The following is a 55,067-nucleotide window of genomic DNA, read 5'->3' on the forward strand; positions in this document are numbered from 1 at the left end:
TGCGCGCCGTCGCCCGCGACGCATTTGAATCCGCGGATTCCGAGGATGGCGCCAGGCACCTTCGGCAGCTCGCGCGGGACGAAAAATCCCGCCGCGTGCTGACACTTTATCTGCTCGCCCGTTTTGGCCTTTTCCCGTGGTTCGATTATGAGGCCGGAAAAAAACTGGACCGCCAATCCCGCATCTGGGCGGGGATTTTGGACGAGGCGGAACTTCGCGACGTGCCCGACACCGACCGCCTCGCGTGGCTCGCCTATCAGGCCGGTCGTTTCGATCTTGCCGCGCAATGGCTCAAGAGCGCCTCCGATTCCTCCGTGCCCGCAAACTGGATACGCGCCAAGCTCGCGTTGCGCTCGGGCGACGCAGTGCGTGCCGGAGGGCTTCTCGAAAAAGTCACGTCCAGTCCCGGGCTTGTCGGCGGGGCGCGCCCGGTCGCATGGGCGGATTTGGGGCGCGTTCGCATGGGCGCGGGCAAATATGCCGGGGCGCTTGATGCGTTTTTGCGCGGCGGGCACTGGCAGGACTGCGCCTACATCGCCGAGCGCGTGCTCGCGCTCGACGAGTTGATGGCGTTCGTGGATGAGCATTGTCCTCAACAAACCGGAACAGATGAGCGGCAATTTTTCCCGGTTGCCGAAGAGCGCGAGGAGCAGGATGAGAAAGCTCTGCGCAACGAACTTCGCCACCTGCTCGCGCGGCGACTGGCGCGGGCGAACAAGCCGGAGGATGCGAGGGAATATTTTCCCGAAAAGTTGCGGCAAATCCATGCCGCTTATGTGGATGATGTGCGCGCCGGTTTTAACGGGGAGCTCGCGCCCGGCGAGCGCGCAAAGGCATTTTGGAACGCGGCGGCGAGCCTGCGCGAAAATGGCATGGCGTTGCTCGGCACGGAACTGGCGCCGGACTATTCCATTTGGGGCGGCAATTTCGAGTGGAGTCCGATCGCCGGGGCGCGACGGGATAAGTTGCGACGCGGGGGCGGCCTTGGCGCGCCGACCGAGGATGAGCTCAAGCGTGTCGAAGCGCACGCGGTTCCGCGGAAGCGTTTTCACTATCGATATCGCGCGGCGGATCTCGGGTGGTGGGCTGCGTCGCTCATGCCGAATGACTCCGACGAGACCGCGCGCATGCTCAACACCGCCGGCGGCTGGATCAAAAAACGCGATCCGGGGGAGGCCAACCGGTTTTATCGGGCGCTGGTGATTCGCTGTCCAAACACCGCCCTTGGCAAACAAGCCGTCGCGCGCGGCTGGTTTCCGGAATAGGGCTTTTTACCCCGCGAAATCTTGAGGCGAGCCTTTACGCTTCCGCGATCGGTTGCACGCCGATGGTGTATTTGATGCTTTCCAGATACGCGGGCGAATAGACGTGGTCCAGGCGTTTCAGCGCGTGGGCGAGGCGGCCCTTGATGTCGAGGTCGTCGATCACATCCTTTGTGTTGGGGCGTTCGAGATACGCTTCGAGGTAGGCGACGTGGCGGCGCCAGAGCGCGACCTCGTAGCGTTGTTTCGAGGTGAGGCGCTCGGCATACCAGTCGCTTTCGAGCATGTGCTCTTTTGTGAAGAGTTCGCGAATTTCCGGCGCGTCGAGCCCCTTGCCCTCGTAGTGGCCGTGCGCCATGATGTGCAGGAGCGCCTTGAGCGGAGGGACGGCGAGGTCGATTCCGCCGTCGGCGAAATAGCTGTCGGCAACGCGCTTGTGGGTGACGCAGATGTTGTCCATGCCATCGGCAAAGATGTCCATGTCCTGCTGCTCGGGATGGAGCATTTCGTCGGTGAAGACGGAGTGCGGATGGTTGAACACGCGCCCGAAATAGATGCGCACGAAGCGCGTGGTGATGCGGTAGCCGAGCCGGCTTGAGAGCACGGGTTTGCCGTTGTGCTCCATGTCGCGCACTTTTTCCAGGCAGCCGTCGGCAATGAGCGCCTTGGCGCTGCGCTCGGCGAGCGACATGCGCGAAAACACCTCGGGCACAAGCATCGATATGTCGTGATCGACGCGCGCCTTCGGGCCGACGTAGCCGGCGGCGGAAAGGAACACGTCGTGCCCGGTGAGGATGAGCGAGATGAGCGACGCGTTCAGGTCGACGATCGGGCGCAGCGCGTTGAACGGACCCTTGGTGAGCGCGCCCTCGGAGCCGGCGCCGGTGGTCGAAGGCGACTTGCCGGTCATGGAGCTGATGAACTCCATGAAGAGCTCGGGCAGTTCCATGTGGTGAATGGGATTGTAAACCGCGAGCGGTCGGATTTTGCCGTCGGGGGGATTGTTGCGGCGGCCGGGCACGAGGATGTTGACGGGCGTCGGCAGCGGCGCGTGGGAGGTGAGGCGGCGGTGCAGGCGCGCGGCGAGGTCGGCGAGCGCGGTGTCGAGCGGATGCAGGATGTCGGGGCGCACTTGCAGGTAGCGCGGGTTTTTCGAGGGTTTGCCGTCGATGACGCGCGGGTGCGCGGACGACACGAAATACGCGGGCGTGTTTGAAGCGATCGCGCCGCGGATGATGTCGCGCATGGGTTTGGTGTAGGCGCGGAATCCGATGGCGTCCTCCAGGAGCTTGCGCGCGTCGGATTGCATGAGCGGCTCGTAGTTGGAGAGGAAGGTGCCGGGCGAGGCGATGTCGGCCTCGGCCTGGCGGTCGTAGCCGCGATGGATGGCGTCGTCGGGGCGCTGGAAGAGGAGGGCCTCGCAGTTTTTGACAAATTTCACCGAGGTGGCGCCGGCGCATTGCTCGGGCAGGTCCTTGATTGCGGAGGCGGGCGCGACGACGGACGCGGTGATGTCGTCCTCCACCTGCACTTTTGCGACGGGGTGGAAGTCGTTGCGCAGGCCGAACACGCGCCACGAGCCGTCCTCCTCGAAGCCGACGCGCATGTTGTTGGTCACGATTTTATGGCCGTCGAGCTTGAGCTCGTAGCCGGGCATGCCGTTGATCGTGTCCACCGAGAAATGGCTGAGCCATTTGTCGCTCCACTCGGGTTTGTAGTAGCGTTTGAGGACGAAGATGAGCTGCTTGATGTGCTGCGGAATCGTGCGGAGCCAGTTGTTGTATTCGTCGGTGTAGTCGCGGCGCGAGGGCGTGAGGAGTTTGATGACGGAGCCGAGCGAGCGGTGCGAGCTGAGGACGGGGCGCGTGTCCTTGCCGCGGCGCTCGGGGTCGCGAAAGCGTTGCGAGTAGTCGTGCTTGAGCAATGTGGAGACCTGGTCGAAGTCGCGGTCGAAATCGGCGACAAAAACATGCCCGGGCAGAATCGCGTAGGAGATGGACTTGGAAATTTCCGATTTTCCGCCGCCTGAAACCGTGCTGGGTTTGTGGCAGAGCATGCCCTCGGCGACGGTGCCCACGAGCCGCCATGCCGAGCGCTCGCCGGTGCCGGTGATTTGCTCCATGTGGACGCGGTAGCCACTGGGGCGCATGTAGATTTTTCCGGCGAGCAGCTTGATGGCGCGCAGTTCGCCGTCGGCTGCGATCCAGGATATCGTGCCCGCGCGCAGGTCGAAGGTGGTGACTTCGGGGATGATGATGATTTCCGGGTGCTCGAGATCGAACGCGTGGCCCTCGGGCTGGAGTTCGAAGCGGCCCGGAAATTTTGCGATGACGTCGGCCACGTTTTGCGCGTGCTCGTCGGTGTAGGACGCGAATCCGTCGCCGAGGTCGTAGCTGGGGAACACGAGCGCGCCGCCGGCGTGCTCCTCCTCGGTGAGGCCGTAGAGGTTGGAGGAGAAACTGATCTGCGTTTTGACCTCCTTCTTGCAGTAGCCGTAATAGTTGTCGGCGATGATGGTGACCATCACGCCCTTGTGGTTGCGCGCGGTGAGCTTGAACGCGGAGCCGTTGTTGTAGAGTTCCTTTTCATCCTTCCAGCACATGCCGTCGCGGCGCTGGCGCTCGGTGGCGAGGTCGTAGTGCGGCAGTCCGGCGGCGTGTTTCTGGACCTGCATGAGGTGTGGCGCGAGGATGACGCAGCCGGTGTGGCCGATCCAGTGGTCGATATCGAGCCCGGCGTCGTTTTCGGGAAGGTAGGGGTCGCCGGCGTTGCCGAAAATGCCCTCGACAAAATCGAGGTTGCTGACGAGCGAGCCGGGCGCGAAGAAACGCATTTCCATGCGTTTTTCGTCTATGAAGCCGTGCACGGCGGGGCACACGAGCGGGCGCAGGTGCAGCGAGACAAAACACTCGGCTTCGCGCACGCGGTTCGCGGTGAAGGGCAGGCGCATGAGTTCGCGCGGGGGTTGGAAGGCGAGCGCGAGCATTTTGCCAAAGACGTTTTTCGGCACGGCGAGTTTGTCGTCGGGTATGGGCAGGCCGCCCTCGGCGACGTGGAACACGCCCTTCGTGGTGCGGCGGTCGTTGGCCGGGTTGTGGAGCACGCCCTGGCGAACGCGATAGCTTTTGACGAGCGACGAGGCGAACTCGTCGCCATCCGCCGGCAGTGAAAGCGTGCGGGCGAGGCCGGGCTGGTCGAGGATGAAGGTGCGGTTGGGCAGCTTGGGAACGCCGCCGACATCGGAAAGATACGAGTCGAGCCACGCCTGGATGCGATGGTCGACCGGGGAAAGCGGGTCGGAAATCTGCCGCGTGGTTTCGCGGAAGCGCGCGACGATCGGCGCGGCGAGATCGGTCATGGCGATGTCGGCCTCATCGACGGGCGGGCAGCCGAGGAGCGAAAGGCGCAGGTTGATCGCGTGGTGCAGTTGCTTGGTGTCGGTGACGGTGATGTTCTCTGGCATGACAAAAAGTGCTCGAAGGTTTACTTTGCGGTGCGAAACAAATGGCGTGAGAAGCCGGTATTGTTTGAAAACATTCGCATAACACAACCGCGTAGTTGACGCGCCAAGTCGGGCGCGGGCGCGGGGGATGTGTGTCCGGGCGCGGGATGCCGTTCGGGCGGCGGAATCCTCCGCTCATGCGGGGCGCGGCCCCGTCACGCCTCCGCCATGCGCGCGTTGTAAAAGGCGTTGCAGAGCGCGGTGATTTTGGCGGCGTTGTCCATTTTCGACGCTTCGTGGACGAGTTTTTTCGCGTCCGACATTTTCATCGCGCGCACAAGGTATTTCACCGCCGGGATCAGCGACGAGGCCATGCTCAACTCGTCCACGCCGATGCCGAGCAGGAGCGGCACGTAAAGGGGGTCGCCGGCCATCTCGCCGCACACGCTCACCTTGATTTTCGCCTTGTGCGCCTGTTCGACCACGTAGCGCAGCATTCGCAGCATCGATGGATGCGCGGGCTTGTAGAGGTGCGCGATGCGCTCGTTGCTGCGGTCGATCGCGAGCAGGTATTGAATCAGGTCGTTCGTGCCGATGCTGAAAAAGTCCGCCTTGGGCGCGAGTATGTCCGCTGTGGTCGCCGCGCTCGGAACTTCGATCATCGTGCCGACGGGCATTTTTTCATCGAAGGCGACTCCCTTTTCCCGCAGCTCCGCGCGGCATTCGTCGAGCAGCTTGTTCGCGTCGTCTAGCTCTCCCGTGCCGCTGATCATGGGATACATGAGCAGCACCCTGCCGTGCGCGCTCGCCCGCAGGATCGCGCGCAGCTGGTTCTTGAAAATCTCCTTGTGCTCGAGGCAGAAGCGGATGGCGCGCATCCCGAGGAAGGGATTCGCCTCCATCGGAAACAGGCCCGACTTCCCGTTCATCAGCTTGTCGCCGCCGAGGTCGAGCGTGCGGATGGTCACAATCTCGCCGGCCATGTTTTCGACCACGGCCTTGTATGCGCGGTATTGCTCCTCCTCGGTGGGCATGCGCGATTCCTGCATATACAGGAATTCCGTGCGGTAAAGTCCGACGCCTTGCGCGGAATAGCGGCGCGCCATGTCCAGCTCGGTGCTGTTGATGCCCTCGATGTTGGCGCGGAGGATCACTTCCACGCCGTCTTGCGTGACCGACGGGAGGTTGACCGCGTCGAGCATGCGTTGCTCCACGCTTTTTCGCGCGACTTGGATTTTTCCGTAGCGATGCAGCGTTTCGTCGGAGGGGTTGATGATGACGGTGCCCTCGTAGCCGTCGACCAGCACGAAGTCGCCCTCGACGATGCGCTTGGTCAGGTCGCGCGTGGCCACGACGGCCGGCACGCGCATCGTGCGGGCCACGATCACCGCGTGGCTCGTGCGGCTGCCCGAGTCGGTGACGATGGCGAGGACTTTGTCGCGATCCATGCCGACGGCGTCCGACGGCGAAACGTCGTTGGCCACCACGACTCGGTTGCCGGGAAAATTGTTCAGGGTTTGCTGGGCGCGGCCGAGCAGGTTTTGCAGGACGCGCTGCGCCACGTCGCGTATGTCGCCCGCGCGTTCGCCCAGGTATTCGTCGTCGATTTCCGAAAACGCCTTGATGTAGCGCTGCACGACGTTGTTGAAGCACCACTCGATGTTTTTCGAGCTCGTCTCGAACTCGCGCTCGGTTTCGCCGATCAGGGCCACGTCCTCGAGCACGAGCAGGTGCGCGTCGAATATGCGCGCCTCGTCCGTTCCCAGGTTTTTTTCGACTTCGTTCCTGATTTGCTGGATTTGCTGGCGCGTGGCGACCAGCGCCTTTTCGAAGCGCTCCATCTCCTCCGCGCGCTGTTCGGGGCTTATTTGGTATTCCGGCAGTTCCAGGTCGCTTTGGATATGGAGGAGTATCTGCCCGTGGGCGATGCCTGGTGACGCGGCGATGCCATGGATTATGATTTCAGGTGTGTTGCGCGCATCCATGTGTGTGTTGTCGAGTCGTTGCAAATAAAAGCCGGGACGCGCGAGAATAACGACCACCCGCCCACCGTGGTCAATCTTGCGTTTTGGAAATTTTCCTACCTCGCCAGGGGTTTCAGCAGGGCGAATTTGCCGCTTGCGGCGGGCGTGATCGTGCGGCGGCGGAACAAGTTCACACGAGCGCCGCCGCCCAGCGCCGCCGCGAGCGCCGCGTCGAGGCCGTTCGGGGCGTGACCGTCCGCCACGTAGTGGAAATCCCAGCGCGCGTCGCCCGTTTGCACGAGGCTGTAGTGCCAGCACGCGAAATCCGCCGGTATGACCGCGTCGATTTCCGTCGGCGAAATGATCGCGCCGTCGCTTTCGCGGAAATACAGCCCGCCCTCGCGCCCCAGCAGCCGGTGGCCGCGCGCGCAACGCCGCACGATGTCGCCCGTGTGGTAGCGCAACAGCGGCATCGCCTCGCGCCCGCGCGTCGTCACGTAAATCTGAAAAACATCCGGCGCGCCGCGATACGGCGCCAGCTCCACGAAGGCGTTTTCGTCGATCACGCGCGAGTCGTCCTTGAACGCCGTGCCGACAAAAATATAACCCGCCTCCGTCGAGCCGTAGAGATCGACCTGCGGCGCGGGAAACGCCTCCGCGACGCGACGGCTGTGCTGCAGGCTCGCCTTGCCGTAGGTGAGGATGACGACCTTCACGCTCGGCACCGAGACCTGGCGTTTTTTCACCGCGCGCGCCAGCAGCGACAAATAAATCGGCTCGCCCTCGATGATGTCGGGTTTCACCGCCTGCAATTCCGTGACGATCCGGTCCCATTCCGCCTCGGGAAACACAAACGGATCGCTCGAAAGATTCAGGTAAACCGTGCCGTCGAAATACCGGTTCGGAAACGGATGATCCTCATACGGGCACAGATTCGACGAGCATCCAACCGGCGCCAGCACGCACTTGCGATGCGGCGCGTCGGCAAACGGCGCGAGCAACGGATGCGCCCGATACGCGCGCCGCGTCTGCTCGTTCCACCAGCCGTCCTCCATGATCACCGTCATCGGCCCGGCGGTCGTGCCGGAGGTTGATTCGTATTCAAATTTTTTCTCCTGCAAACCCCGCTCAATCACCCGGTAGTCCTCGAAAAAAGCCTCATGCCCGCGCTCCACGATCTCCTGCTTGGAAAGCGCCGGCACGTCCCGATACCACGCCCACGACAACGGCTCCCCGCCCAGCGCGAACCGCCGCCCGTAAAGCGGGCTGCGTCCGTAAATCCTGCGGATTTCGGTTTCCAGCGCGGCGGGCAAAAACTCGCCGTTCCCCGTGTTCCCCGTCGCGCCCAACGCCCCGGGCGCGTTGGCGAAAAGAGGCGCGGCCTCAAGCACATTGGAAACGTCGTTGGTTGCGGGATTCATTGTTTTGAAAGGACAAAACGACAATCTATCAAACAAGTCAAATGACCCGTCCGGTCGCACCCAAGTTGAACCCGGATATTAAGGACATAAACCCGCGGCGCGCCGAAACGATCTTGGCGCGGCACACCAAGGTTGTTTCAGTTGCCCGCATGATCTGGTTTATAACCGCCATCGTTCTCACCATCGGCATCTCATTTTGCTGCTCCATGCTTGAGGCGATGATTCTCAGCACCAACGTCATCGAAATCGAGGCGCTCAAGGCCAAAAGCCCCCGCCACGGCGAAACCCTTGAGAAGCTCAAAAACTCCGACGAAACCATCTCCGCAATCCTCTCCCTCAACACCATCGCCAACACCCTCGGCTCCGTCATCGTGGGCGGTCTCGCCGCGCACCTCTTCAACAGCACCGTCGTCGGCGTCGTCTCCGTCCTCCTCACCATCTGCATCCTCATCTTTTCCGAGGTCATTCCCAAAAATATCGGCGTTATTCATCGCGTAAAACTCCAGCCGGTCATGGTTTATCCGCTGCTCACGCTCTGCCGCGTGCTGCGCCCCGTCACCTATTTCTGCAACCTTGTCCTCCGGCTCTTTATCAAAAAACCCGCGCCCAGCAGAACGTCGGACGACGAGATCATCCTCCTCGCCGAGCGTGGCGCGCAACAGGGCGCGATCACCCATCACGAGTCCGACATCATCGCCAACACCCTTTCGCTCGACGAAGTGCGCGTCGGCGAAATCATGACTCCGCGCACCGTCGTTGCCATGCTTCCCCGCGACGCCACTGTCGGCGAAGTCTTCAAGACCCGCTCCAACATCCCTTTCGGCCGCATGCCCGTTTACGACAAAAACATCGACGACATCGTCGGCATCATCCGTCGCCGCGATCTCCTCAAGGCCAAGGCCGCCGACCAGGACAGCGAACTCGTCGGACGCCTCATGCAGGAGGCGCACTTTGTCCCCGAAACCGTCACCGCCTCCAGCGCCCTTCAAACCATCCTCAAAGTCCACCAGCAACTTCTCGTCGTCGTCGATGAGTTCGGCTCCACCGCCGGCGTCGTGACGATGGAGGACATCATGGAACACATCCTTGGCCACGAGATTTTCGAAAAAGACGACGTCGCCGTCGACATGCGCGAACTCGCCCGCCGCAAAGTGAAAAAGGCCGAAGGGATGAAAAACTGAGCGCAAAAAATCTTCGATGGCGACAAACCTCGCTCCTAGCTCTTAAGTTCTATTCAGTTTTAATCGTGTCCGATGTAGTCTTCGTTTTCGCGCATCAATAACGGTTTCGGGTGTGCTTCACACCAATCAATAGCACGAGAAAATAGGAAGCGCCACTCTGTGGCTTCTGGCGAAGGCGCCTCGATATCTTTCCCTGCAATCTTAACCTTTTCCCCAAATGCCCGAATTCTCTCTTGAACTGAGGCGATAAAGGTCGAATCGCCGCATAGTTTTTCAATAAAAAGATCCATGTCTCGGTCATCCTCTTCATCCCAATTTATAAAACCATTCCGATTAGCCTCATCTTCTGCATTTCCGGCAATGCGCAAAACCTCTCCCTGCCAAGTATTGGCTTCGCCGGATGGGGGGACGAGCAACTTGCAAAGTTCCCTCCATCTGCGCTTATAATACTCGGGCGATTTCTCTTTGGGTTTTGAGGTAAATGGCCACATTTTTTTGTTCAGTCTTATTTGCCCAATGAAGGTTAAAGGCGATGAGAAAGAGATTGAAGTCACACGGGCTTATACAAGATGCCCGTCACGTCTCGCCCTGCCAATCCTCCACGGCGAGGCCGGGAATGCGCCTGAACTCATTTGTGTTATGCGTGACGACTGTGGCGCCGAGCGCGAGCGCGTGACCTGCGATTTGCGTGTCATAGGGACCGATGGGCTGCGCGTTTGGCTTAAGCATTTCCAGATAGGCGCGCACGCGTCCCGTGTGCCATGCGGCTTCCGCATCAAAGGCGGCCAGCCTGAGCATTTTGGAGAGCATCTCCACACGCATGGCGATTTGCGGCAAATCCGCGCGTTTCGCCGCGCCGTATTCAAGCTCCGCAAGGACGATGGACGACAGGCGGCAACTGCCCACGTGCTCCAGCAATTTGTCGCGCAAGCCCGCGTCCTTTGCGCGCATGAATCGCGACAGCGTGTTTGTGTCCGGAAGATAAATCATCGCACATCGGGAAATTGCGGGCAGGAGCCCCACAGTTCGCGGGCGATGCGGCGGCGGCGGGCGAGATCGGCCGGATCAACCAGCGTGATGGTCGAGCCGTCCTGCACCAGCCGCACCGTCTTGCCCTTGAACCGGCATCCCTTTGGCAGGCGCACGGCTTGCGAGTTGCCGGACTTGAAAACTTTCGCGGTCATCGTGTTCATATGGTTACGTTGTATATACTGACGGATGTTGTCAATCACCGCTCCGCGCGCGTCCGCGCTCCGTGCGCCTTCGCGCCCCTTGCGCATCCAAAAATGTCCGGCGCGCGCGCTTTTTGCGTGTGTTTGGCGCAAACACTATTGCCGTGACGCCATCAAAAACACGATCATGCCGCCGTCGGTGGTGTTTTGCGACTGGCCCAACCGCCCGAATCCGCCCTTATTCCTTCCATCCTTCCACCATTCCCTCAACCCTTCCCATCCCTTCCATGCCAGCATTGCAACGCTCCAACTTTCAAAAACAAATCGGCGGCAAACAGGCGGACCTGTTTGTCATGCGCAACAACAGGGGCGTCGAAATATGCGCCACGAATTACGGTGCGCGCATTGTGTCGTGGCTCGCGCCCGATCGCGGCGGCAACATGGAGGACATTGTCCTCGGCTACGAAAGCGTGCAGGATTACATCGACTCGAAGGAGCCGTATTTCGGCGCGGCCATCGGCCGTTTCGGCAACCGCATTGCCAACGGTAAATTCACACTCGACGGCGTCGAATACGCCATCCCGATCAATAACGCCCCCAACGCCCTCCATGGTGGGCCGGGCGGGTTTCAGTCCATCGTATGGGATGCGCGGCAGGTCAATCCGGCCACGGTTGAATTTCGCCTGCTCTCGAAAGACGGCGACCAGGGCTTCCCCGGCAATCTCGACGTGACGATGACCTACGCGCTCACGGACGACAACGAACTCAAAATCAGCTATCGCGCCACCACCGACAAACCCACGGTCATCAACCTCACGCATCACTCGTTCTTCAACTTGCACGGCGCGGGCAACGGCAGCGTCAACGACCACATCCTCACAATCAACGCCGACAACTATACTCCCGTGAGCAGTGCGTTGATTCCCACGGGGGAGATTGCTTCGGTCTCCGGCACGCCGATGGATTTTCGCCAGCCGACCGTCATCGGCGCGCGTGTCGACGACGACTTTGAGCAGCTCAAAAACGGCGCCGGTTACGATCACAACTGGGTGCTGAACAAATCAGGCGGCGGCCTTCAATTCGCGGCCAAAATCACCGAGCCCAAAAGCGGCCGCGTGCTCGAAGTGCGCACGACCGAGCCCGGCATGCAATTCTACGGCGGCAATTTTCTGAACGCCTCGCTCAAGGGCAAGGGTGGCAAAACGTATGATGCGCGCACCGCGTTTTGTTTTGAAACGCAACATTTCCCCGACAGCCCGAACCAGAAAAATTTCCCCTCCACCGTGCTGCGCCCCGGAGAAACCTACACGCAGGAATGCGTGTATAAGTTTTACGCGGAGTAGCTTTTTCGGCGCATTTTTAAGGCAGGGCGAAGCCTGCGACTGCGGCGGCTTACAAGCTGTCGCCGAAATCCTGGCGGAACTTGGCGGCGAGTTTTTGCGGCCAGTCGCTGTTGGCTGCGAGGCGTCCGTTGAAGAAGCGCAGCACCGTCGGCTCCTCAACGAAATGGATTCCGCCGATCAGGTTGCGGTTCTTGTAAAGCCAGGCGAGGCGGTCCTCGACATACTTCACTTGCGAGAGCGTGAAGACGCGGCGCGGCATCGCGAGGCGCAGTAGCTCGGCGTCGGCGAGGATGTCGTGGCCGTGCACGTCGCGCACGCTGGACATCGTGCCTCGCTCCATGCCGCGCACGCCGGAGGCGATGTAGAACGCGGTGGCGAGCGCGCCGGCGGGATAATCCTTTTGCGGGATGTGCGGCAGGAAGCCCATCGCATCGACGTGGCAGCCCAAGCCGCCGGCGGGCGTGACCACGGGGATGCCGAGTTTCTCAAGGCGGCCCACGAGATACTCGATGAAGAGCGGGCTTTGCGACATGACGGTCTCGTCGGTCGTCTCGCGCAGGCCGACGGCCATCGACTCGATTTCGCGCACGGAGATGCCGCCGTAGGTGAGGAAGCCCTCGAAGAGCACGACGAGGTTTTTCATCTGGTCGATGATTTCCTTGTTGTTCGAGCAGATGCCGCCGCCGCGCGACGAGCTGACTTTGCGCGCCGAGAAATAAACGATGTCGGCGAGGTCGCACATTGTGAGGAGGATTTTTGCGACGCTGGCGTTCTTGAACTCCGCCTCGCGCTGCTTGACGAAATAGGCGTTCTCACCGATGAGGCTCGCGTCGAGCACGAGCAGGATGCCGTGCTTCTTCGCGATGGCGCGCACGGCGCGCATGTTGGCGATTGAGAAGGGCTGGCCGCCGATGAGATTGGTCGAGGCCTCCATGCGGATGAAGGGGATGTTGCCCGCGCCGTGCGTGGCGATGGACGCCTCGAGCTTGGCGATGTCGATGTTTCCCTTGAACGGGTTCGTGCTTTTGATTTTGAGCGCGTCGTCGCTGAGGATTTCCACGATGCGCCCGCCGTTGCGCGTGATGTGCGCGAGCGTCGTCGTGAAGTGGTAGTTCATCGGGATGACGCTGTTGGGTTTCACGAAATGTTGCGCGAGAATGTTTTCGCAGGCGCGGCCCTGGTGCGCGGGGAGGAGGTATTTTTTGCCGAACACCTCCTCGACGGCGGACTGGAGGCGGGCGAAGCTTTGCGAGCCGGCGTAGGCGTCGTCGGCCTGCATCATGGCGGCGATCTGGTTGTCGCTCATGGCGTTCACGCCGGAGTCGGTGAGCATGTCGAGGAAGACGTCCTTGGTGCCGAGCTGGAAGGTGTTGAAGCCGGCCTCCTGCATGGCGGCGAGGCGGCGCTCGACGGGCACGAGGTGGAGCTTTTGCACGACGCGCACCTTGTGCAGTTCGAGCGGGATGTGCTCGCCGCTGAAGAACTTTACCTTGGGCGAGGCGTTTGAGGCATCCGTCGCGGATGCGGCGGACGGGGTTTTGGAGGTGGATTTTACGGAGGCTTTTTTCATGGAAATGACAGGTGAATTGTTTGTTGGGGGACTATTTTTTTGCGTAGCCGACGGAGTTGGCGATGACGGCCCATTGCGTGTTTTTAAGCGAAATCGCGGGGCCGAGTTTTTCGCGGTCGATGTTCATGCGCGTTCCGGTGGCAAGGCCTTCGGAGGCGCAATGAAGGTAGATGTTTTGGGCGATGAAACCGGCGTTGACCGCGGCGACCTCGCGTTTTGCGGCCTCGGTTTTTTGAGAGAGTTTCGAGAGGTTGGCGACGAGCACCAGTGTGACGGGCGCGTCCTTGACGAAGGATTGCGTGCCGCCGAGTTCGCGGATGTCCTTGCCTGCGGCGACGGCCACGAGAGCGTGGGCCTTGGCGTCGTAGCGATAAGCGCCCTGCTTGAGGAGCACGTAGATGTCGATTTCCTGCTTGTTGTTTGCCGAGGGCGCGGTGCGTTTGCCGTCGGCGCGGTTGAGGCCCCATGCGGCCCAGAGGAGGTTGGAAAGTTGTTGCCGCGAAAGCTCGCGCTTGGAATCGAAGCTGCGCGAGGTGGAGCGCTTCGCGAGCGCGTCCATGAGCGGCATGCCGCCGTTTTTTTGCGGGGAGGGAAGGGCGATGTCTTGCGCGGAAAGCGCGGTTGCGGTGGCTGCGAGCACGCACAGCGCGGCAACAAGGGAGAGTGTTTTGGCGAGGGTTCTCATGGGAAAAGAATTTGAAATGCTGACAAATCCGCCCCGTGCCGCAATGCGGAAATAAAACACGAGTGCACCCGGGGCATTACTTGAGCAGTTTCTTGGGGATTTTGCGCACGGTGGTGAACTTGGCGCGGAAGAGTGTCTCTAACACCTCGAGTGTTTCGGCGGGGATGCGCGCCTTGAGGCTGTCGAGCGAGGGAAGTCCGGATGCGTCCTGCTCATCAGGGTCTTCGCCGGAGTTTGCGGAGGACATCGCGGATGCGGCGGCTGCTTGATCGGCGAGGTAGGCTTGCTCGGCCGCGGTGTCGAGCCACGGCGGGGCGTCGTCGTCATAATTGCCGGCGTCGGTCGTGGTCGCATAATCGCCGGTGTTTTCCTGCGCGTAGGGCGGCGCGGCGTCCTCGGCGTCGGCGAGTTCGGACGCGGCGCGGGTTTCCTCGATTTGGTTTGCGACTTTGTTTGCAAGGGTGCCGCCCCCGAGGTTGCCGGCGATGAATGGCATGGCGGCGCTTTTTTCGCGGTCGCGGCGCGCCTTTTCGTTGTAATCCGCGAGCGCGACGGCGAGGCGCGACTCAAGCGTCTCAATCAGGTCTTTTTTTTTTCGCTGTTGGAATCGGCCGCGCTTGAGGCGGGCGTTTCCGGGGCGGGGCTTTTCCCCGCGAGCGCGGTGAGTTCCTTGATGAGCGAATCGATTGCGCGCGCGCGGCTCGCCTCGATCGCCTTGAGGAGGGTGACTTCGAAATTGATTTTTTCAGCGAGGCCGAGCTTGACCGCGCCCTCGCCCTCGCGGAGTCCGTCGAGGAGGCGGGTGATTTGCTCGGTGGTCATTTTGACGCCGCCGAGTTGCTCGCTGTAACCGCCTTTGGCGATGGCGTCGATGAGGGCGTTGCGGACGACGGCTTGCAGGTCGCTGAGGAGGCGCACGAGGTCGCGGCCCTGATGGTCGCACTCGTCGATGATGGCGATGAGTTTTTGGTGGTCGCCGGCGGCGAGCGCGGCGGCGAGCGCGGCGATTTTTTCGCCCGAGACGAGGCCGTAAACGTCGAGCACATCCGATTCCTCGATGTCGTTGCCGCAAAAGGAAATCATCTGGTCGAAGATGGATTGCGCGTCGCGCATGCCGCCGTCGGCCATGCGGGCGATGCATTCGTAGGCGGCGTCGGAGGCTTTGATTTTTTCCTCGTCGCCGATTTGTTTGAGACGCTGGATGATGAGGTCGTTCGGGATGGGCTTCAGGTCGAAGCGCTGGCAGCGGGAGACGATGGTGGGGAGAACTTTTTGCGGGTCGGTGGTGGCAAAGACAAATTTGACGTGCGGCGGCGGCTCCTCGAGGGTTTTGAGCAGCGCGTTGAACGCGGCGGTCGAGAGCATGTGCACCTCGTCGATGATGTAGATTTTGAATTTTCCCTGCGCGGGCGCGTATTGCACGGTTTCGCGAAGATCGCGGACCTGGTCCACGCCGTTGTTTGAGGCGCCGTCGATTTCAATGACATCGAGGTGCGAGCCGTCGGCGATGGATTTGCACGCGGGATCGTTGGGATCAAAGTCGGCCTTCGGGCCGTCGGTGCAGTTGAGGGCCTTGGCGAAGATGCGCGCGGTGGATGTCTTGCCCGTGCCGCGGGGGCCGACAAAGAGGTAGGCGTGCGCGATGCGATTGCGCGCGATGGCGTTTTTGAGGGTTCGCACGACATGGTCCTGCCCGACGACATCGTCGAATGTCTGCGGGCGCCACTTGCGGGCTATGACTTGGTAGGTGGAGGACATCGTGTGGGATGGGGCGGCGTGCGGATTGAGAAAAGTGAAAACGTGAGTTCAGGACGCGGAAATGGAAACGGCAACAAAAAGGTGCCGCCCGGGATGTTTATTGCGGGAATTTTTTCCCGCGGACGGCGGCGGCGTAGTCGGCGAAACCCTGGCGGTATTGCGCGGCGGCGTCGGCGAATTTATGCGCGAACGAGGGCACATAGCCGGGCGTGAGCCCGAGGAGATCGGGCGCGACGAGGACTTGCCCGTCGCAGTGCGGCCCGGCTCCGATTCCGATGATGGGGATGCCGACGGCCTCGGTGATTTTGCGCGCGGCTTCGTGGTCGGTGAGTTCGAGAAGGAGCGCGAACGCGCCCGCTTTTTCGAGCGCGCGCGCGTCGGCGATGAGCGATTCGGTTTCTTCGGGGGTGGAGCCGAATTTCTTGTAGCGGCCAAGCGCGAGGACTTGCTGCGGTTTGAGGCCGATGTGACCCCACACGGGAATGCCGGCCGCGATGATGCGCGCGACGGCGGGGGCGAGCTCGGCGCCGCCTTCGATTTTTATGGCATCGACCCCGGTTTCCTGCATGAGGCGCTGGCATGAGGCGAGCAGGCGGTCGTGCCCGTAGTGCGCCTCGGCGAAGGGGAGGTCGACGGCGACGAGCGCCTCGGGGCGCGCGCGTGTGACGGCGGCGGCGTGATGGCACATCATGTCGAGCGTCACCGGCACCGTGGTTTCAAAGCCGAGCATGGTGTTGCCCACGGAGTCGCCGATGAGGATGATGTCCACCCCGGCTTCGCTGGCGTAGCGCGCCGTGATCGCGTCGTAGGCAGTGACGGCGACGATGGGTTGTTTGCCCTTGAGTTTGCGAAGTGTGTGCGTGGTGAGTTTCGGCATCGGTGTGAAAATTACAGGCTACGGATTACAAATTGCGAACGGGGACGCAAGCGGCGGGCGCCGTGCGCGGCTTACTTCAGGAATGCCGGGATGTTTTCGCCGGCGATCATGTTGTCGAAAGTTTCGCGGGCGTTGATGAGGTCGAACGTCGCGCCGTGCACGAGGACCTCGGCGGGCATGCAGCGCGAGTTGTAGCGGCTGGCCATCGTGTAACCGTAGGCGCCGGCGCTCATGAAGGCGACGTGCTCGCCCTCGCCGAGTTGCTGGATGTCGCGGTCTTTGGCGAAGCAGTCGCCGGTTTCGCAAATGGGGCCGACGATATCGGCGGTGATGGCGGGGCGCGATGTGTTACGGCGGAGCGGGACGACTTGGTGGTGGCTGTCATACATCGCGGGGCGCATGAGGTCGTTCATGCCGGCGTCGAGGACGAGGAAGTTTTTCCCCTGGCCGCGCTTGAGGTATTCGACCTGGGCGAGGAGCACGCCGGCGTTGCCCACCATGAAGCGCCCGGGTTCGACGAGGACTTTCAGGCCGAGCGGCTTCAAGATCGGCGCGAGCGCGGCGCCGTAGGATTCGGGCGTGATGGGGCGCGTGGCCTCGGGCTGGTCGTCCCACCATTTGCGCGCGCCGCTTTCGAGCGCGTCTTGATAGACGATGCCGATGCCGCCGCCGACGGAAATGTATTCGATGTCGTGGCGCGCCTTGAGTTCTTCGGCGAGCGCGGCGAGCTTTTCGGTGGCCTCGACGAACGGGGCGATGGAGGTGAGCTGCGAGCCGATGTGCATTTGCACGCCGCGGATGGCGATGTTGGGATATTCGGCGGCGGCGGCGTAGGCGGCCGCGGCTTGCGCGATGGGGATGCCGAATTTATTGTCGGCCTTGCCGGTGTTGGTTTTGGCGTGGGTGAGCGCGTCAACGTCGGGATTGATGCGAAACGAAATCGCCGCCTTCACGCCGAGTTTGCCGGCGACGTGGTTAATGCGGATGAGCTCGGGTTCGCTTTCAACGTGGAAGGCGCGGATGCCCGATTCGAGCGCGAGGCGGATTTCGGCCTCTGATTTGCCGACGCCGGCGAAGACGCTGCGCGTGAGGCCGGCCCCGGCGGCGAGCACGCGGCGCAGTTCGCCCCCGCTGACGAGGTCGAAGCCCGCGCCGAGGTTGGCGAAATGGCGGAGCACTGCGATGCTGGAGTTGGCCTTGACGGCATAGCACACATGGACGTCGAGATCGCCGAGGCCGTTGATGATGCGGTTGTAGTTGTCCGCCATCGTGGCGGCGCTGTAAACGTAGGTGGGCGTGCCGTAGAGCTGTGCGACGGCGGCGAGATCGACGGACTCGCAGTGGAGGTTGGAACCGGTGTATGAAAAGTGGTGCATTTGCGTGCTTTGAATCGTGAAAAAGGAAGGAATGTTTGGCTGTTTTGCGGGCGCGTGGCGATGCGCAAAAGCGAGGCGGAATAAAAAGTGAAAAATTTGCAGTTTTGCTGTTGAAAAAACGAACCCAGGGCGTCCATTACTAATACGTCCTCGCCGCAATGATTTTCCGAATGCTCAGAAACCTTTTCCGCCGTCCAACGATCCGCATGGGTCGCGTGGATAATTCGCGGATTCGGAGGACCGCGATTCGCAATTCGGGCTTTGTGAGTTTTATCTCGGAAAATGGCTGTGTGACGCGCAAAAGCACGGATCATCACGAGTCGCGCATGAGGCGGCTGCGTTTTGCCAAGGTGGTCGCGTATCTGGCGCTGGGCGCGGGCGGCACATGGGTGATCGTCGAAAGCGTGCGCGCGCTGACGCTGTTTTGAGGGCTGCGCATTTTCCTGTTTGCGCAACAAAAAAACCGCCGTGAAATTACGGCGGTTTTTTGTTAATTTAGATGTCCAATCCGTTGAGCCTTACTGTGCGGCCGGGGCGGCCGGAACTGCGGCGGCGGGCGCGGGGGCTTGCGGCGGCATGATGTCGAGCAGCTCGACTTCGAAAACCAATATCGCATACGGGGGAATCGACGGGGGCGGGCGCTCGCCATAGCCGAGCTCGGACGGGATGTAGATTTTGATTTTGCCGCCTTTGTTGATTTTTTGAAGTCCCTCGGCCATGCCGGGGATGACACCGGTCAGCGAAAACTCGGCGGGTTGGCCGCGTTTGTAGGAGCTGTCGAACTCGGTGCCGTCAACCAGCGTGCCGGCATAGTTGATCTTCACGGTGTCCGAGGCGCTCGGATAGGCGCCTTCGCCGGGCTTGATGACTTCATACATCACGCCGCTGGGCAGCGCGACCACGCCGGTCTTGGCCTTGAGATCGCCGAAAAACTTCGCGGCGGTTTCGTCCGCCTTCGCCTTTGCCTTGGCTTGATAGGCCATTTGGCGGGTCATGATGACACGCTGCATGTCGGCCTGGATTTTCTCCTGGTCGTAAGGAGCGGGCTTGCCCTCGAAGCCTTGGCGGGTGCCTTTGATCATCGCCTCAACGAGTTCGGGTGTGGGCTCGAGTTCGTTGATGGGCATGTTCGAGGCCACGAACCAGCCGAGCATTTCAAATACTTGCGTGTCGGTAAATTGCGGCGCGGGGGCGGTTTCGGGAGCGGCGGCCGGAGCGGCAGTCGCGGGTTCTTGCGCGTGGAGGCCGGCGGCGAGTGCAAGCGCCAGCGCGGGGATGGTGATGATGTGTTTTAATTTCATGCAGGTTGAATTCTTTAAGGGATGGTTGGAAAACGGTTTTTTCTTTTGGTGCCGTGATTTGTGCTTGGATGCAGGAGCGGGAGGCGGATGGCAAAGCTATTTCTCATGGAGTTGCGGGGCGCGCAGTCCGTCAGAAAAACTTTTTCGCCTTGTCGAAGAAGCTCTTGGAGGGTTCGTGCGGGTCGCCCATGGCTTGCGCGAATTCCTCCAGTTTTTTGCGCTGTTCCGAGTTGAGGGAGGTGGGCACCTCCACTTGCACGCGCACGAGCAGGTCGCCGTGGCTGTTGTTGTGGCGGAGGTTGGGCATGCCTTGTCCCCGGACTCGGAAAATTTTTCCGGTTTGCGTGCCGGCGGGAACTTTTAGCGAGACTTTGCCAAAAAGTGTCGGCACTTCGATGGAGCCGCCGAGCGCGGCGAGCGTGAACTTGATTGGAATCTCGCAATACAGGTCGTCGCCCTCGCGCTGGAATTGGTCGTGCTCGGCCACCGAAATATCCACGTAGAGGTCGCCGGGCTTGCCTCCGTTGACCCCGTCCTCGCCGTGGCCGTATGAGCACAGGCGGGTGCCGTTGTCCACGCCGGGCGGGATTTTCATGTGCACGGTGGTGTTTTTCGGCACGCGGCCCTCGCCCCGGCAGATGCTGCACGGTTTTTCGATTTTCGAGCCGGAGCCGCCGCAGGTCGGGCAGGTTTGCGTGAAGGTGAAGATGCCGCCGGAGCGCCGCACCTGGCCCGCGCCGCCGCAGGTTGGGCAGGTGACGCGGTTCGAGCCCGGCTCCGCGCCGGAGCCGCTGCAATGTTCGCAGCGCATGGCCTTGCGAAAGGTGATGTCTTTCTCAACGCCGCGCGCGGCGTCTTCGAGCGTGATTTCGAGTTCGTAGCGCAGGTCGGAGCCGTCGCGCCTGCCGTCGTCCTGTCCGCGCCTGCGTCCGCCGCCTCCAAAAAACGTCTCGAACACGTCACCGCCCACGCCTCCACCCATGCCGCCAAAAACCTCGTTGAAGATGTCGCGCGCGTCGTGGAATCCGCCGAATCCGCCCGCGCCGAACCCGCCTCCGCCCCCTCCGCCGCCTTGCTGGAACGCTGCGTGGCCGTAGCGATCGTAGGCCGCGCGTTTCTGCGGGTCCTTGAGCACTTCGTAGGCTTCGGAGACTTTTTTGAACTTCTCCTCGGCTTCCTTGTTTCCCGGGTTTTTGTCGGGGTGGTATTGGACGGCTTTTTTGCGGTAGGCCTTTTTCAGGTCTTCCTCGGAGGCGCCTTTTTCTACGCCGAGCAAACTGTAATAATCTTCCTTGGACATGGTGACGGCGCTTCGCGCCTAGTGTGCAATAATGGTGAATGAAAAGTGGTGGGTGGCGGGTGGCGGGCGCATTAATCCTCGCTTTGCGCGGGCCCGTTTTTTTCGTCGGGTTTGCCGCTGGAAACAACCACCGACGCGGGGCGCAGCACGCGGCCGTTGAGTGTGTAGCCGACGCGGAACACTTGCAGCACATGGCCGTCGGCGATGTCCGCGCTGGGTTGCATGGCGATGGCGTCCTCCTGGTGCGGGTCAAATTTCGCGCCGGGCGCGGGATTGATTTCCTTGAGGCCGTGTTTGCCGAGCGTGGATTTGATTTGGTTGAGCACCATGTCCATGCCCTCGATCACGCTCGCGATTTCGGTGCCGGGTTTTTTTGCCGCGTCGAGGCCGAGCGCAACGGCCTCTATTATTGGAAACATGTCCTCGAGCACGCGGCTGGCGGCGTATTGGCGGAGCTCGTCTTTTTCGCGCAATGTGCGGCGGCGGAAGTTTTCGAGGTCGGCGACGGCGCGCACGTAGCGGTCGTAGTTGTCGGCGGCCTCTTTTTTTGCGGCGGCAACCTGGTCCTCGGCCGGCGCGGCTTGTGTTTTCGCGCCGGTGTTTTCGGCGGCGGGCTCCGCTTGCGAGGCGGGGGCGGCGGCGTTTTTGGGCTCGTCGGCGGGCGCTTCGGCTTGGTTTTGGGAATTAGCTTTGTTTTCTGACATGATTAAAAATGATGAGGCACGGCGGCGTGCATGCGTAGTGAGGCGCGTTTTGGCAAACCGTCCCGTTGCCAAAGCAGAAGGGCTTCGCAAGCGAAGCCCCTTTGCGCAAGCCTGAATGCGTGACGCGTTATTCCTTCTTCTTTGACTTGAGTTTGTCGAGCAAACTTTGGACCGCGCCGCTGGCAGCCTCCTCGGGATTGTCGAGCACCTTGATGCCGCCCTTGAGCACCGAGTCCACGCTCTGGCCAAACTCGCCCGGAATCAAGTCGCTGAGCTGGCTGCCCACGCCGAGCAGGCTCTTGGCGAGGTCGGTCGTCATGAACTGCTTCGGCTCGGTGATGTTTTCGTAGGAATGCTTGTAGTTGATCGTGTAATCGCGGCTGGAGGTCGCGCCGTCGTCGGCCTCGGTGGCGACGACAACTTTGCCGACATTCACGTCGAGCTTCTTGATGAGGAAATTCACCGGCTTCGATGGCTCGGCGGGTTTTGTTTCGGGGTCCTTGCCGGCGGGCGCGGTCGACTCGCCCATGAGCCGCCCGGCAAAAAGCGCGGCGTTCGAGGGCGCGTCATTGGCGCGGCGCACGAGCGTGACCGAGGGCAGGTCGAGCGTGGCGCTCTCCACCACGATGCGATCCGACATCAGCGAAAAGACCGACACCTTGCCGTGCAGCGCATGCAGGTCAACGAAGCCCGGCGTCTTGAAATCGCTTGCTGGGTTTGTGATCACGAATCCGTCGATGACGAGGTTTGCGGTGAACGGATTGAGCGAAAGCTTTTCAATTTTAACCGTGTAGCCCGTGCGTCCCTCGATCTGGCTTCGCACGATGGGCTTCAGGCAGAAGATGCACACGATCGCGACCGCCGCCACGACGACGACGACCAGTGACACAAGCCCGATGATTAGTTTCGCAAGCAGGCTTTTTTTCTTTTTGGGAGTTTCCTTGGACATGATGAATAGTGTTTGAAGGTTGGAACGACGCGAAAATTCTATGAACGCGCGTTGTTACAGCACCCGGGCGGTCTCGGAAAGAACCATTTTGCAAAACGGTCATTTTAACCGGATATTTCAAGGGGGCTTCGTGCGCCGGGGCGCTTTATGCGGGGGGCGATGCAAACGCGCTGGCGCAACGCGCATTTTGTGTTCTTAATCCGGCGCACACAAACAAATGCCCGGTCACATCCTCACCATTTGCACCGCCAATATTTGCCGAAGCCCGATGGCCGAGGCGCTGTTGCAACACGCCTTGCTCGGCCAGTCGGAGCCGTTGAAATCGCTCAAGGTCGTTTCCGCCGGCATCGTGGCGCACAGGGGCGAGCCGGTTTCGGAAAACTCGGTCGTCGCGCTCAAAAAAGTGGGCGTTGACCTGTCGGGGCATCGCGCGCAGCCGCTCACGCGGGAGCTGGTCGAGGACGCGCTGGCGATCTTTTGCATGACCGAGTCGCACCGCGCGGCGATCCTGATGAACTTCGACCCGCCGCCCAGGCACCTGTATTTGTTTCGCGAGTTTTTGCCGGGAAACGCGAGCCGCGAAATCGCCGATCCCTTCGGCGGCCCGATCAAGGTTTACGAGGCCAGCCGCGACGAGATGGTCGAGGCGATTCCGTCGATCGTAAGCTTCCTTCGCGGCCTGGTCGCGGAGAAGAAAGGGTAGGGCGGGGCGCCCCGCCTTACGGCAGTGACTCCAATTCGCGCAGCGCGTCCGCCGCGATCCAGCGCGCGGCCTTGGTATCCATTTTCCGAATACGCCTTGCCTCGGCGATGGCCGCGCGGCGCAGGCGAGGGTTGCGTTTTCCGATTTGCCGCAGCGCCCAGTTGACCGCCTTGCGCACAAAATTCCGATCGTCGTTCGCCTCGCGCCGGATGACCGGCAGCCATGCGAGGAATGTAGTGTCGGGCTCGTCCTTTGCGTGGACGGCGAGCGAGGCCATCAGGGCGAAGCCGGCGCGCTTAACAAAGGTGTCCTTCGCGGCATTGCGCGCGCTCCATTGCGCGGCTTTTTCAAAGGCAAACGGCGCGCGCCGGAAAAGGTGTATGCAGCAAATGTCGCAGATGTCCCACGAGTCGAATGTCCGCGCCCACGCGTCCATTTGGCGGCGGGTGACTTTTTCCGGATCGCCGGTGAGCGCCGCCAGCAAACGCGCCTCGTGTATGGGCGGCGTGATTGCCCATAATGCGAGCGAGAGCTCTTGATCGCGCCGGTGCCCGCGGGCGAGCTGGCGCAAATACGCCATGCTCACGCCCAGTTGTTCCGTTGAGGGCGTGATGCCGAACCGTCGCTGCCCGTCGACATTGTGCTGGGAAAATTGCGCGCGGATTTTCGCAACGAGTTCGCCCGCCAGCAGGCGCGGATTTTTTGCGGGAGGGACCGGGGCTTTGCTTTTTTTCATGCAGTTCGATTGTTTTTCGCAGGAAGACGATTTGCTGAAAATAGAAAAGCCCCAAAAAGCCATTGACACCCGCGTTCGCGCCTCACAGCTTTCACGACTCTTGATTTGTTGCAGGGTGGAGCAGCCTGGTAGCTCGTCAGGCTCATAACCTGAAGGTCGTTGGTTCAAATCCAACCCCTGCACCCAATTTCCAATAGCCCTCCCATCTGCTCGGGAGGGCTTTTTTTGCGGGCGTTTTTTTAGGGGGCGCGTCGTCCGCGCTCAATAGACGTCTCGCTGGTAGCGTTTGTCTTTTTTCAGATCCTTGACGTAATCGGCGGCCGCGGCTGCGTCCATGTTTCCTTGCTGGGCGATGATTTCGAGCAGGGTGGCTTCGACATCCTTGGCCATGCGCTTGGCGTCGCCGCAAATGTAGAAATGCGCGCCGTTTTTAATCCAGTTCCAGAGTTCGGCGGCGTTTTCCCGCATTTTATCCTGAACGTAGATTTTTTGTTGCTGGTCGCGCGACCACGCGAGTGTGAGCTTGGAGAGCTGGCCCTTGGCGAGGTAGTTCTGCCATTCCAGCTCGTAGAGGAAATCGGTGTTTTTGTGCTGGTCGCCAAAGAAGAGCCAGTTGCGGCCCCTGCACTGGGATGCGACGCGGTCCTGCATGAACGCGCGGAAGGGCGCGATGCCGGTGCCGGGGCCGACCATGATGATGTCCTTGGACGTGTCCCGCGGCGGGGCGAAGTGCGAGTTGGAGATAAAAATGGGGACGGACGCCGTGCCGAGCCCCGCGCGATCGGCAAGAAACGTGGAGCACACGCCGACACGTTCGCGGTTGTTCATCATGTAGCGAAGGACTGCGACGGTGAGGTGGATTTCGTCGGGGTGCTGTTTTGACGAGGACGCGATGGAATAAAGCCTGGGCATGAGTTTGCGCAGGTGATCGACAAGCTCTTGCGGCGCGAGCCTGGCGCTGCGGAATTCGCCGAGGATGTCAACGTATTCGCGCTCGGCGAGGTAGGCGGCGAGCTGTTCCCTGGCTTCCGGGGCGAGCAGTCCGGCGAGGCGTGTTTGTTCGCCGGCGTCGGTGGCGCGGGCGGCGAGAGCTTCGAGTATTTTGCCCGTCGGTCGGGTGAGCGAAAGTTTTGAGAGCAGCGCCTCGTGAAGGGAAACGGGCGCGGGGAGTTTGAGGAGCGCGGGCGAGACGGGCTCGTCGCCGTTTGCGCCGAGCAGGTTGATGATTTCGGCGACATCCTGCGGGCGGTTTTGCGGGTAAACGCCGAGCGAATCGCCCGCTTCATACACGAGGTTGCTGCCTTCGATGCTGATGGCGACATGCCGGGTTTCCTTTGCGGAGCCGACGCGATTAAGCCGCCGGTTTTCCACAACTTTGGCGTGGAAAGGGTTGTCCTTTGTAAAGGCGGAGGCGGTTTCGACTGCTGAAGACATGATTAGGGACGAGTAAAAAAAATGGGCTTGTTGTCGCGCAAGTCTTAGTTTTCCGGTTATTTATTCGAATATGTAGTCTGCGCAAATTTTGACGCGTTTTGGTGCATGGGCGAACGGGAACGCAATGCCACCGATGTGCGCCTTATTCGTGGTTGGCGAGGGTTTTGCGTCCGGGCCAGAGCGCCCACATGAGGATGGCGGCGGCGGCGGAGACGTTGAGGGACTCGACGTTGCCCGTGCCGGGAATTGTGACGAAGCGCGTGCACGCGGCGGCGACATTGGCGGAGAGTCCGGTTTCCTCGTTTCCGAGCACGAGCGCGACGGGGCGGTTGGGGCCGATTTCGCGCATGGCTTTGGAGACGGGCGATTTTGAGGCGACGGCGGCGCCGGCGACATCGTAGCCGGCGTCGGCGAGCGCGAGGCACAGGCCGGGCAGGTCCCACACGCGGAAAATGTCCACGTATTGCATGCCGCCCTCGGCGATGCGGTAGGCGGACTCGCCGGGGAGCGCCTGTTGCTGGTCGTCGGCGAGGACGATTTTGCGAATGCCAAAAAACGCGGCGGTGCGCACGAGCGCGCCGAGGTTGTGCGCGTTGCCGATGCGGTCGAGGATGAGGACGCCCTCGCGCGCCTTGGCCCAGTCGGCGACTTCGTCGAGGGTGGGTTCGCGGAGTTCGGGCGCGGCGATGATGGCGACAACGCCGCCGTGATGAACGGTGCCGGAGATTTTCTGGAGTTCGGGGGCGGGCACCATGCGATAGGGGCGTTTGTTTTGCGCGAGGTAGCTCGCCATTTTGCCGAGGCGCGAGGAGGCGGGCGCGTCGAAAAAGAGGCGTTTGATCGAATCGGGATTTTGCTTAAAAAGCGCCGTCACCGAGGCGGAGCCGCAAACGGGAATGTCTCTGGGTCGCATCATTCGGAATTTTTTGAGTCGCACATGCACGCGAATGCGCGCGGTTGTTGCAATCAAAGAAATGCCCGCCCGCCAAATGCCCGCCGGTTCGCTTGTGAAAAAGCCGGGCGTGCTTTTTAGCCGGCGCCCGCCCCTTGAGGTTTTAGAAAAACACCCTCTCTCTGCTCTCGACCTTGGACGAAAGGAACATATCTTGGCGCGCACAATCCATTTATTCCATGTTGCTCACCAAAGCCGAACTCGACTCGTTCCTTGCCGCAAAGAATGCCAATCCGCACACGTTCCTCGGCATGCACCATGCCAAGAGAGGCAGGACGTCGGGGATTGTGGTGCGCGCGTTTGTCCGCGAGGCCGCGCGATGCGAGGTGGTTGACATGGACGCTTCCAGCCCGCCCCGCGCCAAGTCCGGCAAGCGCGCCGCCGCAGTTCGCTACGAGATGGAGCAGCTCGCGCCCGAGGGCTTTTTCGAGTTGTTCATCCCCAAGCGCACCGAGCTCTTCAAATACCAGTTGCGCGCCACGATGCATGGCGGCGAGATGCGCCAGTTTTGGGATCCCTATTCGTTCGCGCCGACGATCGGCGACCTCGACCTTTATCTCTTCAACGAGGGCAACGACCATTTCATCTACAAAAAACTCGGCGCGCATCTCATTGAAAACCAGGGCGTGCCCGGTGTCTCCTTCGCGGTGTGGGCGCCGAGCGCGGCGCGCGTTTCGCTCGTCGGCAACTTCAACCACTGGGACGGGCGCTACTACCCGATGCGTCCGCTCGGCGCGTCAGGCGTGTGGGAAATTTTTATTCCCGGCCTGCGCGAGGGCGAACTCTACAAATACGAAATCTACGACCAGCAGGGGCACCTCCATCTCAAAACCGACCCTTACGGCACTTATTTCGAGGCGCCCCCCGGCAACGCCTCCATCGTTTGCGACACGCGCCGTCACAAATGGGGCGACGACGCCTGGCTTGAAAAACGCAAGGCCAACGCCGGCCAGCGCGACCAGCCCATGTCGATTTACGAGGTCCACCTCGGCTCGTGGAAACGCAAGGTCGAGGACGGCAACCGCATCTTCAGCTACCGCGAACTCGCGCCCATGCTTGCCGAATACGTGGGCGACATGGGGTTCACGCACATTGAGGTGATGCCGCTCGCCGAGCATCCGTTCGACGGCTCGTGGGGTTATCAAGTCACCGGATTTTTCGCGCCCACGCACCGCTACGGCAGTCCGGAGGATTTTGCCTACTTCGTCGATTACATGCACCAGCACGGCATCGGCGTCATCCTCGACTGGGTGCCCGCGCACTTCCCTCGCGACCAGTTCGCGCTCGCCGAGTTCGACGGCACGCACCTCTACGAGCACGCCGATCCGCGCCAGGGCGCGCACATGGACTGGGGCACGCTCATCTTTAACTACGGGCGCAACGAAGTGCGCTGCTTCCTCGCCGCCAACGCCCTCTCGTGGCTCGACCGCTACCACATCGACGGGCTGCGCGTGGACGCCGTCGCCTCGATGCTCTACCTCGACTACTCGCGCAAGGAGGGCGAATGGATTCCCAACAAATTTGGAGGCCGCGAAAACCTCGAGGCCATTGCGTTCATCCGCCAGGTCAACGACCTCGTGCACCAGTATTATCCCGGAGCGGTGATGATCGCCGAGGAGTCGACCTCGTTTGGCGGCGTGAGCAAACCCACGAGCGACGGCGGACTCGGCTTCGACTACAAATGGAACATGGGATGGATGCACGACACCCTGCGCTTTTTCCAAAAGGAGCCCGTGCACCGCAAGTGGCACCAGAACGACCTCACGTTCGGCATGCTCTACCAATACGCGGAAAACTTCATCTCGGTTTTTTCGCACGACGAAGTCACGCACGGCAAAGCCTCGATGCTTTTCAAAATGGGCGCGTGGCACATCCCCGAAAAAGCCGCCAACCTGCGCGCGCTTTACGCGCACATGTGGACGTGGCCGGGCAAAAAACTCATCTTCATGGGCAGCGAGTTCGGCCAGTCCGGCGAATGGAATTACACCACGAGCCTCGACTGGCACCTGCGCCAATACATGGATCACGAAGGCATCCGCCTGCTCGTGCGCGACCTCAATAAACTCTATCGCGACGAACCCGTGCTCAGCCTGAACGACTTCAACCCGCAAGGTTTCCGCTGGATCAATTGCAACGATTCCGACGCGAGCGTGCTCTCATTCCAGCGCATGGACGCATATGGCCAGGATCTCTTTGCGGTCGTCGGCCACTTCACGCCGGTGTTGCGCAAGGACTACCGCATGGGCGTGCCGCGCGCGGGCTTCTGGAAGGAAGTCCTCAACACAAACAGCACCTATTACGGCGGCAACGGCCTCGGCAACGACGGCGGGCGCATGAGCGAACCCGTGCCCTGCGACGGCCACCCGCAAAGCATCGTGCTGCAACTCCCCCCGCTGAGCACGACGATCTTCAAGTGGTCGGCAAGCGCGCAGGAAGAATAAACGCCGGTCGAAATTGCCACATATTCATACCCCATGAAATTCCCGTTGCGGCTACGGCTCACGTTTGTGATTGCGTGCGTATTGTTCGCAATGCCGACCGCGCGCGCCGACCTTCGGCTAGTCTGCGAAATCGACGGCAAGGCCTTCGCCCCGCGGTCGATTTCCGGCAACACCATCGAAGTCACCGACGGAACTGAAACGCGCCAGACCGGGGCCGATGCAACTTGGCGGCTTGAGGGTGATCTGCGGGCAAATGCGAAATTCCTTGTCTTGTTCCCAAGCTACACAATCTATCAACGGAATTCTCGCCATCGTGAGCTCGGCGAAAAGTATCCCATGCGAGCCAAGGCCGGCATTTCGCACTATCAGGGCGTCGAGAGTAAGTTTCTGAGGCAATGGCCGGATGGTGTTTCGACAAGCCGTGCGCTGCTCGTCGTGGTGTGGATGCTCGACGGACGAGCGGCGGATGCGCGCGTGCGCATTGTCCCGCCGACGCTGGGCAGCGCGTTTATTCGCAACGCCACGTTCGCCCTCACCCGCGAACAGGCCGCGGCCGGGCAGGCTGTGCTGCTTCTCTGGAAGGACGGATATTTTTTCGAACCAAGTCAAAACGAGCTCCACGGTCTCGAAAAGGAGGCGGTTCAAGCGGTGTTTTTTGACGACGCCCGGCGTCTTCAAATGCTCATCTCTTCCAAACGCGTGAAACTGAGGGCGGCGACGGAAGACGGCGGCCTGACGCTGATGCACCTCGCGGCGCGGGCGGGTTCGGTGCGCGCGATGGACGTGATCCCAATGCAATTCACGCCCTGAGCGTGCCCAGCTCGTCGCTGCGTGATTGACGAAACCCCGGCATAATTCGATTTGGGCCAAATTATGCTTTGGTAGGGCGAACCGTCCCGGTGAGCCGGGGATATTGTGTCTCACCGGGAGGGTTCGTCCGACCGCAAAAAAACGCCTCCGAAACCGGAGGCGTTTTTTGTTAAACAAAAAGATGAACCGTGATTATTCGGCTTTTTTCTTGGCCGTCTTCTTGGCGGGTTTTTCCTCGCCGGCGGCTTCCTCGTCCGCTGCGGTTTTGCGGCGGGCCGATTTTTTCTCGGTCTTGCGAACTTCGCCCTCGGGGGCTTCTTCCGCGGCTGTCTCGATCGGGTTTTCCGAGACGACGTCGAAGCTGAAGTCGACGGAGACGTCGGCGTGGAGCTTGATCTTCACTTCGTGCTTGCCGAGGGTCTTCACCGGCGTGTGGAGGTGAATCTTGCGCTTGTCGAGGATGATGCCGGCTTCCTCGATTTTCTGGTGGAGGTCGGCCGCGGTGACGGCGCCGAACATCTTGCCACCCTCGCCGGTCTTGACGGCAAACGCGACGCTGAGTTTTTCGAGCTGCTTGGCAACTTGCTGCGCGCCCTCGAATTCCTTGATTTCGCGTTCGGCGCGGCGTTTTTTGAGCGCCTCGACGTGCTTGCGGTTGGCTTGCGTGAGCGGAGCCGCGAATTTTTGCGGGAAGAGATAGTTGCGCGCGTAGCCGGTGCGAACTTTGACCTGGTCGCCTTCGGCGCCGAGGTTTTCGAGAGGTTTAAGGAGGAGGACTTCTGTTTGAGCCATGTTGGTTTTGTTGTTTAATGATTAATTGTTGTGAGTGTGGTGTGCGGGCGCGGTTTAGAACGGCACGTCTTCGTCGATGTTGTCCTGCGCGGGCGGCGGGTTGTTGCGCACGGGCGGGCGGGGCGGGGGCGAGTTGCGCTCGACGGGCGATGCCTGGTCGAAGTTTTCCTCACCGGAGCCGCCGCCTTGCTGTCCACCGCCGTCGCGACTGCCAATGAATTGGAAGTTTTCGAGGACGATTTTGATTTTGTTGCGCTTCTGGCCGGTGGCTTTGTCTTCCCACGAGTCTTGCTTGAGCCGGCCTTGCACGAAGATCGGGCGGCCTTTGCTCATGAACTTGGAGATGACTTCGCCTTGCTTGCCCCAGGCTTCGATGTCGAAAAAGTTGACCTCTTCCTTGCTGTTGCCGGACTCGTCCTTGAAGGTGCGGTTCACGGCGATGCCAAACTGGCAGATGGATGTGCCTCTGGGCGTGACCCGGAGTTCGGGGTCGCGAGTGAGGTTTCCGATGAGGATGACTTGATTGAATGATGCCATGGGGATGTGGGCTGAAGGGTTGTGCTGTTTTGCTGTTTGCGGCGCGCCGCTGATTGGGCTGCGCGCCGCCGCGCGGTGGTTTTGTTAAAGCGTCTCGATGAAGATGCGGTAAACGGTGTTGTTGAGGCGGAAGCGCTCCTTGAGCTGCGCCGGGCCTTCGGGGGGGGCGTCGAAGGTGATTTGCACGTAAACACCGCTGGTGAATTTTTTGTCGGTTACCCGGACGAAGTCGCGCTTGCCGAGGCTTTCGACGGCGGTGACTTCGCCTTGGACGGCGGCGATTTCGGTTTTCACATCCTCGATGAGCTTGTCGATGGATTCTTCTTGGCCGCGGTTGTCGATGATGAAGGTGCCGCGGTAGTTGCGTTTGGTTGTTGTCATGTGTTTTTTTCTCTTCTGTTAAGTGTGTTCATGGCCCGGTCGGTTCCGTGTTCGAGGAGGATGTCGAGGCCGTTGAGATAGTGTGGAAGTGTGTTTGCGACGATGGTCTGCTGGTTGGTGTCTAGGTTTCCGAGGACGAAGTCTTTGAGGTCCATTTTCGGGGGCCGTTTCGGGCCGATGCCTATGCGGTAGCGGATGAAGCCGTCGCCGAGGTGTTGGAGGATGCTGGCGATGCCGTTGTGGCCGCCGGCCGAGCCGTTGCGCGAGACTTTCACTAGTCCGAGGTCGATATTGATGTCGTCGTAGATGACGGCGATTTGGGCGACCGGGATTTTATAATAGCGGGCGAGCGATTGGAGCGCGACGCCGCTTTCGTTCATGTAGGTCTGCGGTTTGGCGAGCAGGAGCGGTGCGCCGCCGGGAGGATTGTCCCAGCGGGTGATCTCGGCGTGGCGGGCGGCTTGCATTTTCCACGGGAGCGCGTGCCGGCGGGCAAGCGCGTCGAGGATGATGAAGCCCAGGTTGTGGCGGGTATTGGCATACTCGCGACCCGGGTTGCCGAGTCCGGCAACAAGCAAAATGGACATGTCTCAAAGAACAATCGCCCGGGGCCGTGGCGGTCAAGCCGCGGCCCCGAACGGGGAAACTTATTTCTTGGCGGGAGCGGCCGCGGGAGCGGCGGCACCGGCTGCGGGTTTTGCGCCCGCGGCGGGAGCGGCGGCTGCACCGGCGGCGGGAGCGGCGGCGGCGGCGCCGCCGGATGTCGCGGAGGCAACTTCCTCCACGGGAGCGACGCACGAGAAGACGGGAAGGTTCTTGTCGTCGCGGAACTCAACGCCGGAGATGGTTTTGAGGGCGCCGACGTGGAGTGTTTCGCCGATCTTGATGTTGGTGACGTCCACTTCGATGAAAGAGGGGAGATCCTTGGGCAGGCAGCGGATGCGCAGGTAGGGGTTGGGCATTTCGAGAACGCCGTTCTGGGTCTTGACGCCGTAGGCTTCGCCAGCCGCGACAACACGCACGTTGATTTCCATCTTTTCGTCGGCTTTCACTTCCTGGAAGTCGACATGGAGGAACCTGTCCGTGATGGGGTCGCGCTGGACCTCTTGAATGAAGGAAAGCGCGACAGGCTTGTCTTTGCGTTCGATTTCAACGAGGGAGGATGAGCCCCCGATGGCCTTGAGCAGGCGTATGAATTCGGGACCGTCCACCGAGATGGTTTCGGGCTGGGTGTGCTTTCCGTAGAGGACGGCGGGCACCCTGTTTTCTTTACGGACGCGGCGGGATGCGCTGCGGCCTGTTTGCTCGCGTGTGGCGGCTGCTATTTTATATTGTTGTTTCATGGTTTCGGTCCCCCTGGTCACCCCGGGAATCGGAGGCAGGCGTAGTGGAAAAGGGTTGAACAAATACGGTGCGGAAGGGGGAAGGCAATCAAATCTTTGCGTTTGTTTCGGGGCGGGGCTGGCGTCGCAGTGGCCGCGGGGATGTCCGGCAAAACAGCAGGGGCGCCCCGGGTTTTATCGGTTCGCCGCGCGCTCATGGTCTGATGATCAGACCACGCCGTTATTGTTGAATTGGCCGGGCGCATTTGTTTCTTGGGCGATGCAAGGTGCCGGCCCCTCGCATTTTTCACCGGCTTTCTTAAAAAAATCATCATGTGCTTCCATAAAAAGATTAGCCTGGCGTTTTATTGTTTCCTGCTTGTTGGCGGTGCCGCCGCTTTTGCCGGCGGGGCGGGGGCGCCTGTGCGCGAAAAACCGGTGCTGGAGTGGGCAAGGCTGCCGTCAATTCCCGACAAGGAGGGGTTTGCCGGCAGTTTTGCGGGCGTGTCGGGCAAGGCGCTTATTGTTGCCGGTGGCGCTAATTTTCCCGGCAAGCGCCCGTGGGAGGGCGGCGAGAAGGTCTGGTATGACAAGGTGTTCGTGCTCGAGCCCGGCGCGAAAGAGTGGCGGGAGGAGGGGCGTCTGCCCCAAGCAAACGGCTACGGGTTGTCACTGCCGTGGAAGGACGGGTTTCTCGTCATCGGCGGCGGCGACGCGAGGGAGAATTTCAAGACGGTCTGGTTTGTGATGCGGCGCGCGGGGGAGGGCGTGAGGTTTGCCGCGATGCCCGATTTGCCGCGCGCCCTGGCGATGCCGGCCGGAGCGGTTGCCAAAAATTATATATATGTTGTCGGCGGATTGGAGACGCCCTCGATCGGCGAGGCGGCGAATGTTTTGTATCGTCTCGACATGAGCAACACCGCCGCGGGTTGGGAGGCCATGGAGCCGTGTCCGGGGGGCTCGCGGTTTCTTGCCGCGGCCGGCGCGATTGGCGAGACGCTGTATGTGTTTGGCGGGGCGCGACCCGATGGCTCGCAGGCAAAGCGTGCGTGGCTGACCGATGCATGGTCGTTTCATCCGGAGCTCGGATGGCGGGAGCTTGCGCCGCTGCCCCGTCCGGTTGTGGCGCCACCGTCCCCCGCGGTGCCTGTGGGGCAGGCGCATTTGTTTTTGCTCGGCGGCGACGACGGGGCGCAAGCCGGGCTCGGCACCCCGTCAATGCACAAGGGGTTTCCCCGCTCGATACTCGCCTATCACACCATCACCGACACATGGACGAATGTTGGCGAGGCGCCGTTCTCGCTTGTGACAACATCGCAGGCGTCGTGGGCCGGCGGCTTTGTGGTTGCCGGCGGCGAGCGCATGCCGGGCGTGCGCTCCACGGAGGTGTGGAAGGCGACGGTTATTGTGACCAAGGCGGCGTTCGGCTGGATCAACTACCTCGCGCTAGCCGCGTATTTGTCGGGCATGGTGGGCATCGGGTGGTATTGCTCGCGCCGCAATAAAAACACGGATGATTATTTCAAGGCGGGCGGTCGTATTCCGTGGTGGGCGGCGGGCATGGCGATTTATGCGACGATGCTCAGCTCGCTCACCTTCATGGCGATTCCCGCGAAGGCCTATGCGACCAACTGGACCTACCTTTGGGCAAACATCCCCATTCTCGTAATCGCGCCGATCCTTGTTGGAATATACCTGCCTTTCTATCGCAGGCTGAATGTCACGTCGGCTTATGAATATTTGGAGAAGCGGTTCAGCCTGCCGGTGCGTTTGTATGGCAGCGCGGCGTTTATATTGTTCCAGATCGGCCGCCAGTCGATCGTGCTGCTGCTGCCCTCAATCGCGCTTGCCACGGTCAGCGACCTCAATGTGACGACCTGCATCGTGCTGATGGGCGTCCTTTGTGTGATCTATACAGTGCTGGGGGGCATGGAGGCGGTGATTTGGACGGATGTCGCCCAGACTTTTGTGTTATTGGGCGCGGCGGTCATTAGCATACTTGTCATTGTTTTTGGCACCGAGGGAGGGTTGTCGGGATTGTGGACGACCGCCGTCGCCAATGATAAACTTCACATGTTTAACTTTACATGGAGCCCGACGACCGCGGCGAACGCGTTTTGGGTTATATTTATAGGAAATATTTTTGCGCAGCTCGTGAGTTATACAAGCGACCAGGCGGTTGTGCAGCGCTACATGACGACCGACACTGAGAAAAAGGCGGCAAGTTCAATCTGGTTCAACGCGGTGCTTGCGATGCCCTCCAGCATACTATTCTTCCTCATAGGCACGGCATTGTTTGTGTTCTACAAGGCGCACCCCGAGGCGCTCGATCCCTCGCAGGCGACGGACTCGATTTTCCCCGCGTTTATTGTGCAAAACCTGCCCGTTGGTGTTGCGGGGCTGGTCATCGCCGGCATATTCGCCGCCGCGCAATCCACGGTTTCCGGCAGCCTGAACAGCGTTGTGACGGCGATTATGACGGATTTTTATGTTCGCCTGGGAGGAAAGGCCCGTGATGCCGCGGCGCTTAGGCTCGCGCGCATAATGACCGCCTGCCTTGGGGTGTTCGCAACGGGATGCGCGATCATTCTTGCAAAACTCAACCTTGCCTCGCTCTGGGACGCATACAGCAGCCTGGTCGGCCTTGCGGCGAGCGGCCTTGCGGGGTTGTTTGCGCTCGGCATATTTACCAGGCGCGCCAGCGGGCGGAGCGCGCTGATCGGCGCCTTTGCAAGCATTATAGTGCTTTATTATGTGCAGCGTCATACAAACCTGCACTTCTTCCTCTACGCGGCAACGGGCATGCTCACCTGCTTCTTCGTCGGCTGGATTGCCAGCATCATGCTGCCTTCAAGGAAGAATGTGGAGGGGCTGACTTTCGGGACATTGAAAAAATAATAATATAAACATTCCAATCATGAGTAACAACAATCCCGCATTTCATATAACCGGACTAATCGCCGCGCCCTTCACGCCTTTTGACGCCAAGGGACGGCTCAAACTGGGTGTCATTCCCAAGCTGGTAAAATATTACAAGGCGACCGGCGTGAGCGGCGCGTTTGTTTGCGGCACGACAGGGGAGGGCGCCTCCATGTCCAACGAGGAGCGCTTCGCGGTGGCGAAGGCGTGGGGCGCGGCCATGAAGGGCTCGAGGCTCAAGCTGATCGTCCACGTGGGGCACAACAGCCTGCCGGAAAGTTGCGCGCTCGCCGCGCACGCCGAAAAAATCGGCGCGGACGCCATCGCCACAATCGCCCCGTCCTTTTTCCGCCCCGAGGGCGTGGACGGGCTTGTCGAGTGGTGCAAGAAAGTCGCGACCGCCGCGCCCAAGACGCCATTTTATTATTATCACATGCCATCGATGTCCGGCGTGAATGTTGCCATGGCGGACTTCCTGCCGCTTGCCGCAAAAAGCATCCGGACATTCGGTGGCATCAAGTTCACGCACGAAAACATAATGGACTATGGGCTCACGCTGGCCGCCGCCGGCGACAAGTATGACATTCTTTTTGGCCGTGATGAAATCCTGCTTTCCGCGCTTGTCATGGGCGCGAAGGGCGCGGTCGGCAGCACTTATAATTATGCCTCCGCATTATATAATCGCGTGATCGCCGCCTACAACGCCGGCGACATGAAGTCCGCCGCGGCGTGGCAGCTCGAGTCCATGAAATTCATCCAGGCCTTCTGCAAGCACGGCGGCATGAGCGCAAACAAGGCCATCCTTGGGCTGCTTGGCATGGATTGCGGCCCCGTTCGCCCTCCGATGACGCCCATCGCGAAGGACAAAATTGCGGCGATGAAGGCGGACTTGGAGGAGGCGGGATTCTTCAAGAATATTCGGCCATGACGGAAGTCCGGGCCAAAAAAGCATGATCTAATGGCATTCGGATTCGCCGGGAGTGTCATCTATTGGATGACACTCCGTTTGGGCTATTTTATAAAGATGGCGTGGGCGAGGGCGGCGTTTTTCCATTTCCCAAAACTGTTGCGCTGTGGCGGCGGGAGGGTTGCACTTTGGGCGACTTTTCAACAACGCACTTTATTGAACACACAACATGAGCGACACCACTGACTCATTGACCGTCCGCCTCGGCGAACGCAGTTATCCAATTCACTTCGGCGGTGATCTTGCCGGGCTCGCGCGCGCCGATGTCGAGTCGTTTGCCCGCTCCGGCCGCTCCATGGCCGTGATCACGGACGGCAATCTCGCCCGCGCGCAGGCTCCCGTGCTCAAAGTTCTTTTTGGCGGCACTCCCATGCTTGAACTCGCGCCGGGCGAGGAGACCAAGTCGCTCGGCGAGTTTGGCCGCGTGCTCGATTTCATGGCGGCGCAGCGGCTTGACCGCACCAGCGTGCTTGTGGCCGCCGGCGGCGGTGTCATTGGCGATCTGGCCGGATTCGCCGCGGCGGCTTACCAACGCGGCATCGATTTTGTGCAGGTGCCGACGACGCTGCTCGCGATGGTGGACAGCTCCGTGGGTGGAAAAACGGGCCTCAATCTCAAGGCGGGAAAAAACCTCGCCGGCGCGTTTCACCAGCCGCGCGCGGTTTATATCGCCACCGACATGCTGGCGACTTTGCCGCCGCGCGAATTTGCCGCGGGCATGGCCGAGGTCATCAAATACGGGATGCTCGCCGACGCCTCGCTTTTTGCCCAGCTTGAAAGCAGTCCGCTCACCGCCTCCAGCCCGACGCTGGCATCGGTGATTCGCCGGTGCTGCGAAATCAAGGCGCGGATTGTCGAGGCGGACGAACGCGAGCTCGCCCGCGAGGGCGGACGCGCGCTTCTCAATCTCGGGCACACTTTCGGGCACGCCATTGAGCAAGTCACGGGTTACGGCGCGTATTTGCACGGCGAGGCGGTCGCGATTGGCCTGGCCGCCGCCGCGCGCCTTTCGGAAAAACTCGGAAATGTTTTCGGCGGCGACACGGCGCGCGTGGAGCGTGTTCTCGCGGCGCACGCGCTGCCGGTTCGTCTTCGCGAATCGCTTCCGCTGGACGCGCTCATGACCGCGATGGCTCGCGACAAAAAAGTGCGCTCCGGCACGCTGCGTTTTGTCGTGCTCAACTCGATTGGCGACTCGGCCACGCGCTCCGATGTGCCGGGCGCGCTGGTCGAGGAAACCTGGCGCGAAGTCGGCGCGGTGTGAGCCGCGCGCATTTGCGTTACCCCAGCAACATGCGCCGCGCCAGGGTGCGTTGCAAAAGCCAGGGCACGATTGGCGAGACGAGCAGCCAGCGCCGGAACCAGGTTTCGCCTCCGGCGGCCGCGGCGATCACGCTTCCGGCGACAAGCACCGCGGCTCCGCTCAAATCCACGCGGGCGCACGCGCTTTCCTTGTGACCGGCGAGCAGGAGCATGTGGGAAAATTGTCCCGTCGCCACGGCCACGCCGAAGCAACCCACGGGCGCGATCATGCCGAGCGCGCCGGTGTATTTCGCGTCGATCACGGAGCCGATGAGAAACGGCGCGAAGGCGTGCAGAAAACCGATGCCCGCGAGCCCGCACAGCGCATACGTGAGCGACACGATGTCGACGGAGTTGGCGAGCGCGCGCCGTTCCTCCGCGGTGCGTGAGGGCATCGCAAAAACCACCGGCTGCCAGTATTGCGTGAACATCACGGCCAGCATGCTCGTCACGATTACCGCCACATTTCCCGCGAGTGTGAAATACCCCGCGGTTTCGGTTCCGAAAAATCCGGCGACGACCCAGCGGTTGACCGCGGTCAACATCCACGCCGCCACGGCAAGCACAACGAACAGCGGGCCGTCGTAGATCGCGCTTAGTTGTTTCGGGGGCGGTTGTGATTCATTTTGCGCGGCACTGTTTTTGCGCACGGCGAGAATCGCGGCGGTTGCGAGCACGAGCGCGTGGATGACAAAGCCGGCTTGCAGCGCCAGCAGCGTTCCGCCCGCGGCGGCATACAACAGCGGAGGCACGAACGACCGTGTCACCGAGCCCGCCGCCGACACGCCGCAATCACGCCAGTGCTCGCGCCCGGCCTGCAACGCCGTCTGCCTGAGCCACGCCGCCGTCATCAACGACGCGCCCGCAAACAACAACAGCCAGGTGCCCCACCAAGGCGCGCCGTTCGCGCGTAATCCGGGAACAAGCCACACGGCGGCCAGGGTCGCCGCCGCGAGCCAGGGCAGTTTGCGCGCGGCGGCCCGGGTGATTTCGCGCAACAACGCGGCGCGGTTGTTCGACTCCGCCCAGTGCCGGGCTACAAATTTGACCAGCCCCGCGTGAATGACGGCAATGCCCAGCGGCGTGAGCGTGAGAAAAATGCCGTAGGCTCCATACGCCTCGGGCTCGACGAGCCTCGACGCGATCGTGATGCCCGCCACCCCGCACACAAGACCCACCGCCTGCGTGAGCATGATGGGCAGCAGGCGTTTGACGCCCCCGGCGTTTTCGATCCGTTTTTTGTTGCCCGCCATTCGTATTGATTCGCGCGCGCGCGTTTCCTATTCGGTGAACTTTTCGCGCAGGCGGCTGATTTTTTCAGGGGAAAGCCCGATGGCTTGCGCGAGGAATTGCATGTCCGATCCGTGGTGTTCCTCCAGTGTGGAGAAAAACGCCTGCAGATACTCCTCCTTTGCCGCGAGCAAGTCGCGCAGGACGGGTTCGGACAATCCCAGCGGTTTCATGCGCACATCCTCGTTGAGCGACTTCGGGCCGTATTGATTGGTCAACAGATAGTCCTCGACGATGGTTTCGCGCCGCACGCCGAGCGCGATCATCAGAAGCGCGATGCCGATGCCCGTGCGATCCTTGCCCGCCATGCAATGCAGCAGCAGCGCGTGGTCGTCGGGCAGGTCGAGCAGCGTTTGAAAAAACGGCTTGAAGCGCGCGGCCAGCCCCTGGATGTCGGAATAAAACGCCTTCATGAACGGCACGCCCGATGTGGCGCCGGCCAGCATGTGCGTCCAGTTTTCCATCGGGTCGGTTTTGCCGCCGGAGCATCTCACAATCGTCGCGCCCGCCGGCAGCCGGTCGGGAGCGTGATCGTATTCCACTTTTTCGCGCAAGTCGACGACGGTCAAAATCCGGCGCCCGGCGAGTGTCTCCACGTCGGTGTCGGTGAGTTTGTCGATCTGTCCCGAGCGGTAAATGCGGTGCCATCGCACGCGGCGTCCGTTCGCCGTTTCATAACCGCCGATGTCGCGGAAATTATACGCGCCTTCCAATGGAATGTGGCGCAACATGGGAATCCCGTCAGGGTTCGATGAAACGTGGCTCGTCATGTGAAAAGCGGGAAGAAAAAGGGGAAAGTCCGGCATGGGCGAACGAAAAGATAAGCGCGTTTTGGGTGGCGGGTGCGTTTTAAAATTCGTGGTGTGCAAAAATAAACCCGCAAAAAATGCGGGCGGTTTAAACGCGCGCGCCCGCTTGCAAACGCGGCGCGCCTGGCGCATTGTCACACCAAAACCATGAACGCCGACACCGCACGCCATCCGTTTCTCGAGGGTCTTAGCAAGCATCGCGGCGCGCCGCCCACGGTGGTCGTCATTTTCGGGGCCTCGGGCGATCTCACCGCGCGCAAACTCATCCCCGCGGTTTACAATCTCGCTTGCGACAGCCTTCTGCCCGCCGATTTTTATCTCGTCGGCTACGGGCGCAAGGCGATCCCCGACGAGGAGTTTCGCGACATTGCCGCAAAGGCGATCCGCGAGTTTTCCCGGCGCGAGCTCGATCCCGCGGTCTGGCGGAGCATCAGGCAAAACGTGTCCTACGTCGCCGGGGGCTATGACGAGCCGGAGGCGTTTCGCCGCCTCGCCGGGCGCATCTCCGGCATCGAGAAAAAAATCTCACGCGAGATGCAGCCGCTCTTCTACATTTCCACGCCGCCGACCGTGTTTGCGCCCGTCCTCAAGAATCTCGGCGCCTCGGGGCTCGCGTCGAAACATCTCGGCAAGCCGCATCACGCCAAGGTTATCATCGAAAAACCCTTTGGCCGCGACCTCGCCTCCGCGCGCGAACTCAACGCCACCATTCGCTCGGTTTTCGAGGAGCGCCAAGTTTATCGCATCGACCACTACCTCGGAAAAGAAACGGTGCAGGACCTGCTCGTGCAGCGTTTCGGCAACGCCATTTTCGAGCCGCTTTGGAATCGCAACTTCATCGACCATGTGCAGATCACCGTCGCCGAGGAGGTCGGCGTCGGCACGCGCGGCGGTTATTACGAAACCAGCGGCGCGCTTCGTGACATGATCCAGAATCACACCATGCAGCTCGTCGCGCTCACCGCGATGGAGCCGCCCGTGTCGCTTTCCGCCGAGGATGTCCGCGACGAAAAAGTGAAAGTCCTCAAGGCGATCCAGCCGCTCCGCCCCGGCCCGGGGGGCGACACCGCCCGCGCGCAATACACTTCCGGCATGATCGGCGGCAAACAAGTGCCCGGCTACCTCGACGAACCGGGCATCGACAAAAACTCCTCCACCGAAACTTACGCCGCCATCCGCCTCTCCATCAACAACTGGCGCTGGCAGAGCGTGCCCTTTTACCTGCGCTCCGGCAAGCGCATGCCGCATCGTGTATCCGAAATAGCGATACAATTTAAACGCCCTCCCGGCACGCTCTTCTCCGACAGCGCGCTCTACAGCATCGCGCCCAACACCCTCGCGTTTCAAATCCAGCCCGACGAGGGGCTCGGCCTCATCCTCAACGGCAAGGTCCCCGGACTCGAAACCCGCACGCAGCCGGTGAAAATGAACTTTCGTTATTCCACGACGTTCGGCTCCAACACACCCGAGGCCTACGAGCGCCTCGTGCTCGACGCCATGGTTGGCGACGGCACGCTCTTTATCCGCGGCGACGAGGCCGAGGCGTCGTGGAAACTTTACACACCCGTCCTCGAAAACTGGGCCAAGGCCGGACACGAAGGACTCGACACCTACGACGCCGGCACCTGGGGGCCGAAATCCGCCGAAGCCCTCATCGCCCAAACTCGCGACACCTGGAGAAAACCATGAGGAAATTTTGGATTTTCGATTTTGGATTTTCGATTGCGCGCTACCGCGTGTAACCGAATGCGAAACCAGAGCGGTAGCGCCCAATCGAAAATCGAGAATCCAAAATCGAAAATAAAAACGTTCCTGCCTCAAACCCGTCCAAATAACCTGCATCCATCATGTCCACTGTGTTCTCCGTTCTTCCCGGCCTCGAAGTGCCGGCCGATGCCATCAACAAAAGTTTCGCCGACATGTGGACCAGCGCGGCGGCGGACGGGCGTCCCTCGCCAACCGGCGACGACGCGAAGGCCACGCAAATCAACCTCGTCCTGCACCTCGGCTTCGGCACCACGCATGACGACGCGGTTGCGCAGTTTCAGACCACGATCAATTTCTCGCGCCGCTATCCCTGCCGCGTCGTTGTGCTCTGCCCGTATTCGCTCGACGACAACTCGACCGACCGAATCCGCGCCAAGATTTACGGCGAATGCCACCTCGGCAAAACCAAGGGCGACACGCGCTGTTGCGAGTTTGTCATGCTCGCGTATCCCATGAGCGCGCGCCGCTACCTCGAAAGTCAGGTCTCGATCTGTCTCTCCACCGACCTGCCGCTTTATTATTGGGTGCACCGCTTCGCCTCGTCGCGCCGCCTCAACGATTATCAATACCTCCTCGTCAAGTCCGAGCGAGTCATCCTCGACAGCGCGGTCATGCCGGAGGGATTTGGCGACTACGCCTGGCCCCGGCCCGAGGCGGTGCGAGATCTCGCCCACGCGCGCACGCTGCCCGTCCGCCAAAGCATCGGGCAATTTCTCAGCGCGTGCCCGCCCGCCGGGCTGGTTGACGGCATCTCGGCCATCCGCATCGCGCGCGCTCCGCAATACGCCGCCGAGGCCGCCGCGCTCCTCAAGTGGGCGCGCGATCGCCTCATCGCTTGCGGCATGGACAAAAACACTCCCGCCGAGCTGACATCCTCCGCCGATGGCGAGCCGCCGTTGTCATTGAATTTTGAATACAAAACACCCTCGCGTCATTTTCACTGGCGCGGCGATCCGCATGCCGGCACGTCGGGCATTGACTCCATGCTGTGCCACGGCCCCATGCAGGCGAGCGTCCCCGTCTCGCTCCTCACCCCCGAAGCCGCCCTCGGCGAGGCGATGTTTTTTTAGTTGGGCGCGCCCCTACGGATGCAGGCGCGTCCACAGCATTCGCAGGGCGTTTGTGAAATCTTTCGGGCGTTCGGCGAGCGCGCGCGACAACTCCTCCTCTGTCCACCATTCGCCGCGCTCGATTTCGGCGGGGTTGAGCTTGAAGTCGAACGGCCCGTGCGAGCGCAGGCGGAACACGCGCAGGAATTCCCAGCCGTTCGCCTCGCAGGGTTCGAGGGTGAAAAGCGTTTCGAACGGATTCGCCCCGCCAAGCGCGAACGCGTCCATCCCGGTTTCCTCGCGGAGTTCGCGAACGGCGGCGGCCTCGTAGGTTTCGCCGGAATCGACGTGGCCGGAGCAGGCGGAATCCCAGCGGCCGGGCGCGGTGTCCTTTGCCATTGAGCGTTTTTGCAGAAACACACGTCCTTGCGCGTCGCCGACGACCACATGCGTGGCGCGATGCAGGAGGCCGCGCGCGTGAGCCTCGCGGCGCGTGGCGCGACCCACGACCTCGTCGCGTTCGTTGACCACGTCGAAAAGCTCATCATCACGTTGCGCCGGGGCGCCGGGGCCGGGAGTGTTTTGTTTTTGCATATCTGGCTTGTCGCACCTTGGCGAAGTGTGTGCTCTTGTGAAAACAGAATTTTCCAAATCCAACCGCACCCGAGCATCACGCATCAATTTCGCATCATGGCCAAAATCGATATCAACAAAGTCGCCGAAATCCTCAAAAAAAACCAATTGGACCCGAAACTCCTCCGTCAAATTGTCGAGGAGATGAACGCCATCACACAGGCCGAGGAAGACGGCGAAAAACTTCCCCCTGTGAAAAAACAATTCGCAATCCTGGTTTCCGATCCCAACGGCGTGCTGCCCAAGGAGGAGCTTGCCGGCTGGGTGCTCCAGCTTCCCGAGACCGAAAGCGTGGCGACGGTTGAGGAGCGCATCTTTCGCGGCGCCTACGATTACAATGACACACGCAAGGGCCGGCAGTATCCGGTGAAAACCGTTGGCGAGGCGATCGAGCAGGTGCCAGCAAAAATCTTCAAGGAGGCCGAGCTTTGGGTGAAGACCAAGGTGCCCGTGCTCATGCTCCGCACCAACAACGAAATCCCGCGCGAACTCAAGCAGCCGGATTGAGCGGAGGCATGGATGGCGCCAAACACGCGCCGCAACATGGCCCGGCGGGGGCGTGTTGCACCGCTTTGAGCGGTGCGTGAATTCTCCGGTGTGCCAAAGTGGCGCGACCATTCCGCCGCCTTTTTCCTCCGCGCCCCAAAAGTGGGGGGCGTGCCAAACGCAAAACTTGCGCTTGCGCGCGCGGGGGCTTTTCTTCGCATCGCTATGACAAATCTGATCGAAGACCTGAAGTGGCGCGGCTTGATGGCCGACTGCACCGACCTTGATGCGCTCACCAAGCGCCTTAATGAGGGGCCGGTCACGGTGTATATTGGCTTCGATCCCACGGGCGATTCGCTCCACGTCGGGCACCTCATGGGGCAGCTCACGCTGCGCCGTTTCCAGCTCGCCGGCCACAATGTCCTGCCGCTCGCCGGCGGCGCCACGGGCATGATCGGCGATCCTTCCGGGCGCTCCTCCGAGCGCAATTTGCTCACGCCCGAGCAGCTCGCGCACAATGTGGCCTGCATCAAGAAACAGCTCATGCGCCTGCTCGATTTTGATCCGGCGAGCTGCCCGAATCCGGCGCGCATCATTGATAACGCCGACTGGACGCGCAACATCACCTTCCTGGATTTCCTGCGCGATGTCGGAAAACACTTTTCGCTCAATGTGATGCTTGCCAAGGATTCCGTGCGCTCGCGCATGGAGGGCGACGGCGGCATCAGCTACACCGAGTTCAGCTACCAGCTCCTCCAGGCGCACGACTTCTACATCCTGCGCCGCGACCACAACTGCGAGCTCCAGATCGGCGGCTCCGACCAGTGGGGCAACATCGCGTCGGGCGTCGACTTCATCCGCCGCAAGCTCGGCATCACCGCCCACGGCATGACGTTCCCGCTCATCACGAAGGCCGACGGCAGCAAGTTCGGCAAGTCGGTGGGCGGCGCGGTGTGGCTCGATCCCGAAAAAACGAGCCCCTACAAATTCTACCAGTTTTTCGTCAACACCGAGGACGTGAAGGTTTGCGAATATCTGCGGCGATTCACGTTTCTGAGCCGTCCCGAAATCGAGGAACTCGAGGCGAAGCACGCCGCCAACCCCGGGGCGCGCGAGGCGCATCGCGCGCTGGCCCGCGAGGTCACCCGCACGGTGCACGGCCAGGCCGCGCTCGACGCGGCGCTCAAGGCCAGCGAGATTTTGTTCGGCGCGGAGATCGGCGACACCGGCGAGGCGATATTTCGCGATGTCGTTGGCGAGGTGCCGACCAAGCCGGTCGAGCGCGCCAGGCTCGACGCCGGCGCTCCGCTCACCGAATTGCTTGTGCACGCCGGGCTCGTCAATTCCAAGGGACAGGCGCGCAAGGACATTGAGGGCGGCGGCATTTATGTGAACAACATCCGCGCCGGCGAGGCCGTCCGTGTGGTGACCGCCGCGGATTTGTTGTTCGGCAAATACGTGCTGCTGCGCAAGGGCAAGAAAAGCTACGCGGTGTTGCTTGCGGAGTGAGCGGATGAGCCCCGGGTCGGAAATGGCAACGGGGCCCGCCCAAAAACAGCCCGTGTTTTATCAGCGCGGAGGTTTCGGCGTTTCGAGAGTTGGCGGCAGTCGGGCGATCGTTCTGCCATGGACTGCCGCGCATTGTGTTTTGTCAGGCTGGCTCGAAGCGGCCGGCCTCCCGGTTTTTGCGGACGGTGCCCGCGGGGAAAACTTGTCCGTTCATCGCGATATAGACGCCCGGCGGGAGCAGTTGCACGGCGGCGGTGGCAAAGCCGAGGTTGAAAGGCGCGTCGGTCTCGCGGAGGTGCGCGGGTTGCATGGCGCCGACAAAGACAATCGTTTTTCCGGGAATGTCGCGCAAGGCCTCGGCGCTTTTTGTCATGGTGTCGGTGCCGTGGGTGACGAGGAGGCGCGACTCGGGCCGGGCAAGGGCGGCGGCGCGCAGGCGCGCGCGGTCGTCGTCGGTCATGTCGAGGCTGTCCTTGCGGCATATTTCCCGCACGGAAACTTCGTAGTTGATATTGGCCTCCTGGAAACAGCGGGGAAGCGCGGGCGCGCCGACGGAGAATTTGCTGAGCGCGTCGTAATACACTTTGTCGATGGTGCCGCCTGTGGTGAGTATCGCGATGGGTTGCATGGAAAGGCTGAAAGGCTGAAGGACTGAAGGGCTGAAAATTTCCGCAAACTCAACCGCGAGGCCGGTGTTGCGCAACAAAGATTGCGACCATGAGCAACGCGCCGCCGACGAGCAGGCGGGGAATGTTCGCCGTCTCGCCGAAAACCAGCAGCGAGCACGCGACGGCGAGCGGTATCTTGATATTGTTGAAGACGGCGAGCGTGGCCGTGCTCACTCGAAGCGCCCCGAGGTTCCATCCAAAAAAACAAAGTCCCGACGCAATGGCGCCGAGATAGGCGAGCACGAGCCATTGCGACAAATCCGGGCGAAACGCGGACCAGTTTGTCGTCACACCCGAGGCGAGCAGCGTGATGAGCAACGCACCGATGTAGAGCCAGGCAAACTGCGCGGTGTCGCTTGTTTTGCCGAGCGCGCCCCGTCTGATCTTGCGATACATGAGCTGGCCGACGGCGAAGCAGACATTGGAGCCCTGCACGAGCAGGAAGCCGGCTAGCAGATTGTGCGTGGGTGTGAGCGTTTGCCAGCTGATGACCGCCGCGCCCGCGATTGCGAGCAGCGCCGCGAAGGTCAGGCCGGCCGGAATCCTGCGAAGCTGAAACGACTCGATCGCCGCAATCCAAAGCGGCGTGAAGATGGTGAAGATGGCTACTTCGTAGGCGGCCAGAAACCGAAACGCGGCCATGTAGCAAACATACATCAAGCCAAACTCAACCGCTCCGATGCAGGCCAGGCGGACGGCGTCTCCCGCGCGGATTTTTCCGGGACGCCAGAAGGGGAGAAACACAAGGAGCGCAAAACCCGTGCGCACGACGCCGAGCGCGGTCGTGTCGAGCCCGGCGAGCTGTCCCTTGATAAGGCCGAAGGACAGCGCCCAGATGAGCGAGACGATAAATAGATGCAGCATTTCAGAAACCCAAAACACTGCGCGAATTTTCGCCCCGTGAATAGTCCAGAATGCAAATGTCCTCCGGATGGTCTTTTCCCAGCGAGGTTCCGTTTTAAAGTGATTCAATAATCGCAACCGCCTCGATGGGTGACGGATTTTCGCACCACACTTATCCGCCGAGGGCTTTGTTGAGGGTTGCGCAGTTGGGCGAGTTGGGCGGCGTCAGTTCGCGCTGCCGGCGCAAAATCGGATCGTGTGTCGAAAGCTGGCCGCCGCCCGCGTCGCCCTCGACTTCGAGGTATGGGTGATCTGGCGAAAGGTCGAACGCAATCCCGTCATGCTGGATTTGATTTAAGGACTGTGAGAGCGGCGGGCGCAGGTTTTGTGCGCGGTCTCAAAAACTTATCGCAACTGCCGGTAGTCGCTCGGGGACAATCCGGTTTCCCTTCGGAAGATTTTTGCGAAATGACTCGGGTTTGCGTAGCCCACCTCGAGCGCGATTTCCACGACGCTCCGCCGCGTTTCCCTCAACAGCTTTCGCGCCATGCTCATTCTTAAATCAATATGATACTTCGAGGGCGTTTTTCCCGTGGCCTTCTTGAAGAGGCGGTGAAAGTGGAATTTGCTCAGGCCCGCGATTTCGGAAAGCGTCGCGAGGTCAAACTCCTCGGCGAGGTTTTTGCTCATCCAGTCCGTGATCTGGCGCAGCTTGAAGCCGGGCAGCGAGGGGCTTCCGGTCGAGTTGGATTGCTGCGTGAGCGCGGAGTATTTGCGGACAAGATGAATGGCGACCGCTTGCGCGATTCCCGAGACGAGAAGCTGGCTCGCCTTGCGGCGCGTCAGCTCGTCGCGCAGTTGCTCCATGAGTGCGTTTAGCTGACTGTCCTCGCCGCCCGACACGTCGCGGGGGCGCGCGTGCGTGGCGTCGATGCCATAGACCTCCTCGTAGGCTTTTTTCATCAGCGAAAGGTCGAGCAAAACGTGCATGATCACTCGCGGTTCGGGTGTCAGCGCGCGCCAGCGGCAGTCGTAGGGCTCGCCGCCGGTGGAGAGAAAAAACGAGCCTTTTTTCACAATGCTCCTGATCCAGGGGCCGCCTTTTTCGCGGTCGTGAACCTCGGATTCGCCCGAAATAAACCACACGAGATACGGTTCGCTCACGGGGGGGATGTCCAGCAATTCGCCGCACGCCGTGGACTCCGTGATCACCGCCTTGACGCCCTGCCACGCATCGCCCTTGCTCGCCGCGAGGACTTTTCCATGGATGTGGGCGCTGAGGAAACTTTCGGCCGATGTGGAAACAGGGACAGGCATTGAGCCAAAGCATAGCCGCGCAGCGGGCCGCCGCAACTGGATTCGGCGCAACGGATATGCGATGATTGTCGAACTCCGGGAGACGCAAGGCGCGCCATTTGCGCGGCGCGCCCCGTGTAGGATCGGATGCGCCCGCAAACGCCTGCTTTGCGGAAAGGGGGAATCTTTAAATTCCCTGCCGGTGCCGGGGTGTTACCGCGCGATTTTGTAGCGGAGCCAGAGGGTGCCGCGCTTGAGGCGCTCGACGGATTTTAACTTGAGCGGAACGGCTTTCTTTTTTGCCGGTTTCATGCCGTCGAAAACCGTCGGGATGTCGTGGCGGCCGTCGATGCCGGGCACGACAAGCAGGCTCAGCTCGTCAATCAATCCGGCGGCGAGAAATCCGCCGTTGATGCGGCCGCCGCCTTCGAGGAGCAGGCGGCGTATGCCGAAATGTTTTCGCAACAGCCCGACCGCGCGCGTCAGGTCCACAGTCGCGCGTCCGGCGACGATGTGGGAGATTTTCTTTTTGCGAAGGTCGGCGAGATAGTCGGCGGGCGCCTGCTCGCTCACGATGCAAATGAGGTGTTCGCCGTCGAGGTCGCCGCCGCGCCAGTTCAGCGTTCCGCGCGTGTCGACGGCGATGGCGTGGGACTTCGCGCGGCGCGCGACAAACACCGGTTGCGGCCCGGCGGGTTTGTTCGACGCGGGGACGAAGGGTTTGCGTTGCGCGAAGTGTTGCATCGTGACGCGTCCGCAAATCCACGCGTCGCCTTTGAGTTTCGCGGCGGTGGTTTCGTAGTCGCTGTCATTTGCGATGCCATCGAAGGCGTCGGCGTTTATTTTCCCATCAATGGTCGAGACCATGTGGCAGATGATGAGGGGTTTCATTGTTTCTTATTTGCTTATTTCAAGTTTGCGGAGCCAGGCGTCGACTTCCTTTTGCGCGCGCCTGGCAACGTTGCCGCTTATGGCGAGGCCCTCGCGGACTGTCGCCTTGGGGCAAAGTTTTTTAATGTCGTTTGCGCTCCGGCCCAGCCGGCCTCCCTCGTGCGTGCAAAACGGGATGATTGTTTTTCCGGAAAAATCATACGACTCCAAAAACGTGAACAATGGCATCGGCATGGTGCCCCACCAGTTCGGGTAACCGACGAAGATGATGTTGTAATCGTCCATGCCGGCGACCTTGGTTGACAATTCCGGGCGGGCGTTTTCCTGCTGCTCCTTTTTGGCGGCGGCGGTGCACTCGCGATACACCGTCGGGTAGGCCTTGGTTGTTTTTATTTCGAACAGGTCGCCGCCGGCGGTTTTTTGGATTTGTCCGGCGACGGTGCGCGTGTTGCCGCTCCATGAGAAGTAGGCGATTAGGATTTTGTCTTCGGCGGGTTTTTCCTGCGCGTGAATGTTTGCGGTCATAAGAAGAAATGCGATGAGGATTGTAAGGCGTTTCATTTTTTGGAGGTGGCGGTTTTATATTCTTCGTCAGTCACGGGTTTCATCCAGGTGACGGCGCTGTTTTGATATTCGTTGCTGAGGGCGATGTGCGTGAACTCGCTGCCGGGCGCGGCGCCGTGCCAGTGCTCCACGCCGGCGGGAATGTTGACGACGTCGCCCGCGCCCAGCCAGCGGACCGGCTTGCCGCGTTCCTGGTAACAACCGCGTCCGGCGATCGCGAGCAGGATTTGCCCGTCGGGATGCGTGTGCCAGTTGGTGCGCGCGGAGGGTGAAAAGACGACGTTGCCGACGGAGTATTTGTTGACGCCATCGGCCTTCGTAAGCGGGCGCACGGCGACGTTTCCAGTGAAGAAATTCGGCGAACCTTTGTCGCCCGGCGGAAAAATCGTGGCGGCCTTGGGGCTGATGTCGTTCAATAAGCGGCGCGCGTTGGCGGCGGAGGGCTTTCCGATGGCGGGTTCGATGGTTGCGATCAGGTCTTCGATTTGCGCGCGGGTTGTCCCGACATTCATGCAGGCGCCGAGATGGGCGCGCAGTTGCGGATCCACGCCGCCCAATGCGCAGAGCGCGGCCACGGTGGCGATTTCGCGGCTTTGCATGCCCAGGATGTCGCGCGCGAAGATGTCCGCGAACAAGTGCTCCTTGAGAAACGTGTCGATGATCGGCGCGAATGCCTGCGGGCCGGATGTCACGGGCGCGGGTGGTTTTCCGGTGAGTCGCGCGCGGGTTTCCGCGCCGTATTTGTCCCTGTCCAAGTCGGCGGGCAGGGGCGTGGCGTCTTTTCCGATTTTGTCGGCGATGCCGGATTGCCGCCGGTTTTCCGTGACGGTGATGAGTGTTTGCAGGCCGTTCAAACTGCGCGGGAATCCGGTGTAGGCATACATTTGGACGAGGACTTCCTTGAGTTCGTTTATGGTCAGGCCGGCGTCCAGTCCCGTGGCGAGGGCGGGGCTCAGTTTTTCGAGATCGCCCTTCGCGGTGAGCGCGGCGACTTCGGCGATCGAGCGTTGTTTGGCGTCCAAATGGGTTGCGTCGTTTTGCATGGTTTGTGCTTTCGTGATGCCCGCGAGTCCGAGCGCGCTGAGGGCGAGTCCGAGCGCGAGTGATTTGACGAGGGTGATGTGTTTCATGGCGGGAGAGATGAGCGGATGGTCGAATTGTTTTTAGAATTCCTGCACGGTGGGCCGGACAACGATTTCGTTGACGGAGGTGTGGTCCGGCTGGGAAATCGCATAGAGGATCGCCCCGGCAATCGAATCGGCGGGGATGGCGTTTTGTTTGTAGGCCTCGACGACGCCGTTGCGCGTGGCCTCGTCGGACGTGCCATACATGAGCTCGGACTCGACGTAACCGGGGGAGACAATGGTGACGCGAAACTTCCCGCGCGATTCCATGCGGAGCCCTTCGCTGAGCGCGCGGACGGCGTGTTTCGTTGCGCAATAGACGGTGTTGCCGGGCGCGACTTTGAGGCCGGCGATTGAGGCGATGTTTATGAAGTGGCCGGATTTTTGTTTTTCGAAAACCGGCCAGGCCGCGGCGATGCCGTAGAGCATGCCCTTGATGTTGAGGTCGATCATGCGGTCCCACTCGCCGGTCTTGCCCGACGCGATAGGCGAGAGCGCCATGAGGCCGGCGTTGCTGACGAGCGCGTCGATGCGACCGTGTTGCGCGACCGCGGCGGCGATCATCTTTTCCACTTGGTCTTTTTGTGTGACATCGACCTCGTGGCAGGACGCAACGCCGCCGTCGCGGGTGATTTCGTCAGCGATTTTTTGGAGCCTGTCCTTGCGCCGCGCGGCGAGGACGACGGTGGCCCCCTGTCTGGCGAGGAGGCGCGCGGTGGTTTCGCCGATCCCGCTGCTTGCGCCTGTGATTAAAACGACTTTGCCGTGAATATTGCCTGAGTTCATGCGCAGCAAAATAACACGGATTCAAAAATCCGCGCCCGCGATCTTGCTGCGACTGTTGCGATTTTGCGCAAAAGTGCGCGATGGCAAACGCGGGCGCGGGGCGCGCCATTGTGTCAGCCCGCGCGGATGGTCAGTGCCTTCACTTTCGCGCAGCCGGGCAGTTTTTGGATTTTTTGGAGCAGCATCTTGCGATGCAAAAACAACTCGTTGCGCACCACCGCGTGCGATGCGAGCACGGTCAGGCAGCCGCGCTGGTCGAGATCCCTCACGTGCGAATAGTGCGCGTTCGCGGGGCCAGCGACTTCCGCCCAGTGCTCGCGGATCACGGATTCCTCCGACTCGATTCCGATTTTGTATTTTACGAGCAAGTCCTGAACCAGTCCGCCCATGTCCTTTGTCGGGCGGATGCGCATTCTCCTCGGAGTTTCATCGGGAATTTTTCGAAAGCTCCCGATCAACTCCTGTGCGGCGCGGCTGAACTGGTGAGGCTCGTTTGGCATGGTTTTCGTCCGCTATCTCACGCACATTAAAACCCCGGAAGCAACCCCTTGCTCGCGGTTTCCGTCGCGCCCGGCAGGCTCCAGTCAATCGCGGCCCGCCCCGCCTCGGCGAGGTGCCGGTTGACCGCCGAAAAACATCGGCATCCGAAAAACAGCCGCGCCGACAGCGGCGATGGGTGCGCGCTTTCCACGATGCGGTGTTGCGCGCCCGTGATCGCCTTTCGTTTTGCGCGCGCCTGGTTGCCCCACAGCACAAACACGACCGTTTCTGGCATGGCGTTGACGGCGGCGATCACACGATCGGTGAAAATTTCCCAGCCTCGTTTTTGGTGCGAGTTTGCCTCGCGCGCGCGCACTGTCAGCACCGTGTTCAGCATGAGCACTCCCTGCCTCGCCCAGCTTTCCAGGCAGCCGTGCGCGGGCGGCCGAAAATTTTCCCCGCCCAAATCAGAGCGCAGTTCCTTGAAGACATTGTTGAGTGAGCGAGGCAGCGGGCGCACGTCGGGCCGCACCGAAAAGCACAGGCCGTGCGCATGCCCGGGAGTTGGATACGGATCCTGCCCGAGCAGCACCACCTTTACCTCGCCGGGGGGCGTGAGGCGCAGCGCGTTGAACACATCCTCGCGCGCGGGCAGAATCGCGCGCCCCGCCGCGGTTTCCGCGTCAAGAAACGCATCCAGCCCGCGATACCACTGCTCTTGTGAGACATCACCAAGCGTGTCGCGCCAGTTCTCGGGAATTTCGGGAAGCATGATCTGATTACAGCCACATTTGGCCGTTTTTCATTTTGCCGATGCGGGTGGCCAGTTTTTTGACTTCCTGCGCTTTTGATTTTGGCGCGATGAGCGTGGCGTCCTTTGTGTGCACGACGATCATGTCGTCCGCGCCGAGCAACGCGGTGAGGTGGCCGCTTTCCGAAAACACAATGTTGCCGCGTCCCTGCTCAACGAGCGCGGGGCCGCGCAGGGCGTTGCCGTCGGCATCGAGCTTGCAGTGCGCCTGCACCGCGGACCACGAGCCGACGTCGTCCCACGAAAACGCCGCGGGCAGCACGACGACGTTGTCCGCCTTTTCCAGCAGCGCGTAATCGACGGAGAGCTTTTCGATTTTCGAATAAACTTTTTTCAGCGCGGCGCCGATTGGCTTGCGCTTCGCGAGCGCGTCGCGCACCGGCTTCATCGCGGAGAAATAATCGGGCGCGTGTTTTTCAAACGCTGTTTCAACAACCGGCACGCTCCAGACAAACATGCCCGCGTTCCACGCGTAATCGCCCGACGCGACGTAGCGCCGCGCGGTTTTGAGCGGGGGTTTTTCCTTGAATTGTTTCACGCGGGAAAACTTCGCGCCGCCAAACTTTTTCCAGTCCTTGCCGAGCTGAATGTAACCGTAGCCTGTTTCCGGAATCGTCGGCTTGATGCCGATGGTCACAAGGACGGGTTCCGCCTCCGCCGCGGCAAAGGCGGCGCGCAGGTCGCGCAGATACACCTTCGCGTCGGGAATCACGTGGTCGGACGGCAGCACGGCAAAAACGCCCCGCGGATCGCGCGCCCCGACAAGCGCCGCCGCGAGCGCGACCGCGGGCGCGGTGTCTCGACCGACGGGCTCGGCCACGATGTTTGCCCGTGGCAGTTGCCCGCACACTTGGCGCACGGCCTTTTCTTGCGCGGCGCTGGTGATGACGAACGTGTTTTTTGGGGGCACGACCGGGCGAATGCGATCGAGCGTTTGCGCGAGCATGGGCTTGTCGCCGACAATGGGCAGCAGATGTTTAGGGCGGCGTTCGCGGCTTTGCGGCCAGAAACGCTCTCCTTTTCCCCCGGCAATGATGACGGCAAAATGTTGAGGCATGGGCACGACCGTGTGCGTGACGAAGGTTTTGGGCAATGTGTTTTTGTTCGAGTTGCCCGACGTTTTGGCTCTTCACGCCGGGGAAAAGTTTTTCATGATTCCGTCATGACGATTACCTTGGATATTCTTCCCATGCGCACGGGCGGCGCGGCCGAAAACATGGCCGCGGATTTTCTTTTGCTCAAACGCTACCCGGAGCGCGGGCATGCGCGGTTCCGTCATTATGGCTGGCGGAGCGCGGCGTTCACTTTTGGATACAGCCAGAAGCTCGAATATGTGCGCTCGCAACTGCCGCCGGAGGAAGAGGGGCCGTTTGACCTTTGCCGGCGCGCGACGGGAGGCGGGGTTGTCGATCACCGGGAGGACTGGACGTATGCGCTTGTGATTCCGCGCGAGCACGCGCTTTGCGAGGTGCCCGCGCCCGAGTCATATCGCGTCGTCCACGAGTGCATCGCGGATGCGCTGGCGGCGATGGGCGAGAATGTTGTCCTGAAAAAGGAAGCCGCGGCGGAAGGCGAGGGCCTGCCGACGGTGTGCTTCGAGCGTCCGGAGCGTTACGATGTGATCCATTTGGACACGGGCGCAAAGATTGCGGGCGCGGCGCAAAAGCGCGCGAAGGAGGGCATGTTGTTTCAAGGGTCGATCGCGCGCGCGACGGTATCGGCGGAATTGGACTGGGATGCGTTCAAGATGGAATTTATCGGGAGACTTGCAAAGGCGATGTGCGCGGAGGCCGTCGAGACGCCGTGGCCCGATTTCGCGGAGCACGAGGTCGATGGATTGACCGAGCAGTATTCCTCGACTGAATGGAATGCGTTTCGGTGAAACGCCGGACGGGCGTGCCGGGAAATGAAGAAAGACAAACGCGGCGGTTGGCAAATGTCGCCTGCGCTTGGCAACGGCGAAACCGTCCTTCCATTGTCGGGACCTAAAGAATAAGCCGCATTTGTAGGCTGTTTAAGGACGCTGGTCTTATTCTTTTTTATCCGAGGTCGGCGGCGGGGTGTCTTCCGGGATTTTCTCGAGGAGGTCGCCGGGCGCGGCGGGGAGGCCGGTGAAGACGTGGTCGTAGGTTTCCACGGCGCGTTTTTGCATGAGGGCGTTTACCGGGGAATCGGATTTTGCATCCGTTATTTGGATATACACCGCGCCGGCGGGGATTGTTTCCGTTTCGGGCCCGGTCGTGCCGCCGGTTGCGGCGTCGGGTTTTGGTTCCTGCGCGGCGGGCTTGGGGACCGTTTTGGCGGGACGGCGGCCCATGGTGATCGTGACGGCGCGGTTGTCGAAGGCGGTGAGGGTCACCGTGCGCGCGTATTTTTTGGCTTCGGCGGCGTCGGGGGTGCCGAGGTCAACGGTGTCGCGGAAGCGCAGCGTGGTGAGTGTGTTGAGCTGGTTGTCGAGCG

At 61.2% G+C, this 55,067-nt stretch carries 53 protein-coding genes and 1 tRNA gene (2 of these 54 cut by a window edge); 16 read left to right on the plus strand and 38 right to left on the minus strand.

All coding sequences use genetic code 11. The annotated features are described in order from the left end of the window. Positions 1-1,265: the 3' portion of a hypothetical protein gene (locus tag M2447_RS10345; RefSeq protein ID WP_277558549.1), read on the plus strand. Its footprint begins 832 nt before the window's first position; only the last 1,265 of its 2,097 coding nucleotides appear in the window; its start codon lies beyond the left edge, outside the window; the stop codon is at positions 1,263-1,265. A 34-nt stretch (positions 1,266-1,299) separates the two neighbouring features. Here the strand turns inward: M2447_RS10345 and M2447_RS10350 are convergent, their stop codons facing one another. The 3 genes from M2447_RS10350 to M2447_RS10360 all read right to left on the minus strand — a co-directional run bounded on the left by M2447_RS10350 (position 1,300) and on the right by M2447_RS10360 (position 8,089). Continuing rightward, on the minus strand, positions 1,300-4,725 hold the full coding sequence (locus M2447_RS10350) for a hypothetical protein (protein WP_277558550.1): 3,426 nt from the start codon (positions 4,723-4,725) through the stop codon (positions 1,300-1,302). Between the two features lie 194 nt (positions 4,726-4,919). After that, positions 4,920-6,713: a phosphoenolpyruvate--protein phosphotransferase gene (gene ptsP / locus M2447_RS10355; protein WP_277558551.1), complete on the minus strand. Its 1,794-nt coding sequence runs from the start codon at positions 6,711-6,713 to the stop codon at positions 4,920-4,922. A 71-nt stretch (positions 6,714-6,784) separates the two neighbouring features. Further along, positions 6,785-8,089 carry a CoF synthetase gene (locus M2447_RS10360; protein WP_277558552.1) on the minus strand — a complete coding sequence of 435 codons (1,305 nt, stop codon included), beginning with the start codon at positions 8,087-8,089 and terminating at the stop codon, positions 6,785-6,787. A gap of 149 nt (positions 8,090-8,238) precedes the next feature. On the opposite strand from M2447_RS10360, the gene M2447_RS10365 reads away from it, so the two are divergent. Beyond that, positions 8,239-9,270, plus strand: a complete 1,032-nt coding sequence (locus M2447_RS10365) for a hemolysin family protein (RefSeq protein ID WP_277558553.1) — start codon at positions 8,239-8,241, stop codon at positions 9,268-9,270. A 59-nt stretch (positions 9,271-9,329) separates the two neighbouring features. Here the strand turns inward: M2447_RS10365 and M2447_RS10370 are convergent, their stop codons facing one another. The 3 genes from M2447_RS10370 to M2447_RS10380 are packed head-to-tail and all read right to left on the minus strand — an operon-like array spanning position 9,330 to position 10,463. Beyond that, positions 9,330-9,824: a hypothetical protein gene (locus tag M2447_RS10370; protein ID WP_277558554.1), complete on the minus strand. Its 495-nt coding sequence runs from the start codon at positions 9,822-9,824 to the stop codon at positions 9,330-9,332. Between the two features lie 22 nt (positions 9,825-9,846). Further along, positions 9,847-10,260 carry a type II toxin-antitoxin system VapC family toxin gene (locus M2447_RS10375; protein WP_277558555.1) on the minus strand — a complete coding sequence of 138 codons (414 nt, stop codon included), beginning with the start codon at positions 10,258-10,260 and terminating at the stop codon, positions 9,847-9,849. Beyond that, positions 10,257-10,463, minus strand: a complete 207-nt coding sequence (locus tag M2447_RS10380) for an AbrB/MazE/SpoVT family DNA-binding domain-containing protein (protein ID WP_277558556.1) — start codon at positions 10,461-10,463, stop codon at positions 10,257-10,259. Before M2447_RS10380 ends, M2447_RS10375 begins: the two co-directional genes overlap by 4 nt. A gap of 266 nt (positions 10,464-10,729) precedes the next feature. Here M2447_RS10380 and M2447_RS10385 point away from each other — a divergent pair, with 266 nt between their 5' ends. Then, positions 10,730-11,785 (plus strand): aldose epimerase family protein, encoded by a 1,056-nt coding sequence (locus M2447_RS10385; protein ID WP_277558557.1) that lies wholly within the window; start codon positions 10,730-10,732, stop codon positions 11,783-11,785. A 49-nt stretch (positions 11,786-11,834) separates the two neighbouring features. On the opposite strand, the gene M2447_RS10390 is transcribed toward M2447_RS10385, so the two are convergent. The 6 genes from M2447_RS10390 to lysA all read right to left on the minus strand — a co-directional run bounded on the left by M2447_RS10390 (position 11,835) and on the right by lysA (position 18,051). Continuing rightward, positions 11,835-13,355 carry a tryptophanase gene (locus M2447_RS10390; protein ID WP_277558558.1) on the minus strand — a complete coding sequence of 507 codons (1,521 nt, stop codon included), beginning with the start codon at positions 13,353-13,355 and terminating at the stop codon, positions 11,835-11,837. A gap of 31 nt (positions 13,356-13,386) precedes the next feature. After that, entirely contained in the window at positions 13,387-14,040 is a 654-nt protein-coding gene (locus M2447_RS10395; RefSeq protein WP_277558559.1) for a SagB/ThcOx family dehydrogenase, read from the minus strand. Between the two features lie 76 nt (positions 14,041-14,116). Next, positions 14,117-14,536: a hypothetical protein gene (locus tag M2447_RS10400; RefSeq protein WP_277558560.1), complete on the minus strand. Its 420-nt coding sequence runs from the start codon at positions 14,534-14,536 to the stop codon at positions 14,117-14,119. 83 nt (positions 14,537-14,619) lie between these two features. Further along, positions 14,620-15,798 (minus strand): DNA polymerase III subunit gamma/tau, encoded by a 1,179-nt coding sequence (gene dnaX, locus M2447_RS10405; protein ID WP_277558561.1) that lies wholly within the window; start codon positions 15,796-15,798, stop codon positions 14,620-14,622. Positions 15,799-15,895: 97 nt separating this feature from the next. Next, entirely contained in the window at positions 15,896-16,675 is a 780-nt protein-coding gene (panB, locus tag M2447_RS10410; RefSeq protein WP_108824180.1) for a 3-methyl-2-oxobutanoate hydroxymethyltransferase, read from the minus strand. 71 nt (positions 16,676-16,746) lie between these two features. Beyond that, positions 16,747-18,051 carry a diaminopimelate decarboxylase gene (lysA, locus tag M2447_RS10415; protein WP_277558562.1) on the minus strand — a complete coding sequence of 435 codons (1,305 nt, stop codon included), beginning with the start codon at positions 18,049-18,051 and terminating at the stop codon, positions 16,747-16,749. Positions 18,052-18,314: 263 nt separating this feature from the next. On the opposite strand from lysA, the gene M2447_RS10420 reads away from it, so the two are divergent. After that, positions 18,315-18,479: a hypothetical protein gene (locus M2447_RS10420; RefSeq protein ID WP_277508525.1), complete on the plus strand. Its 165-nt coding sequence runs from the start codon at positions 18,315-18,317 to the stop codon at positions 18,477-18,479. 90 nt (positions 18,480-18,569) lie between these two features. On the opposite strand, the gene M2447_RS10425 is transcribed toward M2447_RS10420, so the two are convergent. The 4 genes from M2447_RS10425 to M2447_RS10440 all read right to left on the minus strand — a co-directional run bounded on the left by M2447_RS10425 (position 18,570) and on the right by M2447_RS10440 (position 22,305). Next, positions 18,570-19,352, minus strand: coding sequence for an FKBP-type peptidyl-prolyl cis-trans isomerase (locus M2447_RS10425; RefSeq protein ID WP_277558563.1), 783 nt, complete (start codon positions 19,350-19,352; stop codon positions 18,570-18,572). A gap of 130 nt (positions 19,353-19,482) precedes the next feature. Continuing rightward, entirely contained in the window at positions 19,483-20,652 is a 1,170-nt protein-coding gene (gene dnaJ / locus M2447_RS10430) for a molecular chaperone DnaJ (protein WP_277558564.1), read from the minus strand. A 71-nt stretch (positions 20,653-20,723) separates the two neighbouring features. Continuing rightward, positions 20,724-21,356, minus strand: coding sequence for a nucleotide exchange factor GrpE (locus M2447_RS10435; RefSeq protein ID WP_277508520.1), 633 nt, complete (start codon positions 21,354-21,356; stop codon positions 20,724-20,726). A gap of 127 nt (positions 21,357-21,483) precedes the next feature. Then, a complete protein-coding gene (locus M2447_RS10440) occupies positions 21,484-22,305 on the minus strand; it encodes an AsmA family protein (RefSeq protein WP_277508519.1) in 822 nt (273 codons plus the stop codon). A 217-nt stretch (positions 22,306-22,522) separates the two neighbouring features. On the opposite strand from M2447_RS10440, the gene M2447_RS10445 reads away from it, so the two are divergent. Next, a complete protein-coding gene (locus tag M2447_RS10445) occupies positions 22,523-23,008 on the plus strand; it encodes a low molecular weight protein arginine phosphatase (protein ID WP_277508518.1) in 486 nt (161 codons plus the stop codon). A gap of 16 nt (positions 23,009-23,024) precedes the next feature. On the opposite strand, the gene M2447_RS10450 is transcribed toward M2447_RS10445, so the two are convergent. Beyond that, a complete protein-coding gene (locus tag M2447_RS10450; protein WP_277558565.1) occupies positions 23,025-23,744 on the minus strand; it encodes a DNA alkylation repair protein in 720 nt (239 codons plus the stop codon). A gap of 109 nt (positions 23,745-23,853) precedes the next feature. Between M2447_RS10450 and M2447_RS10455 the strand changes: the two genes are divergently transcribed. Beyond that, positions 23,854-23,930 (plus strand) — tRNA-Met (locus tag M2447_RS10455). Between the two features lie 75 nt (positions 23,931-24,005). Here M2447_RS10455 and M2447_RS10460 read toward each other — a convergent pair. Continuing rightward, positions 24,006-25,178, minus strand: coding sequence for a sulfite reductase subunit alpha (locus tag M2447_RS10460; protein WP_277558566.1), 1,173 nt, complete (start codon positions 25,176-25,178; stop codon positions 24,006-24,008). Between the two features lie 142 nt (positions 25,179-25,320). Further along, complete coding sequence (locus M2447_RS10465) at positions 25,321-26,094, minus strand: RNA methyltransferase (protein ID WP_277558567.1); 774 nt, start codon at positions 26,092-26,094, stop codon at positions 25,321-25,323. Positions 26,095-26,309: 215 nt separating this feature from the next. On the opposite strand from M2447_RS10465, the gene glgB reads away from it, so the two are divergent. Together glgB and M2447_RS10475 are read left to right on the plus strand one after the other, a co-directional pair. After that, positions 26,310-28,571, plus strand: a complete 2,262-nt coding sequence (glgB, locus tag M2447_RS10470; RefSeq protein WP_277558568.1) for a 1,4-alpha-glucan branching protein GlgB — start codon at positions 26,310-26,312, stop codon at positions 28,569-28,571. 33 nt (positions 28,572-28,604) lie between these two features. Continuing rightward, positions 28,605-29,381, plus strand: a complete 777-nt coding sequence (locus tag M2447_RS10475) for a hypothetical protein (protein ID WP_277558569.1) — start codon at positions 28,605-28,607, stop codon at positions 29,379-29,381. Between the two features lie 192 nt (positions 29,382-29,573). Here M2447_RS10475 and rplI read toward each other — a convergent pair whose 3' ends face one another. The 5 genes from rplI to M2447_RS10500 form a co-directional block, all read right to left on the minus strand. Continuing rightward, positions 29,574-30,173: a 50S ribosomal protein L9 gene (gene rplI, locus M2447_RS10480; protein WP_277508511.1), complete on the minus strand. Its 600-nt coding sequence runs from the start codon at positions 30,171-30,173 to the stop codon at positions 29,574-29,576. A gap of 54 nt (positions 30,174-30,227) precedes the next feature. Then, positions 30,228-30,710: a single-stranded DNA-binding protein gene (ssb, locus tag M2447_RS10485; protein ID WP_277508510.1), complete on the minus strand. Its 483-nt coding sequence runs from the start codon at positions 30,708-30,710 to the stop codon at positions 30,228-30,230. Between the two features lie 84 nt (positions 30,711-30,794). Then, positions 30,795-31,091 carry a 30S ribosomal protein S6 gene (locus M2447_RS10490; protein ID WP_277508509.1) on the minus strand — a complete coding sequence of 99 codons (297 nt, stop codon included), beginning with the start codon at positions 31,089-31,091 and terminating at the stop codon, positions 30,795-30,797. Next, positions 31,088-31,678: an aminoacyl-tRNA hydrolase gene (gene pth / locus M2447_RS10495; protein ID WP_277558570.1), complete on the minus strand. Its 591-nt coding sequence runs from the start codon at positions 31,676-31,678 to the stop codon at positions 31,088-31,090. The genes M2447_RS10490 and pth overlap by 4 nt, the downstream gene beginning before the upstream one ends. Before the next feature lie 60 nt (positions 31,679-31,738). Then, a complete protein-coding gene (locus tag M2447_RS10500; RefSeq protein ID WP_277558571.1) occupies positions 31,739-32,434 on the minus strand; it encodes a 50S ribosomal protein L25 in 696 nt (231 codons plus the stop codon). 312 nt (positions 32,435-32,746) lie between these two features. Here M2447_RS10500 and M2447_RS10505 point away from each other — a divergent pair, with 312 nt between their 5' ends. The 3 genes from M2447_RS10505 to aroB all read left to right on the plus strand — a co-directional run bounded on the left by M2447_RS10505 (position 32,747) and on the right by aroB (position 37,563). Next, the gene (locus tag M2447_RS10505; protein WP_277558572.1) at positions 32,747-35,311 is read left to right on the plus strand and encodes a sodium/solute symporter; all 2,565 of its coding nucleotides are present in this window, start codon (positions 32,747-32,749) and stop codon (positions 35,309-35,311) included. A 19-nt stretch (positions 35,312-35,330) separates the two neighbouring features. Next, positions 35,331-36,260 (plus strand): dihydrodipicolinate synthase family protein, encoded by a 930-nt coding sequence (locus M2447_RS10510; protein ID WP_277558573.1) that lies wholly within the window; start codon positions 35,331-35,333, stop codon positions 36,258-36,260. 208 nt (positions 36,261-36,468) lie between these two features. Next, positions 36,469-37,563, plus strand: coding sequence for a 3-dehydroquinate synthase (gene aroB / locus M2447_RS10515; RefSeq protein WP_277558574.1), 1,095 nt, complete (start codon positions 36,469-36,471; stop codon positions 37,561-37,563). Between the two features lie 16 nt (positions 37,564-37,579). Here aroB and M2447_RS10520 read toward each other — a convergent pair whose 3' ends face one another. Together M2447_RS10520 and M2447_RS10525 are read right to left on the minus strand one after the other, a co-directional pair. After that, positions 37,580-38,854 (minus strand): oligosaccharide flippase family protein, encoded by a 1,275-nt coding sequence (locus tag M2447_RS10520; protein ID WP_277558575.1) that lies wholly within the window; start codon positions 38,852-38,854, stop codon positions 37,580-37,582. A gap of 27 nt (positions 38,855-38,881) precedes the next feature. Continuing rightward, positions 38,882-39,661: a tyrosine-protein phosphatase gene (locus M2447_RS10525; RefSeq protein WP_277558576.1), complete on the minus strand. Its 780-nt coding sequence runs from the start codon at positions 39,659-39,661 to the stop codon at positions 38,882-38,884. Between the two features lie 186 nt (positions 39,662-39,847). On the opposite strand from M2447_RS10525, the gene zwf reads away from it, so the two are divergent. Then, on the plus strand, positions 39,848-41,389 hold the full coding sequence (gene zwf, locus M2447_RS10530; RefSeq protein ID WP_277558577.1) for a glucose-6-phosphate dehydrogenase: 1,542 nt from the start codon (positions 39,848-39,850) through the stop codon (positions 41,387-41,389). Positions 41,390-41,547: 158 nt separating this feature from the next. Next, positions 41,548-42,537, plus strand: a complete 990-nt coding sequence (locus tag M2447_RS10535) for a glucose-6-phosphate dehydrogenase assembly protein OpcA (RefSeq protein WP_277508498.1) — start codon at positions 41,548-41,550, stop codon at positions 42,535-42,537. 12 nt (positions 42,538-42,549) lie between these two features. Here M2447_RS10535 and M2447_RS10540 read toward each other — a convergent pair whose 3' ends face one another. Then, a complete protein-coding gene (locus tag M2447_RS10540) occupies positions 42,550-43,110 on the minus strand; it encodes an NUDIX domain-containing protein (RefSeq protein ID WP_277558579.1) in 561 nt (186 codons plus the stop codon). Between the two features lie 96 nt (positions 43,111-43,206). Here M2447_RS10540 and M2447_RS10545 point away from each other — a divergent pair, with 96 nt between their 5' ends. Together M2447_RS10545 and tyrS are read left to right on the plus strand one after the other, a co-directional pair. After that, on the plus strand, positions 43,207-43,656 hold the full coding sequence (locus tag M2447_RS10545; RefSeq protein ID WP_108824143.1) for a hypothetical protein: 450 nt from the start codon (positions 43,207-43,209) through the stop codon (positions 43,654-43,656). A gap of 204 nt (positions 43,657-43,860) precedes the next feature. Continuing rightward, positions 43,861-45,144 (plus strand): tyrosine--tRNA ligase, encoded by a 1,284-nt coding sequence (gene tyrS, locus M2447_RS10550; RefSeq protein ID WP_277558580.1) that lies wholly within the window; start codon positions 43,861-43,863, stop codon positions 45,142-45,144. A gap of 142 nt (positions 45,145-45,286) precedes the next feature. Here tyrS and M2447_RS10555 read toward each other — a convergent pair whose 3' ends face one another. The 10 genes from M2447_RS10555 to M2447_RS10600 all read right to left on the minus strand — a co-directional run bounded on the left by M2447_RS10555 (position 45,287) and on the right by M2447_RS10600 (position 53,700). Then, positions 45,287-45,772 carry an asparaginase domain-containing protein gene (locus tag M2447_RS10555; protein WP_277508493.1) on the minus strand — a complete coding sequence of 162 codons (486 nt, stop codon included), beginning with the start codon at positions 45,770-45,772 and terminating at the stop codon, positions 45,287-45,289. 49 nt (positions 45,773-45,821) lie between these two features. Further along, positions 45,822-46,676: an EamA family transporter gene (locus tag M2447_RS10560; protein WP_277508492.1), complete on the minus strand. Its 855-nt coding sequence runs from the start codon at positions 46,674-46,676 to the stop codon at positions 45,822-45,824. A gap of 384 nt (positions 46,677-47,060) precedes the next feature. Continuing rightward, on the minus strand, positions 47,061-47,972 hold the full coding sequence (locus M2447_RS10565) for an AraC family transcriptional regulator (protein ID WP_277558581.1): 912 nt from the start codon (positions 47,970-47,972) through the stop codon (positions 47,061-47,063). A gap of 192 nt (positions 47,973-48,164) precedes the next feature. Beyond that, entirely contained in the window at positions 48,165-48,842 is a 678-nt protein-coding gene (locus M2447_RS10570) for a dihydrofolate reductase family protein (protein WP_277558582.1), read from the minus strand. 6 nt (positions 48,843-48,848) lie between these two features. Beyond that, positions 48,849-49,403: a flavodoxin gene (locus tag M2447_RS10575; protein WP_277558583.1), complete on the minus strand. Its 555-nt coding sequence runs from the start codon at positions 49,401-49,403 to the stop codon at positions 48,849-48,851. Next, positions 49,400-50,536, minus strand: coding sequence for a carboxymuconolactone decarboxylase family protein (locus M2447_RS10580; RefSeq protein ID WP_277558584.1), 1,137 nt, complete (start codon positions 50,534-50,536; stop codon positions 49,400-49,402). Before M2447_RS10580 ends, M2447_RS10575 begins: the two co-directional genes overlap by 4 nt. Positions 50,537-50,569: 33 nt before the next feature. Further along, positions 50,570-51,316: an SDR family oxidoreductase gene (locus M2447_RS10585; protein ID WP_277558585.1), complete on the minus strand. Its 747-nt coding sequence runs from the start codon at positions 51,314-51,316 to the stop codon at positions 50,570-50,572. A gap of 113 nt (positions 51,317-51,429) precedes the next feature. Beyond that, positions 51,430-51,816 carry a DciA family protein gene (locus M2447_RS10590; protein WP_108824100.1) on the minus strand — a complete coding sequence of 129 codons (387 nt, stop codon included), beginning with the start codon at positions 51,814-51,816 and terminating at the stop codon, positions 51,430-51,432. A gap of 26 nt (positions 51,817-51,842) precedes the next feature. Continuing rightward, a complete protein-coding gene (ung, locus tag M2447_RS10595; RefSeq protein ID WP_277558586.1) occupies positions 51,843-52,568 on the minus strand; it encodes a uracil-DNA glycosylase in 726 nt (241 codons plus the stop codon). A 7-nt stretch (positions 52,569-52,575) separates the two neighbouring features. Beyond that, positions 52,576-53,700: a mannose-1-phosphate guanylyltransferase gene (locus M2447_RS10600; RefSeq protein WP_277558587.1), complete on the minus strand. Its 1,125-nt coding sequence runs from the start codon at positions 53,698-53,700 to the stop codon at positions 52,576-52,578. 69 nt (positions 53,701-53,769) lie between these two features. Between M2447_RS10600 and M2447_RS10605 the strand changes: the two genes are divergently transcribed. After that, positions 53,770-54,489 carry a lipoate--protein ligase family protein gene (locus M2447_RS10605; RefSeq protein WP_277508482.1) on the plus strand — a complete coding sequence of 240 codons (720 nt, stop codon included), beginning with the start codon at positions 53,770-53,772 and terminating at the stop codon, positions 54,487-54,489. A 147-nt stretch (positions 54,490-54,636) separates the two neighbouring features. Here M2447_RS10605 and M2447_RS10610 read toward each other — a convergent pair whose 3' ends face one another. Further along, positions 54,637-55,067: the end of a DUF4340 domain-containing protein gene (locus M2447_RS10610; protein WP_277508481.1), read on the minus strand. 673 nt of this gene lie beyond the right edge of the window; the window shows 431 of its 1,104 coding nt (coding positions 674-1,104); its start codon lies beyond the right edge, outside the window; it ends in the stop codon at positions 54,637-54,639.

The organism is Ereboglobus sp. PH5-10 (genome assembly GCF_029504735.1).
Taxonomy (GTDB): Bacteria; Verrucomicrobiota; Verrucomicrobiia; order Opitutales; family Opitutaceae; genus Ereboglobus.

What these genes read in the sequence shown, in the direction of transcription:
- M2447_RS10350 (WP_277558550.1), bottom strand. Translation starts at nt 4,725, where the DNA reads ATGCCAGAGAACATCACCGTCACCGACACCAAGCAACTGCACCACGCG.
- M2447_RS10360 (WP_277558552.1), bottom strand. Translation starts at nt 8,089, where the DNA reads ATGAATCCCGCAACCAACGACGTTTCCAATGTGCTTGAGGCCGCGCCT.
- M2447_RS10365 (WP_277558553.1), top strand. Translation starts at nt 8,239, where the DNA reads ATGATCTGGTTTATAACCGCCATCGTTCTCACCATCGGCATCTCATTT.
- M2447_RS10375 (WP_277558555.1), bottom strand. Translation starts at nt 10,260, where the DNA reads ATGATTTATCTTCCGGACACAAACACGCTGTCGCGATTCATGCGCGCA.
- M2447_RS10380 (WP_277558556.1), bottom strand. Translation starts at nt 10,463, where the DNA reads ATGAACACGATGACCGCGAAAGTTTTCAAGTCCGGCAACTCGCAAGCC.
- M2447_RS10385 (WP_277558557.1), top strand. Translation starts at nt 10,730, where the DNA reads ATGCCAGCATTGCAACGCTCCAACTTTCAAAAACAAATCGGCGGCAAA.
- M2447_RS10390 (WP_277558558.1), bottom strand. Translation starts at nt 13,355, where the DNA reads ATGAAAAAAGCCTCCGTAAAATCCACCTCCAAAACCCCGTCCGCCGCA.
- M2447_RS10395 (WP_277558559.1), bottom strand. Translation starts at nt 14,040, where the DNA reads ATGAGAACCCTCGCCAAAACACTCTCCCTTGTTGCCGCGCTGTGCGTG.
- M2447_RS10400 (WP_277558560.1), bottom strand. Translation starts at nt 14,536, where the DNA reads ATGCCATTCATCGCCGGCAACCTCGGGGGCGGCACCCTTGCAAACAAA.
- dnaX (WP_277558561.1), bottom strand. Translation starts at nt 15,798, where the DNA reads ATGTCCTCCACCTACCAAGTCATAGCCCGCAAGTGGCGCCCGCAGACA.
- panB (WP_108824180.1), bottom strand. Translation starts at nt 16,675, where the DNA reads ATGCCGAAACTCACCACGCACACACTTCGCAAACTCAAGGGCAAACAA.
- lysA (WP_277558562.1), bottom strand. Translation starts at nt 18,051, where the DNA reads ATGCACCACTTTTCATACACCGGTTCCAACCTCCACTGCGAGTCCGTC.
- M2447_RS10425 (WP_277558563.1), bottom strand. Translation starts at nt 19,352, where the DNA reads ATGAAATTAAAACACATCATCACCATCCCCGCGCTGGCGCTTGCACTC.
- dnaJ (WP_277558564.1), bottom strand. Translation starts at nt 20,652, where the DNA reads ATGTCCAAGGAAGATTATTACAGTTTGCTCGGCGTAGAAAAAGGCGCC.
- M2447_RS10435 (WP_277508520.1), bottom strand. Translation starts at nt 21,356, where the DNA reads ATGTCAGAAAACAAAGCTAATTCCCAAAACCAAGCCGAAGCGCCCGCC.
- M2447_RS10440 (WP_277508519.1), bottom strand. Translation starts at nt 22,305, where the DNA reads ATGTCCAAGGAAACTCCCAAAAAGAAAAAAAGCCTGCTTGCGAAACTA.
- M2447_RS10445 (WP_277508518.1), top strand. Translation starts at nt 22,523, where the DNA reads ATGCCCGGTCACATCCTCACCATTTGCACCGCCAATATTTGCCGAAGC.
- M2447_RS10450 (WP_277558565.1), bottom strand. Translation starts at nt 23,744, where the DNA reads ATGAAAAAAAGCAAAGCCCCGGTCCCTCCCGCAAAAAATCCGCGCCTG.
- M2447_RS10460 (WP_277558566.1), bottom strand. Translation starts at nt 25,178, where the DNA reads ATGTCTTCAGCAGTCGAAACCGCCTCCGCCTTTACAAAGGACAACCCT.
- M2447_RS10465 (WP_277558567.1), bottom strand. Translation starts at nt 26,094, where the DNA reads ATGATGCGACCCAGAGACATTCCCGTTTGCGGCTCCGCCTCGGTGACG.
- glgB (WP_277558568.1), top strand. Translation starts at nt 26,310, where the DNA reads ATGTTGCTCACCAAAGCCGAACTCGACTCGTTCCTTGCCGCAAAGAAT.
- M2447_RS10475 (WP_277558569.1), top strand. Translation starts at nt 28,605, where the DNA reads ATGAAATTCCCGTTGCGGCTACGGCTCACGTTTGTGATTGCGTGCGTA.
- rplI (WP_277508511.1), bottom strand. Translation starts at nt 30,173, where the DNA reads ATGGCTCAAACAGAAGTCCTCCTCCTTAAACCTCTCGAAAACCTCGGC.
- ssb (WP_277508510.1), bottom strand. Translation starts at nt 30,710, where the DNA reads ATGGCATCATTCAATCAAGTCATCCTCATCGGAAACCTCACTCGCGAC.
- M2447_RS10490 (WP_277508509.1), bottom strand. Translation starts at nt 31,091, where the DNA reads ATGACAACAACCAAACGCAACTACCGCGGCACCTTCATCATCGACAAC.
- pth (WP_277558570.1), bottom strand. Translation starts at nt 31,678, where the DNA reads ATGTCCATTTTGCTTGTTGCCGGACTCGGCAACCCGGGTCGCGAGTAT.
- M2447_RS10500 (WP_277558571.1), bottom strand. Translation starts at nt 32,434, where the DNA reads ATGAAACAACAATATAAAATAGCAGCCGCCACACGCGAGCAAACAGGC.
- M2447_RS10505 (WP_277558572.1), top strand. Translation starts at nt 32,747, where the DNA reads ATGTGCTTCCATAAAAAGATTAGCCTGGCGTTTTATTGTTTCCTGCTT.
- M2447_RS10510 (WP_277558573.1), top strand. Translation starts at nt 35,331, where the DNA reads ATGAGTAACAACAATCCCGCATTTCATATAACCGGACTAATCGCCGCG.
- aroB (WP_277558574.1), top strand. Translation starts at nt 36,469, where the DNA reads ATGAGCGACACCACTGACTCATTGACCGTCCGCCTCGGCGAACGCAGT.
- M2447_RS10520 (WP_277558575.1), bottom strand. Translation starts at nt 38,854, where the DNA reads ATGGCGGGCAACAAAAAACGGATCGAAAACGCCGGGGGCGTCAAACGC.
- M2447_RS10525 (WP_277558576.1), bottom strand. Translation starts at nt 39,661, where the DNA reads ATGACGAGCCACGTTTCATCGAACCCTGACGGGATTCCCATGTTGCGC.
- zwf (WP_277558577.1), top strand. Translation starts at nt 39,848, where the DNA reads ATGAACGCCGACACCGCACGCCATCCGTTTCTCGAGGGTCTTAGCAAG.
- M2447_RS10535 (WP_277508498.1), top strand. Translation starts at nt 41,548, where the DNA reads ATGTCCACTGTGTTCTCCGTTCTTCCCGGCCTCGAAGTGCCGGCCGAT.
- M2447_RS10540 (WP_277558579.1), bottom strand. Translation starts at nt 43,110, where the DNA reads ATGCAAAAACAAAACACTCCCGGCCCCGGCGCCCCGGCGCAACGTGAT.
- M2447_RS10545 (WP_108824143.1), top strand. Translation starts at nt 43,207, where the DNA reads ATGGCCAAAATCGATATCAACAAAGTCGCCGAAATCCTCAAAAAAAAC.
- tyrS (WP_277558580.1), top strand. Translation starts at nt 43,861, where the DNA reads ATGACAAATCTGATCGAAGACCTGAAGTGGCGCGGCTTGATGGCCGAC.
- M2447_RS10555 (WP_277508493.1), bottom strand. Translation starts at nt 45,772, where the DNA reads ATGCAACCCATCGCGATACTCACCACAGGCGGCACCATCGACAAAGTG.
- M2447_RS10560 (WP_277508492.1), bottom strand. Translation starts at nt 46,676, where the DNA reads ATGCTGCATCTATTTATCGTCTCGCTCATCTGGGCGCTGTCCTTCGGC.
- M2447_RS10565 (WP_277558581.1), bottom strand. Translation starts at nt 47,972, where the DNA reads ATGCCTGTCCCTGTTTCCACATCGGCCGAAAGTTTCCTCAGCGCCCAC.
- M2447_RS10570 (WP_277558582.1), bottom strand. Translation starts at nt 48,842, where the DNA reads ATGAAACCCCTCATCATCTGCCACATGGTCTCGACCATTGATGGGAAA.
- M2447_RS10575 (WP_277558583.1), bottom strand. Translation starts at nt 49,403, where the DNA reads ATGAAACGCCTTACAATCCTCATCGCATTTCTTCTTATGACCGCAAAC.
- M2447_RS10580 (WP_277558584.1), bottom strand. Translation starts at nt 50,536, where the DNA reads ATGAAACACATCACCCTCGTCAAATCACTCGCGCTCGGACTCGCCCTC.
- M2447_RS10585 (WP_277558585.1), bottom strand. Translation starts at nt 51,316, where the DNA reads ATGAACTCAGGCAATATTCACGGCAAAGTCGTTTTAATCACAGGCGCA.
- M2447_RS10590 (WP_108824100.1), bottom strand. Translation starts at nt 51,816, where the DNA reads ATGCCAAACGAGCCTCACCAGTTCAGCCGCGCCGCACAGGAGTTGATC.
- ung (WP_277558586.1), bottom strand. Translation starts at nt 52,568, where the DNA reads ATGCTTCCCGAAATTCCCGAGAACTGGCGCGACACGCTTGGTGATGTC.
- M2447_RS10605 (WP_277508482.1), top strand. Translation starts at nt 53,770, where the DNA reads ATGACGATTACCTTGGATATTCTTCCCATGCGCACGGGCGGCGCGGCC.